This is a genomic window from Kordia sp. SMS9 (genome assembly GCF_003352465.1).
GTDB lineage: Bacteria > Bacteroidota > Bacteroidia > Flavobacteriales > Flavobacteriaceae > Kordia.
The window spans coordinates 2,960,558-3,015,924 of the sequence record NZ_CP031153.1; the positions used below are offsets into that span (position 1 = coordinate 2,960,558).

At 35.0% G+C, this 55,367-nt stretch carries 67 protein-coding genes (1 of these 67 cut by a window edge); 17 read left to right on the top strand and 50 right to left on the bottom strand.

Going from position 1 to position 55,367, the window contains the following annotated elements:
• Window positions 1-105: 105 nt before the first annotated feature.
• The 6 genes from KORDIASMS9_RS12805 to KORDIASMS9_RS12830 form a co-directional block, all read right to left on the bottom strand.
• Window positions 106-1,167 (bottom strand): iron-containing alcohol dehydrogenase family protein, encoded by a 1,062-nt coding sequence (locus KORDIASMS9_RS12805; RefSeq protein ID WP_114905244.1) that lies wholly within the window; start codon window positions 1,165-1,167, stop codon window positions 106-108.
• 58 nt (window positions 1,168-1,225) lie between these two features.
• A complete protein-coding gene (locus tag KORDIASMS9_RS12810) occupies window positions 1,226-1,858 on the bottom strand; it encodes a CatA-like O-acetyltransferase (RefSeq protein ID WP_114903209.1) in 633 nt (210 codons plus the stop codon).
• Window positions 1,859-2,551: an HAD family hydrolase gene (locus tag KORDIASMS9_RS12815; RefSeq protein WP_371412772.1), complete on the bottom strand. Its 693-nt coding sequence runs from the start codon at window positions 2,549-2,551 to the stop codon at window positions 1,859-1,861.
• The gene (gene kdsB / locus KORDIASMS9_RS12820) at window positions 2,548-3,264 is read right to left on the bottom strand and encodes a 3-deoxy-manno-octulosonate cytidylyltransferase (RefSeq protein WP_205318074.1); all 717 of its coding nucleotides are present in this window, start codon (window positions 3,262-3,264) and stop codon (window positions 2,548-2,550) included. Before kdsB ends, KORDIASMS9_RS12815 begins: the two co-directional genes overlap by 4 nt.
• 189 nt (window positions 3,265-3,453) lie before the next feature.
• Entirely contained in the window at window positions 3,454-4,782 is a 1,329-nt protein-coding gene (locus KORDIASMS9_RS12825; RefSeq protein WP_114903212.1) for a PAS domain-containing sensor histidine kinase, read from the bottom strand.
• Window positions 4,782-6,152 carry a sigma-54 dependent transcriptional regulator gene (locus tag KORDIASMS9_RS12830; protein ID WP_114903213.1) on the bottom strand — a complete coding sequence of 457 codons (1,371 nt, stop codon included), beginning with the start codon at window positions 6,150-6,152 and terminating at the stop codon, window positions 4,782-4,784. The genes KORDIASMS9_RS12825 and KORDIASMS9_RS12830 overlap by 1 nt, the downstream gene beginning before the upstream one ends.
• A 163-nt stretch (window positions 6,153-6,315) precedes the next feature.
• Here KORDIASMS9_RS12830 and KORDIASMS9_RS12835 point away from each other — a divergent pair, with 163 nt between their 5' ends.
• From KORDIASMS9_RS12835 to trxB, 9 genes are all read left to right on the top strand, one after another.
• On the top strand, window positions 6,316-7,560 hold the full coding sequence (locus tag KORDIASMS9_RS12835; RefSeq protein ID WP_162819930.1) for an efflux RND transporter periplasmic adaptor subunit: 1,245 nt from the start codon (window positions 6,316-6,318) through the stop codon (window positions 7,558-7,560).
• A 236-nt stretch (window positions 7,561-7,796) separates the two neighbouring features.
• Complete coding sequence (locus KORDIASMS9_RS12840; protein ID WP_114903215.1) at window positions 7,797-8,498, top strand: ABC transporter ATP-binding protein; 702 nt, start codon at window positions 7,797-7,799, stop codon at window positions 8,496-8,498.
• A gap of 37 nt (window positions 8,499-8,535) precedes the next feature.
• Entirely contained in the window at window positions 8,536-10,950 is a 2,415-nt protein-coding gene (locus KORDIASMS9_RS12845; RefSeq protein ID WP_114903216.1) for an ABC transporter permease, read from the top strand.
• A gap of 1 nt (window position 10,951) precedes the next feature.
• Window positions 10,952-13,348, top strand: a complete 2,397-nt coding sequence (locus tag KORDIASMS9_RS12850; protein ID WP_114903217.1) for an ABC transporter permease — start codon at window positions 10,952-10,954, stop codon at window positions 13,346-13,348.
• A 218-nt stretch (window positions 13,349-13,566) separates the two neighbouring features.
• Window positions 13,567-14,400 carry a hypothetical protein gene (locus KORDIASMS9_RS12855; RefSeq protein ID WP_240321051.1) on the top strand — a complete coding sequence of 278 codons (834 nt, stop codon included), beginning with the start codon at window positions 13,567-13,569 and terminating at the stop codon, window positions 14,398-14,400.
• Window positions 14,401-14,419: 19 nt separating this feature from the next.
• Entirely contained in the window at window positions 14,420-15,022 is a 603-nt protein-coding gene (locus KORDIASMS9_RS12860) for a hypothetical protein (protein ID WP_162819931.1), read from the top strand.
• An 11-nt stretch (window positions 15,023-15,033) separates the two neighbouring features.
• A complete protein-coding gene (locus tag KORDIASMS9_RS12865; protein ID WP_114903219.1) occupies window positions 15,034-15,303 on the top strand; it encodes a hypothetical protein in 270 nt (89 codons plus the stop codon).
• Between the two features lie 172 nt (window positions 15,304-15,475).
• Window positions 15,476-15,703 (top strand): hypothetical protein, encoded by a 228-nt coding sequence (locus KORDIASMS9_RS23295; RefSeq protein ID WP_162819932.1) that lies wholly within the window; start codon window positions 15,476-15,478, stop codon window positions 15,701-15,703.
• A 204-nt stretch (window positions 15,704-15,907) separates the two neighbouring features.
• Window positions 15,908-16,879, top strand: coding sequence for a thioredoxin-disulfide reductase (trxB, locus tag KORDIASMS9_RS12870; RefSeq protein WP_114903220.1), 972 nt, complete (start codon window positions 15,908-15,910; stop codon window positions 16,877-16,879).
• Window positions 16,880-17,053: 174 nt separating this feature from the next.
• Here trxB and KORDIASMS9_RS12875 read toward each other — a convergent pair whose 3' ends face one another.
• The 27 genes from KORDIASMS9_RS12875 to KORDIASMS9_RS13005 all read right to left on the bottom strand — a co-directional run bounded on the left by KORDIASMS9_RS12875 (window position 17,054) and on the right by KORDIASMS9_RS13005 (window position 37,374).
• Complete coding sequence (locus KORDIASMS9_RS12875) at window positions 17,054-18,325, bottom strand: WG repeat-containing protein (RefSeq protein WP_114903221.1); 1,272 nt, start codon at window positions 18,323-18,325, stop codon at window positions 17,054-17,056.
• Window positions 18,312-19,586: a hypothetical protein gene (locus tag KORDIASMS9_RS12880; RefSeq protein WP_162819933.1), complete on the bottom strand. Its 1,275-nt coding sequence runs from the start codon at window positions 19,584-19,586 to the stop codon at window positions 18,312-18,314. Before KORDIASMS9_RS12880 ends, KORDIASMS9_RS12875 begins: the two co-directional genes overlap by 14 nt.
• A gap of 211 nt (window positions 19,587-19,797) precedes the next feature.
• Window positions 19,798-20,520, bottom strand: coding sequence for a head GIN domain-containing protein (locus tag KORDIASMS9_RS12885; protein ID WP_114903223.1), 723 nt, complete (start codon window positions 20,518-20,520; stop codon window positions 19,798-19,800).
• 306 nt (window positions 20,521-20,826) lie between these two features.
• Window positions 20,827-22,551 carry a PspC domain-containing protein gene (locus tag KORDIASMS9_RS12890; RefSeq protein ID WP_114903224.1) on the bottom strand — a complete coding sequence of 575 codons (1,725 nt, stop codon included), beginning with the start codon at window positions 22,549-22,551 and terminating at the stop codon, window positions 20,827-20,829.
• Complete coding sequence (locus KORDIASMS9_RS12895) at window positions 22,544-22,888, bottom strand: PadR family transcriptional regulator (protein WP_114903225.1); 345 nt, start codon at window positions 22,886-22,888, stop codon at window positions 22,544-22,546. Before KORDIASMS9_RS12895 ends, KORDIASMS9_RS12890 begins: the two co-directional genes overlap by 8 nt.
• A 135-nt stretch (window positions 22,889-23,023) precedes the next feature.
• Window positions 23,024-23,488 (bottom strand): DUF4870 domain-containing protein, encoded by a 465-nt coding sequence (locus KORDIASMS9_RS12900; RefSeq protein ID WP_114903226.1) that lies wholly within the window; start codon window positions 23,486-23,488, stop codon window positions 23,024-23,026.
• 445 nt (window positions 23,489-23,933) lie between these two features.
• Window positions 23,934-24,752, bottom strand: coding sequence for a DNA adenine methylase (locus KORDIASMS9_RS12905; protein ID WP_114903227.1), 819 nt, complete (start codon window positions 24,750-24,752; stop codon window positions 23,934-23,936).
• A 58-nt stretch (window positions 24,753-24,810) separates the two neighbouring features.
• Window positions 24,811-25,839, bottom strand: a complete 1,029-nt coding sequence (locus tag KORDIASMS9_RS12910; protein ID WP_114903228.1) for a hypothetical protein — start codon at window positions 25,837-25,839, stop codon at window positions 24,811-24,813.
• 2 nt (window positions 25,840-25,841) lie between these two features.
• On the bottom strand, window positions 25,842-26,192 hold the full coding sequence (locus tag KORDIASMS9_RS12915; RefSeq protein ID WP_162819934.1) for a hypothetical protein: 351 nt from the start codon (window positions 26,190-26,192) through the stop codon (window positions 25,842-25,844).
• 121 nt (window positions 26,193-26,313) lie between these two features.
• Window positions 26,314-27,141: a hypothetical protein gene (locus KORDIASMS9_RS12920; RefSeq protein ID WP_114903230.1), complete on the bottom strand. Its 828-nt coding sequence runs from the start codon at window positions 27,139-27,141 to the stop codon at window positions 26,314-26,316.
• 1 nt (window position 27,142) lies between these two features.
• On the bottom strand, window positions 27,143-28,126 hold the full coding sequence (locus tag KORDIASMS9_RS12925; protein WP_114903231.1) for a hypothetical protein: 984 nt from the start codon (window positions 28,124-28,126) through the stop codon (window positions 27,143-27,145).
• Between the two features lie 11 nt (window positions 28,127-28,137).
• Window positions 28,138-28,476: a hypothetical protein gene (locus tag KORDIASMS9_RS12930; protein WP_114903232.1), complete on the bottom strand. Its 339-nt coding sequence runs from the start codon at window positions 28,474-28,476 to the stop codon at window positions 28,138-28,140.
• Between the two features lie 2 nt (window positions 28,477-28,478).
• Window positions 28,479-28,754: a hypothetical protein gene (locus tag KORDIASMS9_RS12935; protein ID WP_114903233.1), complete on the bottom strand. Its 276-nt coding sequence runs from the start codon at window positions 28,752-28,754 to the stop codon at window positions 28,479-28,481.
• 3 nt (window positions 28,755-28,757) lie between these two features.
• Complete coding sequence (locus tag KORDIASMS9_RS12940) at window positions 28,758-29,060, bottom strand: hypothetical protein (RefSeq protein ID WP_114903234.1); 303 nt, start codon at window positions 29,058-29,060, stop codon at window positions 28,758-28,760.
• A 2-nt stretch (window positions 29,061-29,062) separates the two neighbouring features.
• Window positions 29,063-29,359, bottom strand: coding sequence for an oxidase (locus KORDIASMS9_RS12945; RefSeq protein ID WP_114903235.1), 297 nt, complete (start codon window positions 29,357-29,359; stop codon window positions 29,063-29,065).
• A complete protein-coding gene (locus KORDIASMS9_RS12950) occupies window positions 29,356-29,553 on the bottom strand; it encodes a hypothetical protein (RefSeq protein ID WP_114903236.1) in 198 nt (65 codons plus the stop codon). Before KORDIASMS9_RS12950 ends, KORDIASMS9_RS12945 begins: the two co-directional genes overlap by 4 nt.
• A complete protein-coding gene (locus KORDIASMS9_RS12955; protein ID WP_114903237.1) occupies window positions 29,554-30,045 on the bottom strand; it encodes a hypothetical protein in 492 nt (163 codons plus the stop codon).
• Window positions 30,029-30,487: a hypothetical protein gene (locus tag KORDIASMS9_RS12960; protein WP_114903238.1), complete on the bottom strand. Its 459-nt coding sequence runs from the start codon at window positions 30,485-30,487 to the stop codon at window positions 30,029-30,031. The genes KORDIASMS9_RS12955 and KORDIASMS9_RS12960 overlap by 17 nt, the downstream gene beginning before the upstream one ends.
• On the bottom strand, window positions 30,477-31,025 hold the full coding sequence (locus KORDIASMS9_RS12965) for an N-acetylmuramoyl-L-alanine amidase (RefSeq protein WP_114903239.1): 549 nt from the start codon (window positions 31,023-31,025) through the stop codon (window positions 30,477-30,479). Before KORDIASMS9_RS12965 ends, KORDIASMS9_RS12960 begins: the two co-directional genes overlap by 11 nt.
• Window positions 31,022-32,011 carry a hypothetical protein gene (locus tag KORDIASMS9_RS12970; protein WP_114903240.1) on the bottom strand — a complete coding sequence of 330 codons (990 nt, stop codon included), beginning with the start codon at window positions 32,009-32,011 and terminating at the stop codon, window positions 31,022-31,024. The genes KORDIASMS9_RS12965 and KORDIASMS9_RS12970 overlap by 4 nt, the downstream gene beginning before the upstream one ends.
• 3 nt (window positions 32,012-32,014) lie before the next feature.
• Window positions 32,015-32,614 (bottom strand): DUF6046 domain-containing protein, encoded by a 600-nt coding sequence (locus KORDIASMS9_RS12975; protein ID WP_114903241.1) that lies wholly within the window; start codon window positions 32,612-32,614, stop codon window positions 32,015-32,017.
• 190 nt (window positions 32,615-32,804) lie between these two features.
• Window positions 32,805-33,158: a hypothetical protein gene (locus KORDIASMS9_RS12980; protein ID WP_114903242.1), complete on the bottom strand. Its 354-nt coding sequence runs from the start codon at window positions 33,156-33,158 to the stop codon at window positions 32,805-32,807.
• 1 nt (window position 33,159) lies between these two features.
• Window positions 33,160-33,585: a hypothetical protein gene (locus KORDIASMS9_RS12985; protein WP_114903243.1), complete on the bottom strand. Its 426-nt coding sequence runs from the start codon at window positions 33,583-33,585 to the stop codon at window positions 33,160-33,162.
• Window positions 33,585-34,832, bottom strand: a complete 1,248-nt coding sequence (locus KORDIASMS9_RS12990) for a DUF2586 family protein (protein WP_114903244.1) — start codon at window positions 34,830-34,832, stop codon at window positions 33,585-33,587. The genes KORDIASMS9_RS12985 and KORDIASMS9_RS12990 overlap by 1 nt, the downstream gene beginning before the upstream one ends.
• 1 nt (window position 34,833) lies before the next feature.
• A complete protein-coding gene (locus KORDIASMS9_RS12995; RefSeq protein ID WP_114903245.1) occupies window positions 34,834-35,214 on the bottom strand; it encodes a hypothetical protein in 381 nt (126 codons plus the stop codon).
• A gap of 32 nt (window positions 35,215-35,246) precedes the next feature.
• A complete protein-coding gene (locus KORDIASMS9_RS13000) occupies window positions 35,247-36,113 on the bottom strand; it encodes a hypothetical protein (RefSeq protein WP_205317988.1) in 867 nt (288 codons plus the stop codon).
• Between the two features lie 88 nt (window positions 36,114-36,201).
• Window positions 36,202-37,374 (bottom strand): ATP-dependent Clp protease proteolytic subunit, encoded by a 1,173-nt coding sequence (locus tag KORDIASMS9_RS13005; protein WP_114903247.1) that lies wholly within the window; start codon window positions 37,372-37,374, stop codon window positions 36,202-36,204.
• A gap of 147 nt (window positions 37,375-37,521) precedes the next feature.
• Here KORDIASMS9_RS13005 and KORDIASMS9_RS13010 point away from each other — a divergent pair, with 147 nt between their 5' ends.
• From KORDIASMS9_RS13010 to KORDIASMS9_RS13040, 7 genes are all read left to right on the top strand, one after another.
• Entirely contained in the window at window positions 37,522-37,947 is a 426-nt protein-coding gene (locus KORDIASMS9_RS13010) for a hypothetical protein (RefSeq protein ID WP_114903248.1), read from the top strand.
• A complete protein-coding gene (locus tag KORDIASMS9_RS13015; RefSeq protein ID WP_114903249.1) occupies window positions 37,944-39,515 on the top strand; it encodes a hypothetical protein in 1,572 nt (523 codons plus the stop codon). The genes KORDIASMS9_RS13010 and KORDIASMS9_RS13015 overlap by 4 nt, the downstream gene beginning before the upstream one ends.
• Window positions 39,516-39,517: 2 nt before the next feature.
• On the top strand, window positions 39,518-39,958 hold the full coding sequence (locus KORDIASMS9_RS13020) for a phage protein Gp36 family protein (protein WP_114903250.1): 441 nt from the start codon (window positions 39,518-39,520) through the stop codon (window positions 39,956-39,958).
• A gap of 69 nt (window positions 39,959-40,027) precedes the next feature.
• On the top strand, window positions 40,028-42,568 hold the full coding sequence (locus tag KORDIASMS9_RS13025; RefSeq protein ID WP_114903251.1) for a DUF935 family protein: 2,541 nt from the start codon (window positions 40,028-40,030) through the stop codon (window positions 42,566-42,568).
• A gap of 117 nt (window positions 42,569-42,685) precedes the next feature.
• Window positions 42,686-44,725: a phage tail tape measure protein gene (locus KORDIASMS9_RS13030; protein WP_162819935.1), complete on the top strand. Its 2,040-nt coding sequence runs from the start codon at window positions 42,686-42,688 to the stop codon at window positions 44,723-44,725.
• Window positions 44,718-45,203 carry a phage virion morphogenesis protein gene (locus KORDIASMS9_RS13035; protein WP_114903253.1) on the top strand — a complete coding sequence of 162 codons (486 nt, stop codon included), beginning with the start codon at window positions 44,718-44,720 and terminating at the stop codon, window positions 45,201-45,203. Before KORDIASMS9_RS13030 ends, KORDIASMS9_RS13035 begins: the two co-directional genes overlap by 8 nt.
• Window positions 45,200-45,706, top strand: coding sequence for a hypothetical protein (locus KORDIASMS9_RS13040; RefSeq protein ID WP_114903254.1), 507 nt, complete (start codon window positions 45,200-45,202; stop codon window positions 45,704-45,706). Before KORDIASMS9_RS13035 ends, KORDIASMS9_RS13040 begins: the two co-directional genes overlap by 4 nt.
• A gap of 55 nt (window positions 45,707-45,761) precedes the next feature.
• On the opposite strand, the gene KORDIASMS9_RS13045 is transcribed toward KORDIASMS9_RS13040, so the two are convergent.
• The 17 genes from KORDIASMS9_RS13045 to KORDIASMS9_RS13095 form a co-directional block, all read right to left on the bottom strand.
• Window positions 45,762-46,043, bottom strand: a complete 282-nt coding sequence (locus KORDIASMS9_RS13045) for a hypothetical protein (protein WP_114903255.1) — start codon at window positions 46,041-46,043, stop codon at window positions 45,762-45,764.
• Between the two features lie 2 nt (window positions 46,044-46,045).
• Window positions 46,046-46,651: a hypothetical protein gene (locus tag KORDIASMS9_RS13050; RefSeq protein WP_114903256.1), complete on the bottom strand. Its 606-nt coding sequence runs from the start codon at window positions 46,649-46,651 to the stop codon at window positions 46,046-46,048.
• Window positions 46,651-47,091, bottom strand: a complete 441-nt coding sequence (locus tag KORDIASMS9_RS13055; RefSeq protein ID WP_114903257.1) for a hypothetical protein — start codon at window positions 47,089-47,091, stop codon at window positions 46,651-46,653. Before KORDIASMS9_RS13055 ends, KORDIASMS9_RS13050 begins: the two co-directional genes overlap by 1 nt.
• Before the next feature lies 1 nt (window position 47,092).
• Complete coding sequence (locus KORDIASMS9_RS23300) at window positions 47,093-47,251, bottom strand: hypothetical protein (protein ID WP_162819936.1); 159 nt, start codon at window positions 47,249-47,251, stop codon at window positions 47,093-47,095.
• 168 nt (window positions 47,252-47,419) lie between these two features.
• A complete protein-coding gene (locus KORDIASMS9_RS23305) occupies window positions 47,420-47,575 on the bottom strand; it encodes a hypothetical protein (RefSeq protein WP_162819937.1) in 156 nt (51 codons plus the stop codon).
• Between the two features lie 169 nt (window positions 47,576-47,744).
• On the bottom strand, window positions 47,745-47,954 hold the full coding sequence (locus KORDIASMS9_RS13060) for a hypothetical protein (RefSeq protein WP_114903258.1): 210 nt from the start codon (window positions 47,952-47,954) through the stop codon (window positions 47,745-47,747).
• Window positions 47,955-47,962: 8 nt separating this feature from the next.
• A complete protein-coding gene (locus tag KORDIASMS9_RS13065) occupies window positions 47,963-48,385 on the bottom strand; it encodes a hypothetical protein (protein WP_114903259.1) in 423 nt (140 codons plus the stop codon).
• Window positions 48,386-48,397: 12 nt separating this feature from the next.
• The gene (locus KORDIASMS9_RS23310; RefSeq protein WP_162819938.1) at window positions 48,398-48,553 is read right to left on the bottom strand and encodes a hypothetical protein; all 156 of its coding nucleotides are present in this window, start codon (window positions 48,551-48,553) and stop codon (window positions 48,398-48,400) included.
• A gap of 375 nt (window positions 48,554-48,928) precedes the next feature.
• Window positions 48,929-49,264: a hypothetical protein gene (locus KORDIASMS9_RS13070; RefSeq protein WP_114903260.1), complete on the bottom strand. Its 336-nt coding sequence runs from the start codon at window positions 49,262-49,264 to the stop codon at window positions 48,929-48,931.
• Window positions 49,265-49,382: 118 nt separating this feature from the next.
• Window positions 49,383-49,619, bottom strand: a complete 237-nt coding sequence (locus tag KORDIASMS9_RS13075) for a hypothetical protein (protein WP_114903261.1) — start codon at window positions 49,617-49,619, stop codon at window positions 49,383-49,385.
• 2 nt (window positions 49,620-49,621) lie between these two features.
• On the bottom strand, window positions 49,622-50,086 hold the full coding sequence (locus KORDIASMS9_RS13080; RefSeq protein WP_162819939.1) for a hypothetical protein: 465 nt from the start codon (window positions 50,084-50,086) through the stop codon (window positions 49,622-49,624).
• A gap of 412 nt (window positions 50,087-50,498) precedes the next feature.
• Window positions 50,499-50,660, bottom strand: a complete 162-nt coding sequence (locus KORDIASMS9_RS23315; protein WP_162819940.1) for a hypothetical protein — start codon at window positions 50,658-50,660, stop codon at window positions 50,499-50,501.
• Between the two features lie 2 nt (window positions 50,661-50,662).
• The gene (locus tag KORDIASMS9_RS23320) at window positions 50,663-50,833 is read right to left on the bottom strand and encodes a hypothetical protein (protein WP_162819941.1); all 171 of its coding nucleotides are present in this window, start codon (window positions 50,831-50,833) and stop codon (window positions 50,663-50,665) included.
• Window positions 50,830-51,510 carry a DUF3164 family protein gene (locus tag KORDIASMS9_RS13085; RefSeq protein ID WP_114903263.1) on the bottom strand — a complete coding sequence of 227 codons (681 nt, stop codon included), beginning with the start codon at window positions 51,508-51,510 and terminating at the stop codon, window positions 50,830-50,832. Before KORDIASMS9_RS13085 ends, KORDIASMS9_RS23320 begins: the two co-directional genes overlap by 4 nt.
• Window positions 51,511-51,514: 4 nt before the next feature.
• Window positions 51,515-51,691 (bottom strand): hypothetical protein, encoded by a 177-nt coding sequence (locus tag KORDIASMS9_RS23325; RefSeq protein ID WP_162819942.1) that lies wholly within the window; start codon window positions 51,689-51,691, stop codon window positions 51,515-51,517.
• Entirely contained in the window at window positions 51,688-52,632 is a 945-nt protein-coding gene (locus KORDIASMS9_RS13090; protein ID WP_114903264.1) for an AAA family ATPase, read from the bottom strand. The genes KORDIASMS9_RS23325 and KORDIASMS9_RS13090 overlap by 4 nt, the downstream gene beginning before the upstream one ends.
• The gene (locus KORDIASMS9_RS13095; RefSeq protein WP_114903265.1) at window positions 52,625-54,679 is read right to left on the bottom strand and encodes a hypothetical protein; all 2,055 of its coding nucleotides are present in this window, start codon (window positions 54,677-54,679) and stop codon (window positions 52,625-52,627) included. The genes KORDIASMS9_RS13090 and KORDIASMS9_RS13095 overlap by 8 nt, the downstream gene beginning before the upstream one ends.
• A gap of 281 nt (window positions 54,680-54,960) precedes the next feature.
• Between KORDIASMS9_RS13095 and KORDIASMS9_RS13105 the strand changes: the two genes are divergently transcribed.
• A protein-coding gene (locus tag KORDIASMS9_RS13105; protein WP_114903267.1) for a hypothetical protein crosses the window boundary here: on the top strand, window positions 54,961-55,367 show its 5' portion. It continues 91 nt past the right edge of the window; only the first 407 of its 498 coding nucleotides appear in the window; the start codon lies at window positions 54,961-54,963; its stop codon lies off the right edge, out of view.

Sequence of the window (55,367 nt, forward strand, 5' to 3'; positions counted from 1 at the left end):
TCGAAAAGACGTTTCAAAAAAAGTCTACTAATCTAGCAACAAAGTCATCTAAAAGTTCTGCGTACGCAAGAACGCATCTAAAAAGGTAGCTGAGCAAAGTCGAAGCTACATTTTCTTATACATATGCTTCAACTTCTCACGGGTAATGATTTCCTGCCAGTTTTTACCCAAAGCATTTTCCCAAAGTGGCACCAACATCAAAGCAATGTCAATCATTTTGTCGAAATCTTTGTCAGTCAAATCTTTGCAAACATCTTTTGGAATGTCAATATCATGCTTCACAACCATTTTTTTGAATTCTGAAACACCTTGCGGATAAAATTCCTCCAAGTGATTGAATACAATACAGTTTCCAATTCCATGTTTGGTTCCTAGCAAATAGGAAAGTCCGTAACTCATGGCGTGTGCGACACCAACTTGCGAATAGGCAATACTCATACCGCCGTGCCAAGAAGCCATCATGAGTTTGTCTTCAGAATCTTCATCACGCACGTTTTTCTCTAAGAATACATTGCGACATAATTCGAGTGCTTTTTCGCCATAACTCTGACTAAAGGCATTCAAATACGTTCCTGTGAGCGATTCTATACAGTGAATATAACAATCCATTCCCGTGTAAAACCACTGATTTTGCGGCACACCACGCGTCAATTCCGGATCTAACACTACTTGATCAAATGGCGTATAATCCGAGTTGATTCCTAGTTTCTTTTCAGGTCCAGTTAAAACGGTAGTACGTGAAACTTCCGCGCCAGTTCCAGAGATTGTTGGAATTCCCACATGATATACAGCTTCACTACTCACCAAATCCCAACCTTGATAATCGGCGGCACTTCCTTCATTTGCCAACATAATTGCTACCGCTTTTGCCATATCAAGCAAGGTTCCACCACCAATTCCAATAATTCCTGATGGATTTTCGGTAAAACGCGATTTCAGTTCGCTGACCAACGCATCCACTTGTGAGGTTTTCGGTTCTTCATTCGCAGAAACAAAAATAATCTGATCTAAAAAACGAAGCGGAATGCGATCAATCAACCACGGATTGTGCTCGAAAACATCATCTACCAAAAAGATAAACGGCGCCTTCGTATTGATTCGTTTTGGCGTTAGAATTTCCTGTATCTGGTTAAAACTTCCTCTTCCGAAGATTACTCTGGGAACCATTGGAAAGTTTTTGTACTGCATAATTAGTTAGTTTAATGTTGTAAATATAAATAGTCTGTTAACTTATTTCGTGATTTAATAAATTTTCTTGAAATTTTTCGGTAAACTGCCCCACATGATAGCCATCCATCAAGGCGTGATTTACAGAAACTGAAACCGTCATCATTTTTTTAGCACCAACTGTTTCCATCTTACCAAAAGCAATTCTTGGAACAGATTCTTTTTTTCCATGAAAAGGCTCTTTATGACCTGAAAAGTTTACCCAAGGCAAAGCCGATACAAAAACACAATCTTCCGTATTTTTAGGCGGAAAAAGTGCCTCTGAATTGTAAATTCGGTTTTTTTCTTGTGCTACATTGTGTTTGAACGTTTCAAAATTCGCATCATAATTAATAAAAGAAAAACCGAACACGTTATTTTCTCTTAAAATCGTTGCTGATGCGTGAATAGCCTCGTGTACCACAATTTCATCTTCGTTTTCTATGCGATAGCGAAACGCTTCTATTGCATTCACAGCTTTCATGCAATCGTGCAAATACACAGTAAAAAAACTATTTCCAGATGTTTTGGCAAATGCATACGCTTTCGTTACATCCACCGGTGTTGCTACGGCAAAAAACGGATCTTGAAAAGTGTTGAAAAACGCAAAATGTTCCTTGCGATTCCATGTGTGTACATCGAGCTTTCTCATTTACAAATGGTTTAACACTTCTCTGATGTTTTTGACGACATCATATTGTTCCGATTCTTCATGTGGCGCTACTTGTTCATGTTGCCATGTCGTGTGAAATGGCACATGAATCGCCTTTGCTCCAATATTGATAATTGGCAAAACGTCTGATCGTAACGAGTTTCCAATCATTAAAAATTCGTTCACATCAATTTCGAGATGCTCTAATAAATCGCTGTAATTTTTCTCTTTTTTATCACTCATCACTTCCACATGATGAAAATATTTGGTCAAGCCCGATTTTTCTAATTTGCGTTCTTGATCGAGTAAATCGCCTTTTGTTAAGACTAATAATCGGTATTTTTTGTGTAAATGTTCAAGAGTTTCTAGAATGCCATCGAGCAATTCTACAGGCATGTCGATCATTTGCTTACCGATTTCTAAAATTTCAGTAATGACTTTGTTGGAGATTTTTCCATTGGAAAGTTCCATTGCACTTTCCACCATTGATAACACAAAACCTTTAATTCCGTAGCCGTAAATTGGAAGGTTTTTCATTTCCATCTTAAACAATTCTTGATCAATTTTATTCTCTGTTTCGTATGCAGACAGCAATTTGGCAAACTTATGTTCTGCATCTCTGAAATAGGTTTCGTTCACCCAAAGCGTATCATCGGCGTCAAACGCGATGACTTTTATAGCATCATACTTCATGAGTTCCATACTTTTTTGGCGCGTTCTAAATCTTCTGGCGTATCAATTTCAACACCTTCTACAGTGGTCGTCACCATTTTTATTTTCTTCCCAAATTCTAAATAGCGAATACACTCAATTTTTTCAGTGGCTTCAAGCATTTGCATAGGTAATTTGGCAAAATCTAACAAGGCTTGCTTGCGAAATGCATAAATTCCTTTGTGTTTGTAATATTTGGCACCTGCATTTTTATCTCTTGGAAATGGAATTGGCGATCGTGAAAAATAGAGTGCAAAACTGCGCTGATCTACAATGACTTTTACCGTGTTAGGATTGCTAATTTCGTCCCAATCCGTAATTTCTACCATCAATGAAGCGAGATCAATTTCTTTTTGCGGATCTTCATAAAAAACGTTGATTACCTTTTCTAAACTGGCTTTTTCCGTGAACGGTTCGTCACCTTGCACATTGATTACAATATCGGCTTCCACGTCTTCTACGGCTTCTGCAATGCGATCGCTTCCAGATTCGTGTTCCTTTTGACTCATGATGACATTTCCGCCATTTTTGCTAATTTCTTCGCGAATCACATCGCTGTCCGTCACTACATAGACTTCTTCAAAAAGACCTGTAGCAACCGTAGCTTCGTACGTTCGGGTAATTACCGTTTTACCGTGTAAATCTTGCATGAGCTTCCCTGGAAATCGAGAAGCTGCATATCGTGCGGGAATCATTGCTATTATTTTCAAAAGGAAGAATTTTAAGTATTCAAAAATACAATTATTTTGTGTGATGAAGAATTGATAGCCTTATTTATTTGGTTTTGGCTTTTAGTCGCCATTGCAATAGTTTATAAGTGTAGCAGTTCAAATTACAAAAAACAGAAAAAACAAATTGACAAATCCACAAACAACCACGAAAGATTATGCAGTTTGAAAACTCAAGGTAAACGTTGTTAATCCGTTTTCAGATTTAAAGAAAATCGTGCCGTCATGCGCTTCTACAATACTTTTGGTTAAGGTCAATCCAATTCCCGAACCGTCTTTTCTTGTGGTAAAATAGGGAACAAAAATATTGTTTTTAATTTTTTGCGAAATGCCAATGCCGTTGTCAGAAACCGTCAAATGTACGCGATTGTTTTCTTGGCTTATGTTGACTGTAATTGTAGGTGTTGAAGCTTCTTTGAGTGCGTATAAACAGTTTGAAATCAAATTGATAACAACTTGTTCCAATTGTTGTTTGTCTGCCAAAAGTTGAATGTTTTCTTCACGTTGAAAATGCAGTTGAATGTTTTTTTCTTTAAATTCTTGCGAGAACAAATCCAGCGTTTGTTGTACCGTTTCGGTAAAATTAATTTCCTTTTTGTCAGGCAATGGCAATTCGGATAATTGACGATACGTATTTACAAAATTATTCAAGTGTAACGAACGCTTTTTGATGATTTTCAATCCTTGCGATAATTCTGACAATGTATCTTCATCAGGTTCATCTTGCAAAAGCGAATCTAAGTTTTCTGCCAAACTGCTAATTGGCGTAATCGTATTGATGATTTCATGCGACATGACGGTCATCAATTTGTACCAAGATTCCTTTTCTTTCTTATCAATTAACTGTTGAATGGTTTCCATCGTTACCATCAAATAATCGTAATCGCTCGTATGTGTCACGGAAGTTTTCAGGAAAAAAGATTCCAATTGCTCGTTTACGGTGAGCGAAATGGTATGTTTCACGCGTTTCCAAGGTTTTGCGTCAATAATGTTGACCAACGGTGTAATTTTTTCTTGTAATAATTTCCAATTGTAAAACTTCGGAATCTGAAAGAAATCGACAAATGCTTTGTTCAATTGAAAAACTTCAATTTCATCATTTTTATCCTTTCGGAGAATGAGAACGCCAATCGTTAAACTCTCAATAATATTGGTAAAAATTACCTGTTCAGAAGTGAATAATTGGCTTTGTGTTCGGTATTTTTCTTGAAGTTTGGCTGTTTTTGCATGTAAAATATTTTGTTGCTTTTCAACAGATATTTTATTGGAGAAGTCGTCGTTTAGCAAACAATCTACTGTTTTTTCGATGTCTAAAAAGAGCTTTTTTAAATAATCAAAACACAAGAAGGTTTGAAAAATTAATAACAATGTAAACCCAAATCCGTTGATTACATATCCTTTTTGGAAAAAATAAAAAATCAACATGGCATTGACTGCAATGAGCAAAATACGAATGGAGAGTTGTATGTAAATTTTTTTGCTCATTAGAGTTGGTGTTTTTCAAGTCGTCTGTACAAAGCAGCACGCGTTAATCCTAAATCTTTCGCAGCTTTAGAAATATTTCCATGATGTTTGTCCAACGCTTGCTGAATCAGGATTTTTTCGGTTTCTTCTAAGTTTAACGTCGCTGGCATTGCAGTATTCACTTTGCGTGAAGAAAAGTGCAAATCTTCCGCTTCAATACTTGTATTTTCGGTAATAATAACGGCGCGTTCTATAATATGTTCTAGTTCCCGAATGTTTCCAGGCCAACTGTAATTTTTTAATGCCGTAATAGCATTGTTTGAAATTGAAGTCAATTGTTTTCGGTATCGTTGATTCAACTTTTTCAGGAAATGATTCGCTAAGACTTCAATGTCTTCCGAGCGTTCGCGCAATGGTGGCAATTGCAATTCGATCGTGTTGATTCGGAATAGTAAATCTTGTCGGAAAGTTTGTTCGTTTACCATTTCATGAATAAGTGCGTTGGTGGCACAAATGATTCTCACGTCAATTGGGCGTTCATTTCCTTCTCCCAAACGTGTCACTTTTCTATTTTGAATTACCGTTAAAAGTTTCGATTGAAGGTGTAATGGCAGATTGCCAATTTCATCCAAAAAAATCGTTCCGCCAGCCGCCAATTCAAATCGTCCTAAGGTATCTTTTTGCGCATCGGTAAACGCACCTTTCGCATAGCCAAACAATTCACTTTCAAATAAATTTTCGTTCAATGCACCTAAATCGACATGAATAAACGGATGATTTTTACGATTGGATTGCAGATGAATTTCTTTGGCAAATACATATTTTCCTGTTCCGTTTTCACCTAAAATCAACACGTTTGCATCTGTTGGCGCCACTTTTTGCACCAAATTGATGGCTTTTTTCATCGCCACCGATTTCCCAATAATGTGTTCTGTTTGTTGGTGAAAATCTTTATCGAGTTGTTTCTGTACCGTTTCAAGCTGTGTTGTTTTTCGCTTGGAACGCGCCAATTCCACACCTGCATTTACAATACTATATAGCTTTTCGGTGTTCCAAGGTTTCAGAATAAAATCGGTGGCACCTTGCTTGATGGCTTCTACCGCTAAATTTACACTTCCAAAAGCGGTCATGAGAATTACAGTCGTTTCTGGACTGATTTCCTTGATTTGTTGCAACCAATACAAACCTTCTTTCCCGTCTTCAAAGCCAATGCGGTAATTCATATCTAACAATACCACATCAAAAGTTTGTGAAATGATGTAATTGCGAATCTTTTTAGGATTGTTCGTCGTAATGATTTCCGTAAAATACTTCTTCAAGCTAATGCGCGCCGAAAATAAAATATCGTCGTCATCGTCGACAATTAATATGGAAGCTTCTTTCTTTCTCATACTACATAGTTAGTGAGATGTTTGATAATGAACAAAAAAATGTTCGAAAATGAACACTTCTAAAATCGACTTATTTTTTAAGTAATTGATATTTAGTCATTTGTGTGTTTATTTTTTCATGGCACAACAATGGCACTCTACTTATCAAACAAAATTAAAAGCGATGGACAAGCAACTTCAACCAAAAAATAAAAAAACGAAACGCATGCTGTTTTGGGGAATTCCAACAATCGTAGTGTTCGCCATTATTTTTATGAGCGCTACACGCAAAAAGCAAGTCAATTTACAAAAAGACTCCATTTCAATCAAAACGGTATTGAAAGGTGATTTTGAAGATGTATTATTATTTAATAGTACCGTAGAACCAAAAACGTCGGTATTGATCAACGTCATTCAAGGTGGATCGGTTTCAGAGGTGTTTGTAGAAAGCGGACAACTAGTCAAAAAAGGCACACCATTATTACGTGTGTACAATCCGAATGCAGAATTGAATTATTTGACGCAAGAAACTGCCATTGTAGAGCAAATTAATAATTTGAGAAATATTCGCGTCACGATAAAGAATCAACAGTTGAATTTAGACGAACAACTGTTGAGTATTGACAATTCGTTTAAAAATGCGGAACGTCAATACACGACTGATCAGCGTTTGTATAAAAAAGATGTCATTGCACGCAACAAGTTTCAAACTTCTGAGCAAGAATATAAATTTCAAAAAGAGCGCAACGAAGTGATTAAAGCGAAAGTTTCCAACGAAAAAAATGATCGAAATGTGCAATTGGCTCGTATCAATGCATCTGTTCAGAAAATGGAAGAAAGTTTAGAATTGTTACGCAAAAACAAAGAGAATTTTATTGTAAAAGCGCCTCAAGATGGATTGTTGTCATCGTTCAATCCGACCTTGGGACAAAATTACAATCAAGGTGATAATGTCGGTAAAATTGACGTCTTAGATGGTTACAAATTGGTTGCAAAAGTAGATGAATACTACATTTCTAAACTTGAAGAAAACATTCGTGGAACGGTAACAGTTGAAGAAACAAAACTCCCAATCCGCATTTCAAAGATTTATCCTGAGATTGTGAGTGGTAATTTTCAAGTGGAATTACAGTTTGAAAACGATTCTATTTCCAAAGGAATTCGTCGCGGAATGTCGTTAAAAAGTAAAATGTTTTTATCGAACAACAGTGAAGCGGTATTATTGCCAAAAGGATTATTTTTCCAAAGCACGAATGGAAAATGGGTTTTTGTGTTAAATTCAGACAATAAAGCGGTGAAACGAAATGTACGTATCGGACGTGAGAATCCTTTTTATTACGAAGTATTGGAAGGTTTGCAAGCGGGCGATCGCGTGATTACGTCAAGCTATGACGATTATAAAGATATGGAAGCACTAAACTTGAACTAATTATGCTAGTATTTGTATATATTTTAGTGGAAACGCTTGTCGGATTATTATAAATTATGAATGTTGAATTTTAAATTGAAAAAGTATTTTTAAGAGCCAAGAGCCAAGAGCCAACACCAAATAAACAATCATCAATCAAAAAACGAACGCTTCGACAGGCTCAGCGTGGGCAGAACATCAATCAAATAAAAACACGTCATATTGAGCGTAGTCGAAATAAAAAAAACAACAAAACAATGATTACATTAACAGATTTAACGAAAGTATACAGAACAGAAGAAGTAGAAACGACTGCACTTCACAAATTGAATTTAACCGTAAAAGAAGGCGAATTTGTGTCCATTATGGGAACTTCAGGATGCGGAAAATCGACTTTATTAAATATCATCGGATTGCTAGATGCGCCAACTTCTGGAAGCTATCAATTTGCAAAAGAGGAAGTTTCGAAATATTCGGAAAAGCAACGTGCCTTAGTGCGTAAAGCCAATATTGGATTCGTATTTCAAAATTTCAATTTGATCGACGAACTTTCTGTGTATGAGAATATTGAGTTGCCATTAATTTACAACAAAGTACCATCTAGCGAACGCAAAAAACGGGTGAATGAAATTTTAGAACGCGTCGGAATTGCACACAGAGCAAAACATTTTCCATTGCAATTGTCTGGCGGACAACAACAACGTGTTGCGGTAGCTAGAGCTTTGGTGACGAATCCGAAGTTGATTTTGGCGGATGAACCAACCGGAAATTTGGACAGTAAAAACGGGAATGAAGTCATGGAATTATTGGCAGAATTGCACGCTTCTGGAGCCACAATTATCATGGTGACGCATTCTTCGTATGATGCGCAATTTTCAAGTAGAATTGTCATGATGAAAGATGGCGAAATCATTTCAGAGAAAACGAACACACGCGATATCGACGTCTTAGTTCAGTAACAAAAACAATCATTCATCAATCAAAAAAACGAACGTTATGTTACAAACTTGGATTAAAATATTTTTTAGAAATAGTAAAAAAAACTGGCTTAATTTAGTCGTGAATATTTCCGGCTTAACACTGGGTTTTGCAGGTTTACTCATCGTATTATTATACTTTAATGATGAACTCAGTTATAATGACTGGAATCCTAATAAAGACGAAATATACAGAGTGGCCAACACATCCAGAAATAATGGAATTTGGTTCTCTAGTACCTCTGCAGAAGCGATCCTTTTTAAAAGCGACATTCCAGAAGTAGAAGAAACAGTATTGGTTTCTCCATTTTACAGAAGTCGTGTGTTACTCAATGGAGAAACGAAAGTGTACACGGAGAAAATGACGCAAACGGAACCAAATTTTTTCGACTTTTTCCCATTTACAATTTTAGAAGGAACTACTGCAAAATTTGCTGAAAACCGAACTCATATTGCGCTGTCAAAAGAATTTGCGAAAAAACTTTACGGAAACAAAAGTCCTATTGGCGAACTAGTTAAAATTGATGGCAATGATCATATCATTACTTGTGTGTATGAAGTTCCAGGAAACAGTCATTACGAGTCTGAATTGTTGATGCAGTTTAGCAAACCATTCGAATTGCACTGGGGAAACTTTCAAAATGAACTCTTTTGTAAAATTACCAAAGATGCCAATATAGATGAGGTTCGACAAAAAATGAACAATGTCATCATTGAGCGAAATGTAAAGCCACAGTTGGCAAAAAATAACATGACTTTGGAAGAAGTTAAAGAAAAGTATGGCATCATAGAAGTATTGTTAGAACAGTTGAGCACCATTCGGTTACACCATAAAGCCAATCATGCAGGTCCGGGCGGCAAAGGAAACTATCAGTTATTATTGGTATTACTAGGCTTATCTATCTTATTAATCATTATTTCTTGTGTGAATTTTATCAACTTATCAACGGCTTCTGCAAGTCAGCGCGCCAAAGAAGTTGGTGTAAAGAAAACGCTTGGATTGTCCAAAAAACAACTCATTTTTCAATATGTTTTTGAAATTGTACTACAAGGATTTATAGCACTTTTATTTGCGTTGATTTTAGTGGAATTTGTTTTACCATATTTTAATCAATTTATGGACAAGAATATACGCTTGACCAACGGAGGAGTTTTATTAAAATTGATTGGTATTGCCATCGCTACTTCAATTACTGTTGGAAGTATTCCTGCATTGTACTTAGCTAATTTTAAAACTGTTGAAGTCTTAAAAGGAAACTTTTCACGCAGTAAAAAAGGAATTATTGCTAGAAACGTTATGCTAGGATTGCAATTTTTAATTTCTGGATTCTTTTTAATTGGCGTGTTGGTTATTTACAATCAAATGGCGTTTATGATTCATAAAGATTTAGGTTTTGAAAAAGCGCAAACGCTGGTGGTAGATGTCTACAATATTGAAGACGAATATAAAAAGTATGAGCTGTTAAAAAGCAGTATGATTCATCATGAAAATATTATGGAAATATCTTCAAGTATGTTTGTGCCTGGCGATGGAAATTTAAACGGAACGAGTCTTCGTTATGGAGACGAATCGTTCAATACGGCATCAAATACGATTGACCATAATTATATAGATTTTGCACAGCTCAATTTACTAAAAGGACGAACGTTTTCGGAAAAATTTGCGTCTGATACAATTTCAACAATCATGCTGAATGAAACAGCGGCGAAACGCTTAGGTATTTACAACGATCCAATAGGAAAAGAAGTGAATCTTGGTTGGCAACCCGATGAAGATAAACGTAAATTTGAAGTCATCGGAATGATTCAAGATTATCACTTTGACGGTTTTGATGTAAAAATAGATCCTATGTTTTTAATTCATTGGAAAACATTTCCGATGACAAAAAAATGGCTGAGTGCTATACAGTTTAAGATCAAACCTGAAAATATTTCACAAACCATTGCTGACATAGAAGAATTTTGGATAGAAAATGTGGACGATAAGTATCCATTCAATTATCAGTTTTTAGACGCGCATTTTGCCGAAACATATGAAAAATATGAAAAGCAACAAACCATGTTTTTGATTCTTTCTACCATTGTCATCATCATTTCGTTACTAGGATTATTTGCGCTGGCAACCTTAACTATTCAGCAGCGTTTAAAAGAAGTTGCCATTCGCAAAACGCTTGGCGCTTCTGTCAAAGAAATTATGTTTCAGCTTGTAAAAAGCTTCTTAAAAATTACCATCATTGCTGTAGTTGTATTGCTACCAATATCCTATTACTTTATGCAAGGCTGGCTCGATAATTTTGTATATCGAATTGATATGCCACTTTGGCCATACATTGTAACACCTGTCATACTGCTCATTCTCGTTTTTGTTGTAGTAGGCGTAAAGGCATTCAATGCCACAAAAATTGATTTAATCAAATACTTAAAATTCGAATAATATGTTAAAAACTTGGCTAAAATTATTCTTTAGAAATAGCAAAAAGAATTGGTTAAATACCACAATCAATATTAGTGGTTTAACACTCGGATTGGTAGGTTTGATTATTGTGTTATTGTATTACAAGGACGAAAAAAGTTACGATCAGTGGAATACACAAAAAGACATGGTTTATAAAGTAGCTCACAAATGGGGCGATGGACAAGTATATGATGACGCCACAAAACCAGAAGGGAAGACTGTAAAAGAAGTTGTTCCGGGAGTTATAGATTATTGCTCTGTTAATTCAGGCTATTACAGTCAAATATTGCGCTACAAAGAACGTTCAATTTACGAAACGAAGATTGGACGTGCCAATGCTAACTTTTTTGAGTTTTTTCCGCATACGATCGTAAAAGGTAACCCCAAAGAAATCTTGACAACAAAGAAATCAATGGCGATTTCAACAGACTTGGAAAAACAATTGTTTGGAGAGAAAGAATCCATTGGAAAAACTATTAAATATGGAAAAGAGGAGCGTATTGTAACTGGTGTATATGAGTTAAAAAAACCTTCGGTATTTATGCCAAATGCCATGATACATATGCCTGTGACCAAAAGTGATAACTGGGGAGGATACAGCGTATATACATTTTATAAAATTCCAGTTGGGACAGATTTGGCTTCTGTTGAAAAGAAAATTTACGACCTTTACGTAGCTAAATATTATCAAAAAGAAGCAGAAGAACAAGGAATTACCGTAGATGAATATGTGTCTATGCAAGGTTCAATTCCGATATTAGAACGTTTGGTAGATTTACGTTTACACGGACAAGGCGATGATGGCATGGTAGAAGGCAAAGGAAACTATTTGTTACTCCTAATTATGCTGAGTTTATCTATTTTGATTATTGTGATTTCCAGTATCAACTTTATCAATCTGTCTGTAGCTTCTGCAAGTCAACGTGCCAAAGAAGTAGGCGTAAAGAAAACCTTGGGCGTTTCTAAACTCGGATTGCAATTGCAGTTTGTATTGGAAATTGTAGTGCAAGGAATTATTGCTGTTTTTCTAGCGTTAATTATTGTAGAATTGTTATTGCCTGTCTTTAATGCATTTATCAATAAAAATCTCGTGTTAAGCAATACAACGATCATTCTGCAAGTGATCGGTTTGGCAATTGCAATTTCAGCAATTATTGGTTTTATCACGGCTTTATATGTGTCAAATTTTAAGACGATTCATGTGTTAAAAGGAAACTTTTCCAGAAGCGGCAATATGATTTTGGTGCGAAATGTGATGCTTGGCTTGCAATTTGTTATTTCAGGATTTTTCTTTATTGGCGGATTAGTGGTATATGCACAAGTGGAGTATATGAGTTCGAAAGATTTAGGATTTTCGGGAGAAGAAATCTTGGTGGTAGAATTCAATGACACGCAAACAAGCAGAAGCAAACAATACAACTTGATCAAAAATGTATTTAAGAACAACCCGAATATTGAAGACATTACTTCTACGTTTTTAGTGCCTGGTGACGATAATGATATTTCGTTAGATGTGATGCACAAAGACATTGCGGTAGATTCGAAATTCATTCCGCTCGATTTTGGGCATTTAGAAATGATCAACACCAAACTAGCCAAAGGACGTTACTTTTCTAAGGATTTTGCTTCCGACACCATCAACAGTGTTATATTTAATGAAACGGGAGTAAAACGCTTAGGAATTGCCAATGATCCAATCCATAAAGAAGTCAACATCGACGGCAAAAAGTTTACCATTGTCGGAGTTGTAAAAGATTATCATATTGAAGGCTTAGACAAAGAAATTCGTCCAGCATTTTTTATGTATTATACAGGTTTTAAATGGGTTCGTGGCGCGATGAGTACAGTACAATTCAAAATAAAAGAAGGAAAAAAAGAAGAAGCTTTGGCAGAAATTGAACGTTTCTGGACGACCGAATTAGAACCTGGCTATCCGTTTTCATTCTACTATTTAGACAAATATTACAGCAAAACACACGACATTTACAAAAAGCAACAAACGCTCTTTTTCATTCTTACCTTAGTGGTTATTTTCATTGCTTTATTAGGATTGTTCGCGTTGGCAACGTTGACCATTCAGCAGCGATTAAAAGAAGTTGCTATTCGTAAAACTTTGGGCGCATCTGTCAAAGAAATCATGGTGCAACTCGTGAAAAGTTTTATCAAAATTACAGGTATTGCGGTAATCGTTCTTTTGCCCATTGCGTACTATTTGATGCAAAACTGGCTAGACAACTTCGCGTACCGAATTGACATGCCTTGGTGGCCGTATATCATTGCACCAATTACATTGTTAGTGTTGGTTTTCGTAGTTGTAGGTATCAAAGCCTTCAACGCAACCAAAGTAGATTTGATAAAGTATTTAAAGTTTGAGTGATTTTTGAAATTGGGTTTTGGGTGGTAAGTCTTGGTAAGTTTCTTAGGAACTAACGAAAAACAAATTAACGAAAAACAAATACCAAAAGCGAAGCGTCTCAAAACTCAACACCTAAAAAAGCTACGTACAAACCCTTGATTTGAAAACGAGTATTTGTTATGCTTTTAAATACGCATTTAATATTGTAAGTTTGGGAAAACTGACTAAAACCATATACGATGTCAACCTCAGACCCTACACCTAAAACGCCTCAACAGAACGAGGAAAAATCAAAAGCAACAACTCTAGAAACCTCGAAGTCTGGAGAAGCCACTACTCAAAAGCTTGAAAAAGAAGCACCAAAAGGTGTTCATAAAGGAGTTTCGGACAAACTCATGAATGAAATCAAAGAAGAGTTGGAAAACATGCTATCATTTGCGATGCGAAATGGAAAAGTTATTAATACTGAATTAAATCCTTTGATAGAAAGTAATAATTTGGACGATTTGATTAATGCGCACAACATTCTTGCTAAAAATGTTGCTCCCGCCACACCAAAATCAATCAAGTATTTAAAAACATTAAATGCTAGAGATAACAGCAGAACCATATTTAGCAAATTGCCAATCATTCGAAACTTAATCATACTTGCATTGGTGTTTTTGGCACTTTTTATAGGAACTTCTCTCTCAGATCAAGTTGATAATGCATCACTCGCAAAAGGAGTTTTAGACAATGATGGTACGCCTTTGTTTCTTAATTTAATGTTTTTGTGTGCAACTTCTGGTTTGGGTGTTGTTTTTTATTTACTAAAAAGCGTGAGTGAAGGTATTCAAAAAGGCACGTTAATGCCCGAACAATCCATTTATTATGTAGGCTTGATTGTACTTGGAATCATGTCTGGATTAATTCTTTCAGAAATTGTAGCAACCTACAATGGAGGAAAAAGTCTCACCGTTTTTAATAGTTGTGTTTTGGCACTTGTAGGTGGATTTTCTTCGGATGCGATCTTTACAGTATTACAAGGAATAATCAATAAAATAAAAGCCGTCTTTACATCAGATGACAACTAATTTAAAAATACAATCACACATGAAACTACTCATAAAAAGTATACTAACTGTCTTAATTACCATAAGTTTGATAGCTTGTGCGTCCATTCCGGCATCTACAGCAACGTTGTCGCAGGAGGTTATTTCGGAGGCAAATTCTATGCATCAGCTAAATATTGCATTGGTCAATAGATTATTTGACGAACGAAAGGACAAAGTGAACGATTTTATCAACAATCAATACATTCCTAGGTATGTGAAAAATTTTGAATCGAAAATCCCTGCTGGTGTTGACGTAAGTTCAGAATTGGCAAATATTCTAAAAAGCGTCATGCCAGTGATCAACAGAAAACGGGATTCGCTACAAGGTTTGCTAGATACGCAACGCAACGAAATGATTACGTCGTTAAATAACAGTTATGCAAATTATCAACAGGCAAGTTCAACGTTGCAAAACTTGATTACATCAGCAGTAAAGCTGAAACAATCTGAAGCAAATACCTTACAGGAAATTCAAAATTTGACAGGAACCAACATCAACGTAGGCAAAATACAGGGTCACTTAGACAGTTTATTAGTCAAAACAGGAAATGGTTTTAACAAACTGTTGAATATAGAATCAGCAATTAAAGCAAAAAATTAAAATAGAAAGACATGAGCGAAATAGATTGGGATAACTTAGCGGAACAAGCTGGAAAACAAACGGATACAGAATTTCAAACGACTATTGCGAGTCTAACACGCATCAGTATCAAAGAAATTGACCAATTCATCAAAGAGAGTGAAATTAGTAATGAAAATGCTGTGAAAGTATTGAAAGAAATCAATGCAGCAGCAGCTTCTAATACGGCTAAGGCAGATGCAATTGCCAATATTGACAACGGTGTTAATTTTTTGGTAAGCATGGCAAGCAGAATTGTGTAAAAACACAATATATACATAGTACAGAAAGCAATAGCGTATTTTATATGGTATTGCTTTTTTTTGTATCAAAGTGATGGAAATCTGATGAGTAGCTTCATAATTTTCTTATATTTTTCTTAATTAGGAACATGGTCTTCTGCATTTTTAATATCTTAAATATAAAATAGAAACCATGAAAAAAAGAAATCTAAAAGCGTTATCGCTTCGCAAAAATGCAATCTCTAATTTTAGCAATTCCGTTACGGGAAAAGGAACACTTAATTCAGACATTTCCTGTCCGATAGGAACCTGTATAGAATCTATAACCTATTGTACGTATGATACCTGCGGCACCTGTATTGTAACTCATTGTGAAGGCGGCGTCGTATGTAATTTGACCGTTCCGCCAGGGAAGTATTAATTTTTGAATAATGCGTGTATCTTCAATTTAACAAAGAGTACAATGTATTAAGATATTGAAAGCAATAACACATTTGGGTATGTTATTGCTTTTTCTATAAAGATATCAAACACTTGTATAGTTTTTGTTGATAAATTTTATGTAAGGAATTCAGATAAAAAACTACTTTTGTTATAAATCTGTTTAATAATTAGATAAAAGAATATGTCAGATACAAACACAGCATTAGATTGCTTAATTATAGGAAGTGGACCTGCAGGATATACAGCTGCTATTTATGCTGCTAGAGCAGACATGAATCCAGTGATGTATACCGGAATGGAGCCAGGAGGACAATTGACAACCACAACAGAAGTAGATAACTTTCCAGGATATCCAAATGGTACGGACGGAACGGCGATGATGGAAGATTTAAAAAATCAAGCAACTCGTTTTGGAACTGATGTACGTTTTGGAATTGCAACGAAAGTAGATTTGGCTACAGAAGTAGGAGGAATTCACAAAGTATATATCAGTGATGGTGCCGAAGAAAAAGAATTTCTAGCAAAAACCTTGATCATTTCTACAGGAGCTTCTGCCAAATATTTAGGGTTGGAAAGCGAACAACGTTTAATTGGTGGTGGCGTTTCTGCCTGTGCTACTTGTGACGGATTCTTCTACAAAGGACAAGATGTAATTGTTGTGGGTGGAGGTGATACTGCCGCAGAAGAAGCAACGTATTTAGCAAAATTATGTAGAAAAGTAACCATGTTGGTGCGTAGAGACGAAATGCGCGCGAGCAAAGCCATGCAACATCGTGTGAATGCAACTGAAAACTTGGAAGTATTGTACAATACAGAATTAGACGAAGTATTAGGTAAAATGGTGGTTGATGGAGTTCGCATTGTAAACAACAAAACGCAAGAAAAGCGCGAATTGGAAGTGATGGGAGTTTTCATCGCAATTGGTCACAAACCGAATACAGATATGTTTAAAGGCATTTTAAATATGGACGAAACTGGCTATTTGATTACGGAAGCAAAGTCTACCAAAACAAATATTCCAGGTGTATTTGCTGCTGGAGATGTTCAAGACAAAGAATACCGTCAAGCGATTACCGCTGCTGGAACCGGCTGTATGGCAGCTTTGGATGCAGAACGTTACTTGGCTTCTGTTGAAGATATGATTGAAGCGTAACCTTTGATTTGATAATGATTCGATTTGAAAATTTGAAAATTTTTTAATCATTGTTTTTCAACTTGCGATTTCAAATATTATAAAAAAACAAAACCGCGTAAAATTCATGTTTATGCGGTTTTTTTGTTACATACAAGAAGCTGCTGGCTTCGAATTTATCTTCTAATTAAAACATCACTTCTCATAATACGCTTTCATGTTTTCATCCACAAAAAAGACAATACCATTTTGCTTGACTTTCATCAGCGTGACTTCATTTATGGAATATTTATTGTATACGATTCTTTTCAAAACTTCATAGGTTTCCGTTGATTTTTTCCCGGTTTTTAAAGAAAATAATCGTACGTTTTTTTTATCGCCAAACATAAATACACCTTCATAACTTTCGTAACGATCAAAAGTTGCAGGAAAAACTTCAGTTCCTTTTGCATCGAAAAAACCATATTTTCGATTTGCTTTTACTAAGAAATATTGTTTCGATTTATATGATGGAAACCGAATATCAGCATAGAGTGGCGGAATAATTTCACGATTCTCCTTCAAATCATACACGCCAATTTTAGACCAATCTTCTTTTGAAAACGTATAAAACCGATCATAGGAATTGTATTTTTCTCGAAAATTATAACCATTGTCAACCAACGATTGGTAGCGTTTTCTTTCTATTGCTTCGTTCGGATTATCGGGCATAGCATGCACAGTTTCTTCAAAGTCTTCATCATCGTCATTTCTAGCAAGTTTACCAGCTAAAAGTCCGTAAAATCGCTCTGTTACAAGGTATTTGGTTTCTTTGGCATTACTCACGCTCCAAACCACAAAAGATTGGTTTGGTTGTACTGTTTTAGGAAGTTTGATACGAACATTTGCTTTGGCGTGAATCAACTCGTTGCCGTTAAACTCCCAATCTTCTCGCAAATTAGAAATAGATTGAAATTCATTAATATACCTGATTTGATCGTATTCAACAGGAATTTTCACCTTGCCAGAAAGTTCCAAAATTCCAATCTTGTTTGCCTTTTGCGCCACAATATAATCGTAATGTGCGCTTAAAGTATCGTATTCAATTGCTGTCAGCTTTGTATTCCTGTGTAGAATCCCAAATTTTCCTTTATTGTTTTTGGCGATGTAATATGCACGAACATCTGAAATTTTAGCTTCATTCAGTTGTTCGTATACTATAGGAACGACGGCTTTTCCTTTCATATCAATCAATCCCCAAAAATCTCCTTGTTTCACCAAGGCTTGTTTGGAGTTTTCTGTGTCGTCTAAATAGTGTGAAAAATGGGATACACTATCGTATACGGCTTTGATTTCAGCATTTCCATTCATGGCTTTAAATCCCCACTTATCACCAACTCTGTTTGGAATCAAAATTTCATTCTGACCTATTAAGAACGTATAACTAAAGATGAAAAGAAAGCTTATTATTTGTTTAATTTTTGACATCAATCTTGATTTTTTTTGATTCTTTTACTGTTTTTATTTCACTTGTATATCTGTAAGATCGTGTAAAAATATCTAACTTAATCACTTCACCTTTGGGCAAATTATACGAATCGAACAAGTACGAAGTATCTATATCTGATTTTTCATCGATCACCAACGTACAAATATTTCCTGCTCGTGCATCTGAAGTCATATACATGCTCAATTCACGTCCATTTTCTTGGTGTTTTTTGATAAAAACAGGCGTTCCGTATACCGAACAATTGTCTTTCGTTTGCTTTGTGGCGATTTCTACTTGAAACGTATCATTCTCAATCCTGCCTTTAAGTGCTGTTTTTTCATTCTGAAGAAAAATAAACTTTTCACCTTCAGTATCAGTCACATCATACAATTGTAAATACATGGCACTTTTATCGTCCCAATAGGCTGTGTATGCATCTATTTTAGCGTCGCTCTTTCCATAAAAGGTCTTAAAAGAAGTTTTGTATTCACTCTTATATTTTAGTTTTGTTGTTTTGGGTATATTTTTCAATGTGGATACAGGAATCGTGTCCATTCTTGAAGCTTCATAACATGTGTCTCTTTCTTGTTCTACAGCTTCTGAAACGCTGAGAAGTCTGTCAAACTTAGATTTTAGCCAACCTTTTCTTTCTTCTCGATACCGAATAAACTCTGTGCCATATTCTATTGTGTTATTAACAACGGCGATTACTTTTTTCTCTTTAGGAATGCCGTCTAAAAGGTTCAATTCGTGTAGAAAATCGGTAATTCGATTGCTTTTCTCTTGAGTGCCAACCCAAATTTCCATGTCTAAAAAAGAAGGTGACAAGCGGTATTTTTCAACAGCAACTCCATGGATCGTCTTTTTTTTGCCTGTTTTTGTGAATCCGCCATTTTTAAAAAAGTTTGTATACGGAGTAAAGACCAACACGCCTTTTGCTTTGCTCACCACTACTTTGTATTCAGGCATTAAAATAATATCTTTTGAAGCGTTCCGATCGGCAAGTTTTGGCGTTTCACGCAAGTGAAAAAAGTAATATTGGTCGTAAAAAACTTCATGAAAAAATAGTTCGTTATAATATTTTCGAGGAGACTCAAAAGTGGAATAAGTTACTTTCACATTTCTTTCAGGATAGTTTGCGAAATGTAAATTGCGAATTCGAAAATCACTATGTCCAACATCTACCCGCAACCCTTGCGCTGATAGTGAAAAACATGAAAAGAACAGGAATAATAAAAAATGATGAAGTTTACAAGGCATTCGTACGGTTTTATACCGCAAAATAAGATTTCTAATACGATACTAAAAATAAAAAGCCCCGAAATTACTTCAAGGGCTTTGTCGTTGGTTGAGGTTTGGTTGTGATGTTGTGTATTTGATGATGACTAATTATTTCATTGTGAAATTGAGTTTGTCTTCAAATCTTCCAATTGATACATTACTACATCAAAAAAATGGTACATTGAATAACTTACTTCTTATGAACACCGCCAGAAACAGACTTGTTTTTTGAAACAGACTCTGGGTTTCCGTAATAATTTACATCGCCGCCACTAGAACTGCTTGCCACTAGTTTTTGAGTAACGTGAACAGTTACATCGGCGCCACTACTTGCAGAAGCATTGCAATCTTTCACCACTAAATCTTGTGCGTGAATATCGCTTCCGCTGCTGGCAGTTGCTTCTAGTGAATCTGCGATTCCAGAGATTTTAATATCTGCGCCACTTGATGTTGAACACGATACACTTTCCGCTTCTACGTCTACTTTTACATCGGCGCCACTGTTGCTTTTAATCTCAATGGTTTCTGAAAAAATTGTGGAAGTAGTATAAACATCTGCGCCACTCGTGCTGATAATTTTATCAATAGTTGGCAAGCTTACATGTATTTTTTTAGACTTACAACGCCCAATATTTTTTTCGGCGTGAATTTTTAAAACGCCATTATTGATATCTGTGGCAATCAATCCGATGACATTTTCGTCGGCTTCTACTTCAATAGAAGCGGTTTCAGCTTGTGTGATGTATACGTCTAATCCTTCCGACGCTTTTATAATGGTGAAATATTCTTCCGCGTCACGATCTTCGGTGACTACGTTTCGGTTTCCTTTAATGCCAGATCCAAAATTAAAATTACAAGAAGTCATTAAAATACTTAGGATGGCAATGGCGATAATTCGTGCTATTGTGATCATAATAGTTAGTGTTTTTGTTTGTTGATTGATGATTTTTTGATGTTGATGATAAAGTACTCACAAACAATCCAACTACCAAAACTTTTCGTTCAGTTTTAGTAGTTTCAGTCGGATTGTGAATTGCTCATTTTTTGATTGATTGATTGATTTCACACTGAGTTAAGTCGAAATGTGATGATGGTTTTTTGGTTGATTTCACTTCGACTCCACAGATATATACTGAACGAAGCCGAAGTGTTGGTTGATTGTTTTAGTTGATTGATTGATTGATTTTTGATTATCTATATTTATTATTTTACCTAATACCTAGTTCCCCGAAATACTATCATTTTTTACAGCGGTACTATCTTTTGCATTCCTTGTATTGGTAGTTGTTTTTTCAGCATCACGTTGTTTTCTAGTACTGTTTTTACGATTACTTTTTTTCGTTGATGGGCAATCCAAACATTCCAATTCGTCGTCTACCACTTGATAATAATGTTCTTCTGAACCTCTTGCTAAAATATGTCCTGAGCCTCTAGAGTTTCTATGAAATGATTTGGTGTTTTTATCTGCATAAATAATAGCACCTTCTGGTAAATACAGTACAACTTCGACTTTTTGATTGTTGTACTTATCTTCTTCATCGAATAAAAAGAAACCATCGAGTCTGAGCGTTTTACCGTCAAAATTATAATTGTACTCAATACCTTGTGCACGTTGTCTTGCATTTTGGTAGGAAACGCCACTAGCATTTTTGCTCACACGAAGACGCGCATTATCGTTTTCTGTTGGTTTTACAGTCAGTCGCACAGAGCGAGAATACAAAACGATGTTTCCATTTTCGTCATATTCTACATTGTAATCATGATCATATCTTTGGAAGCGTCCGTCAAAATCTTCATTTTTTACCATTTTCACGTTAATCGTATCATTTTTAACGATGGATAATTGTTCTTTGGTGGATACGGTTGCTTCAATATTTTGGTGCAATGCTGCACTGGAAGCGATATACGCAACACCCAAACAGGCACCAATCCATAAAACGACAAGTCCAATTTTAGCAGACGTTCCAATAGATTTCGAATTCTTCACTAAAATTTTTATTCCAAAAATGAATAATACCAATGCTGGAATTCCAACAACTAGCAATGCTAACAAACCAAGTACCCAAGGCGGTGTTTGATTCAAGATGCCTAAATCTTCATAATAAATAGATTCTTCTCCTTGAAAAATATCAAAGTCAAACATGCTAATACCAAGGGCAGACAAAATCAAGCTAATTAAAATAGAAGCTGCAGCGATGATAAAAATGACTCCGAAAAACTTACCAAATACTTTGATAAATGTTGTAATAATATGTCCTATAGAATCAAAGAAGGAAGACGCGCCACTTTTTGCTTTTTGACCAACTTGCTCAAAATTGATGTCGTTGATAGTTTCTTGAACATCATCAAGCCCTTCTTTGATTTTTTTCTCAATATTGCTGATGTTCGCGGGCTTTCCCGCCATGGCAAGTTTTTCACTTGTAGTAGTCGCTTTTGGAATAATGATCCATAAAATGAAATACACAAAAATAGGTGATCCTACTCCAGCAAATACAATAAGAACGGCTATCAGTCGTACCCATAACGCATCTACCCCGAAATACTGTGCAATACCTGCACAAACTCCTGCAATGTATTTATTGTCATAATCTCTATATAACTTGCGAGTGGTTCCTGTTCCTGTTTCAGTTCTTGTTTGATTTGTATAGTTTCCTTTAGGACCATCTTCAAAGATTTCGTCATCTACGAGATAATCTTCTGGTTGTCCCATAATGTCAATAACTTCCTCAACTTCTTTAATACCAACAACTTGTCGTTCCGATTTCATACGTTCCGAAAAAAGTTCGGCAACTCTGGCTTCAATATCCGCCAAAATTTCATCTCTTCCTTGCGAGTCTGTAAAGGAGCGTTTTATGGCGTTTAAGTAACGCTGCAAGGTCTTATATGCATCTTCATCAATATGAAAAAACATATTTGCTAAATTTATATTAATGGTCTTATTCATTAGTAGTCGTTTTTTGTTGTGTTACAAGTGATACAGCATTTTGTAAATTGTCCCAAGTAGTATTCAGTTCTTTTAAAAATAATCTTCCAGTTTCTGTGAGTCCATAGTATTTTCTAGGTGGACCAGAAGTTGATTCTTCCCAGCGGTAACTCAATAAACCTGCATTTTTCAGTCTTGTCAATAATGGATAAATAGTTCCTTCTACGACAAGCATTTTTGCGTCTTTGAGCGTTCCTAGTATTTCGGCAACATACGCATCTTGATCTCGTAAGATGGATAGGATGCAATACTCTAGCACGCCTTTACGCATTTGTGCTTTTGTGTTCTCTATCTTCATGTTTTCATGTGTCTTTTAATGATTCTGTTCGTTTTTTGATTGATGATTGATGATTGATGATTGATGATTGATGTTACACTGAGCTAAGTCGAAGTGTGATTGATGATGTTACACTGAGCTTGCCAAAGTGTGATGTTATTTGATGAAACGATATGTTAACGGATACCGATAGCGTTCACCTTCATTCGCTTTCATTGCTGCCACAATGGTATACGTAATGTTAAATGCAAAAAATAATAAAGCACCGAGTCCAGAAATAATTCCAACGAGTGATATTCCAAAAATGCGAATACCTTCTTCCACATTTATTGAAATGTCGTGAAACCAAAAAATATCCCACGTACTTACATTGTGAATGCCAACCGCAATAAAAAACGGAATACACAACATTGTTGCGGCAATCTTATAACAAAGCAGACTCAATTGAAAGTTAATTACTTCTTTTCCATGATGATCTATATAACTCGAATCTTTTTTATACATCGTCCAAAAAATGATGGGAAGTATAAAATTTCCAAACGGAAAAAAGTATTTACTAAACGACGCTACATGTAAAACTGTCGCCACATTTTTATCGTGATTTGTCAAAGTTGATTCCATTACCTATTATTTTCTTATACAAATATATGGTTAAAAAAAGGTATTATGCAAAACATAGTACTAAAAATTAACAAAATATTAACATTTAAAAGTGTGTTTAAACTATGAGTTTTTTGATTTAATTAATTGAAAATTATAATCGGCAAAACGAAACGGATAAATTTTCAAAGCCAAACGTATAAATATTTTGGTTGGCATATTGACATGAAGTTCTACATCAAAAAATACACTATTCACTCACTCAATGAGCTTCTATAAAAATCCAATTTTAAACAGTGTTTAAACAGCTTTTAAATACCATTTAAACACTGTAGATTACAAAATATGTGTATCTTTACAGCGTCACACATTCATTAAGAACACCACATCATAAGAGTATATCCAAGCGGGTACACTATTGTGGTGTTTTTTTGTGATGTGTGACAACTAACAAAGCCCGCTTGGTTTATATAGGATAATTAGCTGTTAAAACTTCGATTTTCCTTCTTCGCTTCCCAAGCTTTGCTGCATTTCCAGCATTTAATATCTTACTCACTGACTTGGTGTGCCAGTTGTATTTTTTGATGTATTTATCAAGCACTTCTGAAGGATATGAACTCAATAAGAACTTTCCTTTAACTTTTGACAAAGCATCCAAGTCTCTCTCAAAATGCTCTTTCGTGTAGCCACCATAATGACCTTGGTCAGTGTCGATATACGGAGGATCTACATAGTGAAACGTGTCTTCCGTGTCCCTACTTTGAATTACTTTGTGGGCTTTGTTATGCTCTATCTGAGTGTAACGCATTCTGTCTGATAACTCTTCTTGAAAACGATCTATCTTATTTTGTATGGTATGAGCCCTTTTTTTACGATCATAGCCCCAAGTACCTATTTTACAGCTAAAACCTTGATTGGTCACTACATAAAACGCCCATGCTCTTACAACCTTGTCCTCATCAAACAACCAAGGACATTCGTAGATAATTAATGCCTTTTTATAGGTTTCTCGGCTGTGAAGAGTTGCTTCTACCTTTTTTCTGAGGTCAAAATAGTTGTGCTTTAATACTTCGTAAAAGTTAACGATATTCATATTGTAATCGTTAATTACTTCACATTTGACTGGCTCTTTAGCCCAGTACACTGCACCACCTCCAAAAAATGGCTCTGTGTAAATCTCATGCTTTGGAATTAGAGGCAAGATATGATTTAACATACTTTGTTTACCTCCATAATAACTAATTGGCGTTTTAAGACCGCCTTTGGTCTGCTTGTCAACATTCATAATTTTTGAAATTTAAGGGGGATTAATATTAATTATTCTACTATGCTTTTGCTAGGATTTAGAATCGAACTAGCATATATTCAAATCGTATATTTTGTACAACAGATTCTATCTCTCTAATTGCTAATTGAAAGGAAGAGCTCGTTTTATTACGTACTACGTAGAAAACATCATTATCTGTATTCCAATCAGCACCTACTGAAACTATTGATCCAGCAATCATGTAATTGGATGTTTGTACATTTGGGAAATTCACCGTATACAACTGATCTAGTCCAGGGTTCCCAATTGTATAAGTTCCAGTATGCAATATTGGTGATTGTGGTATTAAAGACGCTAAGGCGTCTGCAAGTGCTTTAGGAGTAATAGCTCGTTGTGTATCTACTCCAGCAATTGCTTCATTGGTTGTAGCTAATTCTACAACTCCAGTTCTTGTTGTTGTAGCACTTCTACCATTCAATTTTTTAGGTGTGATAAACTTATCATCAACAGTAGATCCATTTGATTCATTTTGTGTCGCTATTCTCGCGATTCCTGATACTGATTCTGTTGCTTGTGGTGGAGGTGGAGATAGTACAGGTAAAGATTCTGCTAACTTTTTAGGAGTTATGATTTTTAAATCATTTACTCCCTGATCTGCTTCAGCTTGTGTCGCTATTTCAGCAATTCCTGATACTGATTCTGTAGCTGAAGGAACTGAGGTTAAAAATTCCATAGCATTAGGAATTGTAATAAAATCATTTAGCTCTACTCCTAAATCGTCAATAATAGCTGTTTGAATAGTATAAATCTGATGAGTAACACCATCTTGAAACACTTGATCAAACAATTCTGAATTTGGAGCAATTTTACTACTTAGATCTCCTTCTGTTTGCTCAAAGAACAGAAGCTCCTTATTTATGACCATCCATCCTGAAGATATCTGACCATTTTCCACAGCACATCCTGAAATGATATAATTTTGATTATCACTGGTTAAGTGTGATATAAAAGAATTGATTATTTCGAGGTATGCGAATTGCATAAAAGCAAGTGTATTTTGCTCAAATGGAAGCCCTCCTGGTTTTGTGAAATTTGCTAATAACATAATTAATATCGCTCAATTTTGTACTGTTTACCAGCTAGTTTGTAATAGTTTATTTTTGCTTTTAAAATTGTTTCATTGAAAACGTATTCAATCGGAATCCACACAATGAAATTGAAAAACTGCTCAATGAATTCAGCAGCTACATAGATAAATACAGGAGTGTTTTCAGACCTTAAAAAAACATACACTGGTTTTTGCTCATAGTCTTGGAATAAGTACGTTTTTTTCGGCTTGAATCCATCACCTATGTAAACTTTTCTTGTCTCTTGATGATTCATGGGATCATACGTTTGAACGCCAAACCATTCATTAAGCATTTTTTCCATGTAAATGACACGGCAGTCGTGTTGCATTCGATATAGTATATCTTCCTGTAACTTTATTAAAGGCGATAGCTTGGCATATAACCAAGATAGATGGATATTGGTGCGCCACTCGTGCGGTGTGTATCGTTTTGCGAGTTTCTTGTAATTATTATGCCTCCAAATCATACGGTATATAGTTTATCATTAGATCTTCTACTTTAAAATATCCAGCATCAGGGATTTGCCACAAAGCCACAGATACAAATGGAAGTCCTGCATACTTCCATTGAATATTTTCAATACTAGGCAATTTTACACCTTCAGCTTTTTGAATAGCATCACGGAAGTACTCAACAACAAAAGCACCATTGAACTCTAAATTTGCTAAGTAAGTATCAACAGCATTTTCTACTGGCTTTACTACTTCAGAACCGTTAACGCTCAATAGTTGTCCCGTTGTTAGATCTATCACTTGCGGATCTACATAAACAGTCATTTGAATTTTGAGCAAATCAGCAGGTCTATTGATTACAATTAGACTATTACCTCCATCTTTAATCAGGTTAATGTATACTTCAAATCGACTTAGCACATCATCAGCTAGTGGCTGAAGTTCATCATTATTAGTAGTTGCGATTTTGAAGATCAAGTCGCCATCAACACTTTCGAGTACAGCACACCTGTGTATTACTCTTCTAGCTTCAACATCTTCAACATCAGATGTATCATATTGAAACTGGCCGTCTAACCAAACAAGTTGTAAACCATCCAAAAAGGAAAGTGCTTGTTCACGATACCAACGTAGTGTATGCGGTCGTGAATTTTCAGCATTCTCTTCAACAATTTGCTCGTGTAACCAAATAGAATACGATACTATATAAATCCAATTACTATACATCCCTGTATTAGAGTCATTGGAAAGCAGTGGAGCTAAAACAGGAATTTCTCCTATTTTAGCTCTCATCTGCACTTGTATTTCTTCTAATGATCTTGACATACTATATTGGTCTAGTTATCCATTTAGGTGTTCCAAGAATGGTTGCAGTATTCCCTTCATCAGCATTAATTTTATCTCCTGAACTTTCTTCAATTGGATAAGTGTGTATAATCCCTCCAATCTCATAACTCATATAAAATAAATCGAATGAACCTCCATAATCCGTGATACCATTAGAGCTTATGTTTCCATAAAGAGCATCAACATTTCTTGCAGTAAAATCATTTGTCTCATAATCAATTGTGTAATTGACGTCAAATATTGTAGAACCAAATCCTGGATTTGCAAAAATTGAAACTCCATTTAGCTCCATCGGACCGAAGCGTCCAGCTGATCCATAGTAAATTATGGATAATGTATAAATTTGATTAGGATCTAGATCTCCAATCTCTCTAACAATAATGTTAGTTCCATCTCCTAGTTGAAAAATTATTTTATTTGGTTCGTTTGGAACTGGTTCTCCTTCAGGAGCACTGATACCATAGACTAATTTTAAATTTACTCCTTTTGACCCTCCCATTCTACTAATAAAATTAGCACTTTCTCCATCTGTGAGTTCTGGATCAGGACGAAAAACAATCGTTGCTTTAAAATCTTGATTTGGTTGAGGCTTAATATCTCCAAAGTTCAAATAATCAGACTCAGCTTTTCTTAGCTGAATTCCGTGATCAACATCAACGCTTACTGCTTCGCAAGTCATTTCAAAAGCACACCACTTTTCGCCGTCATAAAGTTTCAATTTGTTTTCATCTTCACTGTCTCTGATCATTAGTCCAGGAGTCGGTATTTCGATGGTAGATTTAGCTACAAGAGGAATAATTACTTCAGTAGGCTTGTCCGTTAAATCTTCATAACTACCTGTAAAGGCTACAGGAGCAAGCTCGTCCTTGTGAGCTAAACTATCAATAAGATTTCCAAACTCTTCTTGAGATGGTGTATCTCCTGTTTCAAAATATGCTTTTAATTCTTCTATTGATTTCTTCATGGTACTTTATTTTACGTTAAATGATTTTCTCCAACTTGTGTTTCTCCTATTGTAAATGCAGACAATGTAGCCTTACACCACTTATCTGTCTGATAGATGTAAATGCCGTAATTATCTTCACTATTAAAGATTATTTGACCATCGATTGGAACAGTAATAGTTGACTTAGCTACGATAGGAATTTCCAATGTCATAGGTGCATTTGGAATATCATCATAACTTCCTGTTTTACTTAAATTTGCAATATCATCCCAATGACCAAATGAATCGATTAAGTTTCCAAAGCTTGTTTGTGTAGGAACATTTCCTGCTTGAAAATATCCTTTAAGATGTTCGATAGATTGTTTCATGCTTATTGTATTATGTATTGTTCTGTTGACCAGTAACCAACACCTATTTGGATATGTGTGTCAGTTACTGGAATTACTGTTTTTAAATTGTAAAATTGTAATACATCCGTATTTGTATATTGACTTTCAGGCAAGCTTATTTTTTGTCCAGGCGTTAAATCATCGGTTTCATTTATTTGATTGGCTTTTGCGATGTCTCTAGCAGCTCTTGCATCACCATACACTTGCAAGGCGATATCAAATACGTTTTGACGATCTATGACTGTTACTGTTTTCATAGCTTATGATTCGTGTTGAGTCTTATAATCATCAAACTCTTGTTTCAACTTTCTGTATTTACCTTTCCACAACTCTATGTTCTTTCGCAAGAGGTTGATTTCGACCTCTAAAGCAATGAATTTTTCATCATATCTTTTTTTAAGATCATCTAGAGCTTCTTGATATAGGTCAATAACTGATTTTTGGTTTTGAGTTTCAGCTGCTGCTAAATCTGCTTTTCTTTTTTTTCGCTCGTAACCCCAAGCAAATAGCCCGCCCAAAGCAGTCATTAACTCAATGCCATAACTTTTTATAAATTCAATCATGGTTAAACTTTTATGGTTAATTTTTCAATTCCCTCTTCTAGATTTATTTCAGCATTCTGATATCCATCATATCCGAGCTGTACTTTTAAATCTCTCAAAAACTCAGGTTTAAAAGCATTTGTCTTTTTTAGATATCTTGAGATTCCAAAACCCGTAAGTGGATGCTCTTTAAATTCACCTTGATGCGCCTTTACAATCATCGATACATGTTGTTGATCACTTGGGCCGATGACAAAATCACCATTTACAATGGCTAGATCTCCAGTTTCATCTAATAAAAAATCAACTCTATCACTCATACGATTTGACCATTTACAATTGCTGCTCCATCTGATGTAGCTCCAACGACTTGTCCACCTCTTACGTAATTGTCTAAAAGCGTGGACATCTCTTCGGCAAATAACTGTATTGCGTGATCTTGATCTTCTTGTGCTAACATCAAATAAGACAACCCAATGATTCCTTGCTTTAATACCTCTTTATTTAGTGCCATCTAAGTAAATATTTGATTAATTTTATTAATGTTTTGTTCAATTAAAGTCTTATCACTAGGACTTACAGTTCCAATTCCTGAAGGCGTTAAAATCTTTACATTTTTAAAGACATTATGTGATGTCTCTAGAATTGATTTTAAATCTGCATTTTCATTTTTTATCTTAAACTTTCCTTGAAACATTTCAAATTCTGCTCCATCAGTACTTATATGAATTTTTTCAATTTCACTATATGAGATTATCACTGCTTCAGAAATATCATTTTCGATGATTGCGCATAACACAACACTTTCCACTTTAGGTGTAATTTTTACAAAGTTTTCTAGATCATCTTTGATTGAATGAAAACGAACACCAAGGAGTTCAGGTTTAAATTCTCTATCTACATCACAATCATTCTCACGAACCACTTTGACAGTACCAGTAGTAATGACTACTTTTTCATTTTCTTGAATTTCTTTCCCTATAAGTTGTCTAAGAAGTTCGTGCATTTATATAGCGTTTAAGTACAAAAACAATTACTAAACCAACAATAATGAGTATGAATCCAATGCCTAAAAAACCATATAAGATGAAGCTACTATCAAACTCTTCAGTTTTCTCTTTATCTTTAGCCTTAATGGTTTCAATGAGCTCTCTGTTTTGACGTGTAATTTCTTCGACAGATCCCGAAATGCATTGTGCTAGATCTACGTTACCTTGCTTGTCAAATCGCAGCACTTGTGCTGTTCCAGTGACATAGTTTTTTTTGTATATGGTTGTGTCGCGATAAGTAACTTTTGGAATCGAATAAGTGACTGTATCACCTTTTCGTTTTTTGATCGTTTCGATTTGCTCTGTGAGCTTGGTATCTGTTTTGTTTTTGATTGCCTTCTTCTTTACGTCACAAGAAGTAAATAGTAATAAAAGCAATATGATTATTCTAAACTTCATAGCTGAATTTTTTAATAGTTTCTTTAATTACAGACACATAACTTTCGATTGATTTATAATCGCGAAATGCATTAGCATCAGATCGGTTTGTCCCGAAAAACGGTTCAAGAATTAAAGTCGTTGGATTTGGATAAAATACAGCCGCAAATCCACGTTGGTGTTTTCCAAACAGCGCCTTAGCACCTCTATTTTTTCGACCCATTTTTTTCTCAATTAGATTGCAAAAAAAATCAGCAAGGCGTTTACCTTTTTGATTTTTAAAATAATACAGAGCTTCGCATCCGTTGGCTTGTTTTGATTCGGCCGCATTGAAATGCAACTCTAATACTAAGTCAAAGTTTCCGGTGTTTATCTTCTTGGCGTTTCGTTTTACCATTGAGGTATAGCCAAGATTGTAACTGTCATAATAAAATATGGTTGCTATATCTTTTAAATGAGCAGCCACCATTTTATTGAATTTCCATTCAGTAGTGTCCAAATCTCTGGAATAAGCTCCTTGTTTGAATTTTGTATGTCCTATTACAATTGCAACTTTCATAATTTTAATCCTAATTTGTTTTCTCTTAAAAATCCGTTACTTCTATCTGCTTTGATAGTCACTCCTTCGATAAGATATTTGCCATTATGTTCACTATATCTCGGATCATTAATTTCAATAGTATCTCCTGCCTTAGTTCTAGGAACTCCCCAAGTTGGTAGCGTACCTTGATAACCATCAAAACTGAGTGACTTATAATCTTTCTCTGCAAGACGCTCTAATTCTGCCTTAGTGGTTCTTGGCACAGTGATCACCTTTTCACTACCTCCAGTATCTCCATACTGACCATGTATTTTGCGTCCGCTTTCAAGGACAGACACATACTTTACTAAAAGCTTTATGTCATCCTTTTTTACAAATTTTAAGTTATTGGAAAGTGCTCTCACATTTCTGTTGATCACAACAGGATGTGGATCTGTTGGAGGTATTGAAATTGGAAAACCAACGTGTAAAACTTCTCTATTTTTAAAGAAGCTATGTAAGCCATAATTTTTACGAAGACTCTCAAGAACTTTAAATGCTGACTTGTTATCTATAGTCATTTTTCCCAAAACAACATTGTCAATAAGTTCGTAAGTATAACCAGGTGCGATCACTTTGAGTAATTGCTTTAAAGTTGCGTTTTCAAATGCTTTAGAGAAATGATTTTTTTTTAGTTTGTACATTTCATCTTCACATTTGATCTCAAGAGGTGCATCAGCTCCAATGCGTGTCACATAACCTTTAAATTCAGACACAAGCGCATCATCGTATCCAAGAAATATCTCAACTGGATCATCAACCTTAATGAAATCGGTGATGTTTTTCTTGTCAAGTGATGTAACCTTACCTTTTATGTTTGCCTTAGTGTAGGCTCTTGGTAAAATAATGGTTGCCGTATCTGAAAGTTTTTTAATTGACTGACTAATAGTTATACTATTTGCTTGATCAAATATTACATTTCCAATTACTACCTTCAGTACAATATTGTGATATAAATACCTCAAAGCTTATGGATTTCTAAGAGTGAAACTTACTGGAGTAATACTTTTAGCTACCAAAGTATATTGTACAGTATCTTGATATCCTTGTACGCCACTTATTTCAATACTCTTAAAATAAATGCTGGCAATATTTTTGTCAAAGAACTGAGTTCCCGAAGCATCGACTACACCATTGTAATCAAATAGTCTTTCGAGTTTTGTAACACTTACTTCAGGATAGTGTCTGTTTTCTACATCAATTAGCAATCCCCTCATTCGGATATTCCAAGGATTTGTTCCCCAACGTTCTATTACAACATTGTCACTATCATTAACTGGTGTTTCGATGAGTTGTTTGTCTCTTGAAAAACTGATCAGTGGAGGAGGAGCTAATATGTTACCTTCAGGAGCTTCATTCTGTTTTAAAAACGGAAGTGAAGCAAAATTGAATTCATTATTTTCAAACGTTAACTTGATACTTTCAAATTCAGGATCAATATCAGAATAGGTTTCTAAATTGTAATTTTTTCCTGATTTAGACACCTTCGGCTTGGCTTGATTTTTATTAGCAATCAAACCAAATGCCGAAGCGTATCTACTAGCTAAATCAATTGAAATTAATGTCATTGTATTAAGTCTTTTGGTTTTATACCTAAAATCCCTTTTTCTGCTAAAAATTTGACTTGAGCCCATTTTTGAGACCACTCAAGATCGGTTAACCTCTCTGGAAAAGGCACATGTAAAAAATGGCTTATAAGCGCATCTATTTTTAATATTGCATCTTTTGTGTCATTGAAGTGTAATCCTGAACAGTCTTCTAGAACTTTTTTATGCGCCCCTCCCTAATCGGCAATAACTCTGCAATAAGAGAGACAGCCGTATTAGCCAGTGCATCATCAGACATAATAACTTCCTTGTTATTAAGTAAAGAGCCTTTTAGAAGTATATCTTGTGCCCTTTTGGGGTTTTGATCAATATATTTCATATACTGCCCCATTACAGTACGAGAAGGAACTAATACAACAGCTTCCATAAATTCACTGTCATAATCGTCTAACGGAAGCTCAATAATTCTAAGCTTTTTCCTGTCATATTTTTCAAGGAAAGCTTTTCTTTCTGCATCAGTTAAGCTTTTACTACTTGACTCTTTTAGATCTTTATCCTTTGCCATATTAATTTTCGTTTTCTGAGTTATTAAATTCTATTCCTAAAACAAACATTGTATGTTGTTTGTTGAGTCCCATATCTCCTGTTACATCGCGACCTTGATCTTGAAACTTACAAGTAATCGTATCATTTATGAGCACATTGTATTCATTTAAAAATGTTACATTCACATCGAATGGACGTATGGATAATAAATCACCTCCAGCTGCTAATTCAATAGCTGCTATATCGTGCAGCATGAATGTCATAGTGCATGATGGTGTTTTAAAGCCTTGACTCCATGAAGTTGCTTCATTTTTAAGTGTTTTATTGAGCTGATGTTCTTGCTCAGTTCCATAACTAATCTCTACAACATCAACATCAACTCCATTGATGTATACTGTAACATCTCCACTATCGTATGCCTTACTATTTCTAATAACATTTGCCATTATACTTGTGTTTTGAGATTAATAGTTCCTTTGATATCATCTACAGATCCAAACGGTACAACTCTAAACTTTACATTAAGTGTTTTAGCAACTATCAAATCACTATCACGACTAACAATTGTTGTACCTGAAGATATTTGTCCAGCTTTTTCCATTTTTTCAAAAACTTCGTTTCCAATTTTCTCAAAATTTTTTACAACACCGATTGGCAACTTCCCTGTTTTTGAATCTACAGGATGCTTAGTTTTGAGCTTTTTGAGCAAAACTCTTCTAAGCTCCCTTGTAGCATGATCAAGTAATTTTCCATACGACATTGTATGTTCATTCACATTTCCTTGTTGATCACGAATAATTGGAGCGCATACATGATCATTATTCCATCTTACACCTTCCATACCTACGTATGCAAAACCAAAAACATAGCCCTTATCCTCTAAGGTTTGTAAACCAGAAAAAGCGTCTATATTTTTTTGATGAGAGGAGAGACCAGGGATAAGCCATTTCCCAAGAGCTCCATCAGTAAGATCAAAAACTTCATTATCACCAATGTTTTGACCTACTTTAGCAACAGCAAGTGTTCCTAATGCCGTTCCAACATCAGCATATAGTTGTCCATTATTCTCCAAAGTATCAGCATGATTCCAATCTTGTCCAATTACCACGCTAACTTTGGTTGCTTGAAGATTAGGAAGATCTCGCAAGCTAATACAAGATGCAGCATTTCCACTAAACCCATAACCTTCCAATAATATTTGACAAGGAAAGTGCATTTCAAAAGCCCACTTAGCTAAAGCTTGTGCTTTAGCAATAGAGTTATAGACATCATCAGGCATACCATTTAAGTAAATGATATCCTCTTCAGAGTTTACTGAAATCGCTAATTGTCTGATTTCTCCCTTGGCATGAATTAATAACTTCTTCGCCATAGCTTCTGTAGGATCTTCTAAAATATCAACCATACGTGTAACTCGATCTACGAGCATGATATACAACTTTTGTCCTTCAGACGCCATTCGATAGAATTCATTGATTTGACGATAAACCGTTACTCCATTGGTAGCATCATATTCTTCAGTAATTCCCAATGCCTCGACATCTGTCAAGTTGTAGACTTCCTCAACAGTTTTATATGGCAATTCAGTTGTGCTGACGCTTGCAAACACCATACCTGAGATTCCTGAATCTTTTGATATAGTGTTTGCACCTATTTTACCTTTTCTTAAATCTACACCATCTAAGTCAGCCATGTTACTTTGCTTTTGTAATTGTCGTCAAAACTGACTTATCAAAAGTATAGCTTAACTCTTCAGAGATTTTGAATTCTCCTTGAGCATTCTTATTACCTACTTTTGCTTTATCTCCTTCTTTTGGAGTATCTCCTTGTTTGAGATCGGCAAAGGTTAATTTTGCTCCATCGACAGTAACAATTACAAGCTTCTTAGCGACACTCTTTGCAGCCGCTTTTGTAGCTTCAGCTCTTGTGATTGGCATCACTTTTTTAGGGTCTTTTTCACTATTAACAGCTAAACTTCTATTTGTGAAAAATTCTCCGTGTTGATTCACCCATATAGTGTCAACATCTACATTGTCGAAAACCTTTGCAGCTTTCTCTAAGTTGTTTGAACTCATAATTTCTTTTTTTAAGTCTTATTTTAAGTCTATTAGATTGTTGCAGAGACCACTCCTGCCAAGCCTCTCAATTTCTTTGGAGAGACAATAGAATTGTGTCTAACATTGTATTTTGTTGAATGTGTCTGCGTATCGATTGGATCTGTAATATTCCAAGTTCTTCCATTTGCTTTGAATGCATCTTTAGGATTAAATGCAAATGAAGCAGGAAGATCTCCAGCTTGTGCTTGTGCTCCGTAACTACGTCTTGTCAGTGTACTTACGTTGATAAGAGGTACATCAATAAAAATGAATATTTTAAAGCTTTCTAAACGTTGTTTTAGCATACCAGCTTCATCCATAGCCAAATGATTTGTTGACTTATCTTTATTTACACACCAAAACAATAAGTCATTATAGTGCTGAGAAGACAACACTAAAGTTCTGTTTGACAATGGAACTTTTTTATCATCGTAGATTGTTTTAAGATCAAGTAAGTCTTTAGGTGTAAATCGTTTACGATCTGTACCATCATTATCACCACTAGTAGTGATGATTCTAGTTTGAGCAGAGTCTGATGCTGGTGTTAAGACGTGTGCAGCCTTGGTTTGCTTTCTTTCTGCAATTGCAACTTTATGATCATCTTGCACATCTTTCACCTTATCGTAGGCAATATGTTCAGTTTCTTCAACTGTTATCTGAGTCGCTACCGTTACGTGGGTATCCAATTGAATCGGAATATCTCCATCATTTCTTTGTGCATATCCGATAGGATTCGGAATGAAATTGGTATGCACTTCAGGTTTTGCTCCAACATCCACCAAATGAATAACATCATTTGTATTTCTTTTGGCTGATGTTACAAATCTTGATTGATCTGGTATGTCTGCCAAAAATGCGCCTTGTTCTAAAGCGGTCAACTCTTTAACTAATATGTCTGTCCATATTTCTTGATTAATTCCTGCCATTGTATCGTATTTTAATTTGAATTATTGGTTAATAGCTGCACTAATCTTCGAAGTCAACATTATACTTAGCCTTGAAAAGAGCTTTAAACTCATCAAGATTAGTAGCCTTCATAGCTTCTAGTGCTCTAGGATCTTCCTCTTGGTACTTGTCCCAGTTCCATCCTTGTCTTGAAGCTGTCACTGGAGCATTTCCACCTGAAGGAATTTGACTTGTAATTGTTTGACGCACTCCGATTTTCGAGAGTACAGTATTTAAAGCCTTAATTCCAGCATCCTTTCCAACTTGCTCATACGTTGATCTCTCTTCCGCAGTGAATTTCTTATCTATATTTTGAGCCTGGTCAAGAATGGATTTCAAAGCATTTTCTTCGTCTGCTTTGACTTTGGCTTTTAAAGCATCATGATCTGTTTTCTCATCATCATACTTTTTTTGCAAATCTTGTTGCTTTGCCTGATAGTGTTCTTTGATTGCTGTGATTACAGCTGTGTCAGAAGATTGAGCCGTGACTCCACTGAGTCCTAACGCATCAATTACATCTTTTTTCATAGTATCATCATTGTTTAATGGTTCAATAATTACGGGTTTGTTAATAGGTACACTTGCCTCAGGTCTGATATCTTTTATATCTAAACTGGCCGCAAAACGATTGTATATTTCTTCAGATCCTATTTCTTGAGGATCATCTATATCAACATCAAGTATCGCCTCAGGATCAATAATTTCATCAACAAGTCCTGAAGCTTTTGCTTGTTCAGCAGAAAACCAATTATCTCCTACAAGCCACTTCTTAACATCCTTAGCAGTTTTCTTTGTTTTTGCAACAAGAAGCTTCACAAATTGTTTTTCTAATTCTGTTAGAAGATTACCAGCTTTTAAATGATCAGAAGCGGTTCCATAAGTACCTCCAGTTGGCGCATGAATCATTAAAAAACCATTCGACACAATTCTTCGTGTTTTTCCAGCTGAAGCGATAATACCTCCCATACTAGCTGCCACACCAATTGTGTTTGTGTTTACTGTAGATTTTGCTCCTATTAGAGTATTGTAAATCATATTACCATCAAAAACCCAACCTCCATAGCAATGTATCCAAACTTCAATCTCAGGATACGTACCATCGACTTTTGAAAATTCACTAAGAAACCGAACACCATCGCCACCATATATATATCCGTATATGTGAATGTTATTCTGATCTACCTTTAAAATCATGTTATACCTATTTGATAGACCAAAAATCTATACTAAAAATCTGTCAGACAAGTTTGTTTGCAACCCTTGCACAGTTCTTTGCAAGAGTTGCAAACGCTTAGTTATTAGGAGATACTATTTTCGAACTTTGTTCGAAAACAAAGACGCATGGGAAGATTGACCAATGAAAAGAAAGTTGCTCTAGCAGAACGAATGTTCATCCACGATGGCATGACAGCTAAAGCTATTGCAATTGATTTGGATACAACTGAGCAAACCATTGGGAGATGGAAAAAGAAATACGATTGGGAGTCAAGAAGAGCTGAAGCTTTGGCCGCCCCTCACAAAGTCAAGGAAATATTATTCAAAGAGCTTGAGAATATAGCCAATGGAGAAAAAAAGAAAATCGAAGCAGATGGATTGTACAAAATCTACAAAGTCATTGAAGGATTGAGTGCTCGAACATCAGTTCAAGTTGTATTGTCTGTCTTTAAAGAGTTTGATGACTGGATGATCGATCAAGATCCTGATTTGGCAATTAAATTTCTCGAATACCATAAAAAATTCCTACTCTTTAAAGCTGAACAAGTATGATACAAAGGAAAGATGAAAAGCTTATCGAAGAATACAATTTGCATTGCCGTAGAGTTGAGAGGGCGACACAATTAAAATATGGAGAATCTCCAGCGGAAAAAGCAAAACGTATCAAAAAACTTGAATCAAAATACACAGATTGGTTCGAGTATTATTTTCCGCATTATGCCACGGCAAAGTGCGCATGGTATCATGCTTTGTTTGCTAAACTACTATTGTCATTCCCAATTTGCTTTATTCTTTTTCAGGTTTTTAGATCAGGAGCAAAATCAGTTCATGCTTGTATGGGTGTTCCAATGTTTCTAATGATCAAAAAACAGCTCTTCTTTATGCTCCTGGTTGGACAAACTGAAAAGAAAGCAAAAAAGCTATTATCAGACATACAAGCTAACCTTCAATACAATCAACTGTTTATCAATGATTATGGTAAGAAAATGAGAAAAGGGAGTTGGTCGGACGGAGACTTTACAACATCAGATGGAGTTAAATTTGTGGCTCTTGGTTTTGGACAATCTCCACGTGGAATCAGAGAGCTATATAACAGGCCAGATTATATTGTAGTTAGTGATGTTGACACTAAAGAACGATGTAATAATGACAAAAGATCAGATGATGCTTATGCCTATGTTTGGGAAGATTTAAAAGGATGTTTTGATGAAGGCGGAAAATACCAAAGAATGATTGTGGAAAACAACAACTTTCACAAAAACACCATTATCAACAAGTTGGGAGTAGAATTCAAAAGACTTAGAAAGCTTGCAAGAAAAAGAAAAGAGAAACCAAGACATCATATTATTGATGTTCCAGCAGTAAAGGATCTTAAAACCTTTGAGCCAAACTGGAAGGAAAAAACAGATGCTAATTACTGGCGACGAAAGTTTGAAGAAACTCCATACAGATCATTCATGCGTGAATACATGCACAAACATATTCAGGATGGTAAGGTGTTTTCAAATGATAAAGTACTCTATAAGAAAAGAGCACAATACCGACAATATGATGGTTTAGTTGTTTACGGCGATTTATCATACAAAGATACAGGTGACTATAAAGGCATCATGTTCTTGGGGAAAATTAGAAGAGAGTATCATGTTTTATCTGTTTATAACAGACAGGAATCTAGAGCACTTGCAGCTGAATGGTTATACAATTTGTATGAAGATAAAAATCTTTCAAAATACAACATCAGATATTACATAGAAGGGCTTTTTGCGATGGATGAATTCGTTACTGATTTTGATGCTGAAGGTGATCAAAGAGGCTATCATATACCTGTTGAATCTGACGAAGATCCGAAAGGAAACAAATACGATCGAATTGAAGCAATGACAGGAATCTATCAACGTAAATGGATTTTTATTGATGAAAATATCAAAGATGATCCTGATGTAATGCTTTATGTTGAACATTTACTTGCTTTTGAAAAAGGTTCGAAGACTCCTGTGGATATACTTGACGCACAACAGGGAGGTATAAGCAAATTAAACAAAGAAACCTTTGTGAGCAAATTTGAAATTAAAACAACTTCAATTCAAGATACAATTAGAAGTAATCCTAATAGATTTTAGATATGGCAAGATTTATAACAGATACAGATTATACTGTAATCATAAGAGATGAGATTAAAGACATCCTTTTAGATCAATATTCAGAGTTCAAGCTTTTTCGAGCTGAAGAAATGGCAATAAGTCAAATTAAAAATTATCTATTTGGGAGATATGATACTGACTTAATATTTACTCCAGTAATAGGTGAGGGCATCGATACTAGAAACGCACACATTGTAATGATTACCATCGACTGCACTTTGTATCACCTTTACACATCAACCGCACCAAATAAAATACCACAACATAGATCTGATAGATATCAAGATGTCCTGAATTGGCTTAAGGATGTTTCAAAGGGATCTGCAACAGCTGATTTACCTGGCCGAACTGATGCAAATGGAAATGCAGAGATCGGTATAAAAATAACTTCTGAATATGAAAATGAGGATAACAGATGGTAACATCAAGTGTTTAATTGGTGTTTAAACCCGTTTAATTTCGTCTGTAAGCGATTATAATAAAAAATTAGCATGACTATACCACATAAAGAAAGATACGCCCGAATAGGCAGGAAATTACCAAAAGCTATTCAATCTAGCAGATCAACAGGAAAAGGCAGAGAGATTGAAAATATGAAAAACATTGTCGATCAAATTGTCAATCAATTCAAAGATCGTAGCAGGAAGAACATAAAAAAATGGAGAAACTCTCTGCTTCTTGCTGATCTTCCTGAAAAACCAAGATTAACAGCTTATCATGATTTATTAGATGATTTAATGACTGATGGGCATTTAATATCCCAAATGGAACTCAGAGAAAATTCAACTTTAAATGCAGAATTTGAAATAAGAAACCAACAAGGAAAAATTAATGAGGAAGGTACAAAGCTATTTCGGCAATCTTGGTTTTATAAATTCATGAAAGAAGCTCTTTTAAGAATTCTTAGAGGAACTAAAATTATTGAATTTGAAAGTTTCAATGGCAATAAAATAAAAATTAATACAATTCCCCAGCGAAACGCAGTTCCAACTTTGAAAACTATATTTCCAGACTTAAGCAAAGAGGATGGGATTCGATATGATGATCCATATTATGAAAATTGGGTGATTCAGATCGGGGAAGACAAAGAGCTTGGCATTCTAAATAATATTGTTCCAAATCTTATATGGAAACGCAATGTTGCGCAAAGTTGGGCTGAATTCTGTGAACGTTTCGGATTGCCAATGATAACTGCTACAACAAATAGCACAGATCCTAAAATAATTGACAATATTGACTATATGCTTAGCAAGATTGCTCAAGCCTCACGTGGAGTATTTCCTAAAGGAACAGAAATTGAGTTCAAAGAGGCGAATAGAACCGATGCTTATCAAGTATATGACAAGTTTATTGAGAGAAATAATAATGAAATTAGTGAAGCGATTGTTGGGGGTACAATGCTTACTAATAATGGAAGCAGTAGAAGCCAATCCGAAGTGCATGAACGCAATTTAGACAAAAGGTTAGCTGTGGCCGACAAGCGGTTTATTATGTTCTTGGTTAATGATGAATTAATCCCACTACTTATTAATCAAGGCTATAAGGAATTAAAAGAGGGAGATGTCTTTGTTTTTCCGAAAGGACTTGATTTGGATTTAGATAAGTTTTGGAAAATAGTCCAAGGTATATCCAAAGAGTATGAAGTAGAACAAGAGTGGATAACTAAAACTTTTGGAGTTCCAATTTTGGGTAAAAAAAAAAGTCAATCCCAACAGCCCAATAAAGTAGTAAGCTCCTATCTTAATATGTATCCTATCTCTAAGTGTTGCCCTTCAGGAATCACAGCCGCCAGTAAAAGTTTTACAAGACTTATAAATCAATACTATAACGAGCTTTTAGATCTACTATGGAACAAAAAAAACACACTATCAGCTACAGCAAAAATACATGCGCTGGAAGCCAAGGAGTTAATAAGTGGATTGCACAAAGGATGGACAGGCAGAACTTCTGTCGCATACAATACTCCTGATCACCTAGCAATGCGAATGATGGAATTCAATCTCATTGAATTTGCAGCTAGTAAAACCGAAGCTCGATTGGCTTCACTATCTGAACTTTTAGTTGACAAGGAAAAGTTTAACATTCGTTCATTTTCAGATTTTAAAGCTGAAGCAGAAAAAGTTACAGAAGACTTTAACAAAACCTATCTAGAGACTGAATACAATTTATCAGTGGCTACAGCACAAGGAGCTGCACAACAAATTCGATTCCTGGAGGAGAAAGACACCGTTACCAATTTGGTAATGTATCAGACTGCTGGAGATAGCAAAGTGCGTTCGGAACACCAAGCACTGGATGGACTTGTATTTGATTTGAACGACGATGAAACTCTTGACATTTGGACACCTAATGGATACGGGTGTCGATGTGAATTTCTGCAACATTTCCAAGACAATAACACCGTTGTCTCTAAAGCCAGTACAGCTAAAAATTTACTTGGAGATAAATTCAAAAAATCTCCATTTAACAGCAATAGACTTAAATCACAAAAAGTCTTTACAGAAGATCAGTATTATACAGACACCAATAAGATTGCTGCTAAGCTTAATAAAATGTCGTTTGATAAGGTATATAATCTTGATAGTTATTCGGTGTTTAAACAGCGTTTAAACAGCTTGAAATTAGATGCAAGCATAACTAAAGACAACATCAAAGAACTGTTTAATGGTGATGGCAAATCAAATGGATCTGACTTTATGGGGTTCTCTGATTATTTGAAGCGCAAAGTAATTTTGAAGAAGAGTGTTTTTGACGGTAATACAAAGAGCAACTACACGAAAAAGAATGAATTAAGACATCAACTATTTCCTCATTTGAAATCGGTATTAACATCTCCTGATGAAGTTTGGATCTACGGGTACGATAAAAAAGCAGCTACTTTTTTAACTAGATACATCTCATTCTATAACAACCATGCAATTGTCGTTCAACTTGGACTTGGAGATATACACATCGAGATCAAGGGCTGGCAATTGTTAAAGGATGAGAAATCTAAAAGAAAAGGGCTGTTACTCTATAACAGCAATAAATAAAAATAACCGTTTATGGGAGTAAAAGCAAAAATGGAGCTTCTGATGGAGCTAAAAAACAAGCTTTTTAACAAGAAGCTAATGGACACCAAACGGAAGCTAAAAAAAGCTTCTACTAAAATGCGTGGGAACATTGACAAATTAAAAGCGAGTCATGTTAAGGCATTCAGAACCATGCGAGATGAGATACCTCTATTTGGAAAAGCTATGGATCTTATTGGAAATCCGTATGCCCTGATTGCCGCTGGATTAATTTCACTTACACTGCTATTTGGAAAAGGATATGCCGAAGCGAAACGATTCAATCATGAGTTCCTTCAGATAAAACAGCTCAATCTCGATAAGAATTCCAAACAACTAGCCTCGTACAAGGAAAACATAAGAGATGCTGCTTTTGAGGTTGGAACTAATTTGCGGGATTCCACCAAAGCGTTTTACGATTTGCAGTCAGCTACTGGAGTATATGGAGACGATGCGGTTGCTATTTTCAAAAAAGTTGGACGATACAGTATTGCTACAGGCGCAGAGCTTGGTGACAGTATGAACGCAACAACAAAAGCCATGAAAGCCTTTGGACTTGGAGTTAAAGACATAGATTCCTTTTTGGTGAGTAATGCTAAAACCGTTCAAGTGGGGATTACCACATTTGATGAACTTGCAAGAGTGCAAACAGAATACGCAGGAGCTGCTGCTGGTGCAGGACAAACTGTGGACACAGCTAACAAAATATTTGCTGCTTTTACATCCATAGCAAAGGATAGTAATACAGCAGCTACAATGACCAAATCGGCATTTGAAGGTTTGACGCAAAAAAACACTGTTAAAGGACTTCGAAAAATTGGTATTAGTTTATACGACACCAAAGGAAACATGAGAGATTTGGGCGATGTTTTACAAGAGGTTTCTGCAAAGTTTAAAAAGATGACACCTAAACAGATCGATACTTTGATTGCTAAAATTGGCGGTCCTGAAGGACTTCGAAATTTATTCATAAAATTAAAGACAGGAGCAGACGATTTTCACAATACACTGAATGCTTTTGATTCTTCACAATATGACTTGGATGCAGCACTTAAAAATGCGCAAGGAGATGTAACTGTATTGGGAGATATTGTGCGTAATAGATTCAATACGGCCATGTCTAAGTTAGGTGAATTAATTCTGCCATTGGTGGCTCGTGGGCTACACTTTTTAAACAGCATAATTGTATCTGCCTATAACGCTTACAACACATTTACAAAGTGGCTCGATAGTGGTTCATTAGGTGCATTAATATTCAAAGGCGCTATGATAGGATTGGCAACAGCCATTACGCTTAATCTCTTACCACTTGCTCTGATGGGAGCAAAGATATTATTGGTAACAACAGCAACAACTTTATGGACTGGAGCGCAGTGGTTATTGAACACAGCAATTAAGAAAAATCCAATTGTTTTCATTTTATCTCTAATAGGAGCACTTATTGGGGCTATTGTGAAAGTGGTAAGAATGACTGAAGGTTGGGGCAAGTCATGGGTGGCTCTTAAAAAGATTGCTGGAGTCGTATGGTCACAAATGAAATTAGACTTTTTCTACTTAGTAGATTCCATCAAATACGGAATTGAAGTAGCCTGGTTAAAGTTTAAAAATATCGGTCAGCATATTGTTGGATTTGCCAAAAAAGTAAAAGAAGCCGTAGCACTTGCCTGGAGCGGTAAATTTAGTGCAGCAGCAAGTAAAATGAAAGAAAAAATAGTTACTGAGGCTGATAGACAACTTGAGGAACTTGACAAGAAGCGACAGCGACAGAATGCTGCATACAAAAAATCTACTCAAGAAAACAGAAATACTGTAAAAGAGCTAAAAAAGGATATTGGCATTAGCTGGAAAAAGGAAAAGCAGGAAGACAAGAAATCTGAAGGTTTGCTAACAGATGGTGGAGGTGATACAGGTTCAAAAGACAAGAAATCTCTAGGAAGTGTTGCAGGTGGGCAAATTGGAGATGTCACTGATAGTGCTTCAGGAGCTAAAAATATCAGTATTACTATTGATGCATTTAACAAGGGTGGTATCAATACAACCAACACAACACTCAACAAAATGAACAAGCAAGAGATTGAGCAGTGGATGGAAGAGACATTTTTACGAATGGTTAGAGCAACAGAATTAAGTTATGATTGATTTTTTTAAAACACTTGACAAGCTCAGCAGGGTTAATCAACGCTTTCCATCAAAAGCGGCCGTAATAGCGGTTAATTTTTCTAAGGAGCGATTTGTTAAGAAAGATTGGGTGGATCGCTCACGTGTGAGTTGGAAAAAAAGAAAGCGAAAAGGACGTGGAAGTACTTTAGTACGATCGGGACGGTTAAAGCGTTCCATTCGTAAATTGAGAGTGACAAGTAGTTACATCGTCATAGGAACAGATGTGCCTTATGCGCAAATACACAATGAAGGTGGAGATATAAAAAAATCTGTCAGAGTTCGGGCGCATGGCAGGCGAATCAGTAGAGGAACCAGGGGAGGACAATCCAAAGTAAAATCACATACCCGAAAAATGAATTTAAAAATTCCTAAGCGTCAGTTTATTGGTGAATCAGCTGTACTAGCCAGACGTATAGAAAGAATGCTAGAAAGAGATATTAAAAATGCATTACGATGAAAGAATTATATAAAAAAATTACAGAAAAATTGACTTCAACTGAAGCAGTAGAAGCCTATCAAGAGAGGAAACTGCCAAGGGTTAAAATGGTTGATCTGTATCGAGGTCAGTATTTTGCTTTCGAAGAGCAAGAGATCATACCGACTCCAGCTGTGCTTTATGAGTTTATTATTTCGCATGTTGATAGTATCATTACTGTGAATTTACATTTATGCTATGAGCAATTACTGGATACTAGCAATATTAGTAGATCATTAGATAATGCTTTGAAATTTTTTGATTTTGCAGATGTTACAATTGATTTGCTTTATGATTTGGAAACGGAAAAAACTGGAAAATTAGAACTTGTGTCTGAAGAGACGTTAAAAGATGATGCGATCGTAAATGTGTATTTGGTTTCATTTGTAGCGAAGATAGAGAAAAGGACACCTGAAAAGTTTAATTACGTTGAGGGAGAGCATCTTAATACAGCACGTGAAATTAAGGAGTTTGACTTTGATTAAACACTGTTTAAATACCGTTTAAAAAACAAAACCTCGCAACTTAGCGAGGTTTTGTTTATTCAATTCTTAACTGATTTTCATTCTCTAGCATGTCTATTTCTGCGGACACTCTTGGAGCTTCTATTTTAGGAAACTGGATGCCGTTGTTACTGTAAAAACCAGTAGTTGGAAATTTCCTCACGTTGAATAGCACGGGGAAATTTTTTAAAGTGCCTTTAATACAGAAGCCGCAGTGCCAAGCGTTTCTTCTTAAAAGTGGATAGTTTACTTCATACATTGAAGTTTCATTTTGCTTAGCACCACAGCACGTGCAGTAATGTCTTTTTTTCTTCTCCATAATTACTCAAGATAAAGACCTGTTGTTACTTGTGTATTATAAGCACCTCCTTCAATTGCTTCAAGATTTAACCGATCCTTAAGCTCTTTTTTACTTACCTTGGATAAGTCTATTTGTTCAATTTGATGCTCTTTGTACAGATTGCTGGCATAAATGTATTTAGAGAAAAATATCTCTTGTAATTCAGCTCTCCTTTTGTTTTTGGTTTTACGTGTTCTACATCTTTTGATTTCAAGCAAGCATGCTTTTTCAAACTGTTTTCGCATGTGTCTTCTGAAATATTCGTATGCAGATAAAACAGTAACGTAATCCAAATATTCCAAGGGTATCATAATTTCTTTCACGCCATTGGTATCTCTATACATTTGTACCCCATTAAGATCTTCTATAAAATAATCAACCAAGGCAGTAATTAACCACATTTCCATTTTAGAAGTGTATTTGAAGCGGTACTCTTGTTTTTTGATATTTTCGATATCTTGTTGATTAAGATTATATTTTTCGATGAACTTATTCAACATTTTCTTAGCAACTTCTTTTTCACCATATTCACCACGTTTTGCTAGTTCATAAACCTTAGCTATTTTTGCTCTAACCTTATCGTTCATTATGAATTGATTTTTTCAAGTTTTCTTTTTCTTATATCATTCCAGAATTCAGAACCTTCAGGATGAATTTTATTTATCATAGGCAGTATTTGTAACATGGCTATGCTATTGGCAGGTACTGAATCAAAAAAGCTCTCAATCAAATTGATCATTTCTTTTAAGTCTTTAGAGCTTGGATTAAAATGTTGATTAGGAATATCTTCCTTGTTAATTTGAGATGTACTCATATTAAGGTCGTCAGCTATTTTAAATAATATCTCATTACTCGCTGATTGAAGTATTTTTTTAAGATCTCCATCCGTTGGTGAATTAGAGAGATTATTTTTAATTCCATATTCGTTAAATATAAATTTGTAATCTTCTCGTTTTGTTCCTGAGATGCTAAATAGAATGTCAGTAATTAGGTTTAATTTATCTATCGGTTTTACAATTCTAATCATATTATTCTTGGTTCAAAATATTATAAATCGTTTTCTCTGAGATGAAAAGCTTATCAACTAATTCACTAATGATGACTTTCATTTGTTTATGATTATTATCTTCAACATATTGGTTGATAAACTTCTTACGCTTGTCTTGTAATTCTTTGTGTCGCTTCATTTGTATTCTAATGTTTAAGTCCGCAGTTACTGCAATATGGTTCTCCTTTTTTATTGTATTTCACAGGCATGTCGATTTCGCAAGAAAAACAGTGGGCTCTGACTTGCTCAACATGAGTATCTTTGCCTTTTCCAAAATCAAGGCATAATTTGACTTTTATCATACGTTTTACTTTTTACACACAAAAATGAATTGTACATCTTGCGCATTGAGCTCATTCATCTGAACAAACTGCCAGTTCTTTTTAGCCATTGAATTCAAATAGCTTTCTAAAGCTCCTTTTTGAGAGCTTTTTTTTGGTCTGATTTCTACTTTATATTTCATTACTTTTTTGGTAATAGTTGTAAAAAATTATAAACAGATATGCTTTCAATTGGAGTATAGCCATTTATTGAAATCGCTATACGGTGCGCTACACCTCTGTAATATTCATAATCTGAATCTTTCATTAAAGGAAAGTGTAGCTTCACAATATCTCTGTCTGACACTATCTCTACAATTTTTTAGATTTCACATATTCTTCAGTTAAACCATAAAACTCTAGGTTTCCACACTCAGGGCAAACATGATCTGTAAAACCATTACCTCTTGGTTTATATGCTTTTTGATCGTACGTTCCCATCCATTTGCATTTTTGTTTAGCACATTCAAAGTGTGTTGGCTGTCCTTTGTCACTAGTTCTTCTATATTTTCTTGTCGGCATAATTATTACTAGTTTGAAGGTCTTCCGAATACTTTTATTTTACTAAGAGAATCTTTAATCACATGAAGTGGAAAATATTCTTGTTCTTCATAGATTTTTGCTTCCTGAATTTCAAATCTCAAGATGCATTTAGGATCTTGATCAAATTGGCTTCTAATTTTATTAGCTACATCAGTCATTGACAGTTGACCAGAAGGATTTGTTTTTTTGCTGTCTTTTATTAATAGGTTTCCGTAGCCATCATTATCAAAATGGATATACCATACATTTTTATTTTCACTGTCTTGAAAAATTTGAAGCTTTGCACTTTCTTTGATTCCCATAAGCTCTAAAGCTTTATGATTAAAAAAGAAACTTCCTTTGTCGTTAATACTAACTTTTGGAATTACATTTGATCTTTGTGAACTTCTTTCAATTAATACTGATTTCATTGTGTTTTTATTTTAATTTGATTTACATTCTGTTTCTTGATCATTAATCCAGTAATACTGCATTAATTCAACATCGTAAATAGTGGCTATATGCCATTGGCCGCCTCTCTCTTTTTTATAATATTTACCTCTTGGTAAATAAACTCTAATACCTTGTCCTGTTTCCATAGCTATATGAATATTAGCACAAGTAATGTCGTTCCTACGCCTACGAGAAAACCAACAAGAAAACCTTGTTTCCATCCACGTTTTAAGCCTTTTGTGTATAGTTTTGCGAGTTCTTCTTTCATTTACTTAGTATTTTGATTTGTAATTTTTTCTTAATTTGAATTTTATTGAAGTAGAGTAATTTCAAAATTTTTGATAGCACTCCAACCCTTGATGGCATTTTCAGTATGTGGAAATCTTTCATAGTTAAATAACCACTCTCGCTGCTTTTCATTAAAGTCACCAGTCAATACTTCAAAACTTACAAAGACACCGTTTAAATCCTATTTAAACAGCCATAAAACACCTGTTTTACGTCCTTTCACTGTGTACCATCTATACATTTGTTGTCAATTTTTGTTGTAAATCGTCATTTTGTGATCTTAATACTGAAGCTTCAAAAGGGTGATTGATAAAATTCCACAGATTTTTTGAAATCGTTTGTTGAACTATATAAGCTTCATGATATTTAAAGCTGATTTTAAACTCCTTATCTTTCGGTTTATCAATACGCTCTAGTATCTTTTTTCCTAGCTTTTTATAAACTGACTTTGCAAGACTTAAATCGGCTTTATCTCGTGGTAATTCCAAGTTTTTATTACTTTCAAATTCAAGATTAAAGACTTTGGAAATCAGCAGAAGCTTCTCTATATTTAATTTCATTTCAATCATACATCAAACTTCAGTTCGTTTGTTAAATTCTGCGCCACATTCCGTGCAATAGTCAACAACTATTTCTACCGTGCAAGAGCAATCAATTACACGAGTTTCGATTTTATCATGTTTGCAATCATTCTTCATCGTCAAAGAGTTTAAATTGTAGATTTTCTTGTTCAATGATCTTTTTTAGTTCCCTTTGTGCTGGAACTCCGAGGTACTCATCAAAAGTGCGCTTGGAAATACGATATATAGGCTCTATATGAAGCTCAAAAATCTTAGTATTGCTAAGTCCTTCATTTTGATATTGTTTTACAATTTCTTGTATATCAATGATGCGTTTATATTTGTTTTTTTTACTATATGCCATTGCTAATTGCTTGATATTTGGGGTAATCCTAAGCTGTGACTCCAGGCTTTTGTACCTGATTTTTTTGCCGATTTTTTATAATTATTTTCTATTGCTTTGAATTGTCTTATTAGATCATCCAATTGCTCCAAATCATACTTTGAAAGTGCCTTTTTATGAACACTGCTTTTTTTCATGAAGCTGTTAAAACTACTCCAGCTATTAGGCTCTTTAATCCCAACTTCTGATGCTATTGCGAGTACAACACTGCGCTTCTTTTTTTTGAAAGCTTCTAAGTAAGGATCTATGTAGGTGTAGAACTGGAACTCATTTTCTAGTTTCCAGCATAAATCATTGATTTCTTTTTGAATTAGATCCTTTGTTGATTTGGTACGACCATTAGTAAAAGCATATACAAGTTCATGACGTTTTTTCTCATCAATATTTCTTTTACTTAATAATGTCATTAACTTCTTATGAGTTGCCATATCTTTTGATTTAAGCACGGTATATTGCTATACCGTGCATAGATGAGAATGAGTACACATGTAACGACTAAACTGCTCATGTTACGTACAGTACAAAGGATAAAACCTGCATCTAACAGTAATGTATTTAACGAGGGTATACTTCTCTCAAACCCCGAACCTTTCTGCTAAGGAACTTCAGTCCCAACTCATTCAAAATGTCTTTTATTTTACTTAGATCCTGCCAAGGACTCGAACCTTGGTGTGTGCCACTCAGGAATTGGCTATTACTATTGTAATACTTCGATATTAAGTTGCATTAACTTGATTCCTGTGTGTTTTGGAACTTTCTTTTCCACCTCTCTTGAAGTATTCGCAGCTATAAAGCGACTAGCCTTTTGTGTCCCGTTGAAATAGCTTACTTTGTATAAATTCATATTGTTATAAGTTGATTTGTTATTAAAAAATTTGCCACAGCTAGGCGTTCGTTTTCTGTCAATTCTGTGACTTCCTGCCAATCTCCTGAACCATCTTTTTTTATTATTTTGTTTCCGACTCTTATGCTGTGTGGTGAGACTTGTTTTACTTCAATCATAACTAATCATTTATAAATTTATCAGTATTATGTACCGTAACACCTTCTAACAATTCTGCTTTGTCTGTTCCCACAATTACTGTTACATGCGGATGGCAATTGTTATTAATAAATTCCATTAAAGGTTCTGCTGCCTTTTTAAATTCTTCTAATTGTTTTTGATTTAATTTCATGCTTTTATATTTGAATATTGAACATTTATGTTTTGGTATTTACCGTGTTCATCTTTTAGCCAAACACGGTAGTAAACAGATTTGTTTGGGTATCTTACCGCTGTAGACAGCAGTTCACAAGCTTCTCGGAATACAATTTTTTTACTTCTGTTTTTGTAGCTTATTAGCTTACTGATTCGGTTCTTGTCAAACTGACCGTTTCTACTTTCAAAAGCGTCAACAATCATGTCTTTGATGAAGTCTTCAGATCCTGACACATTTTCATTCATGTATGTGTCAAACTTGATTTTAGCAGCTTGCATTGTCGCATCGTCATAGGTTGGATTCCCTTTTACACTTCTTTCTACTTTTACCATTCTATTGAAGCAGTAGAAAGTGTATCCTACTTGTAAACTTTCAGGTTCAACACCTTTCTCTTTCATGTCAGCTTCGTATGTTTCTTGACATAGTTTGATGGCTTGCTCCATCACTTCAAGTCCGTGTTTTCTGTAATTTTGGAAAGACTTTAAAAGCTTTGCAACATTGCGCTCTTTTAATCTTTCTGCTTTCGTTATTCTATTCAAAGGAATCGCAATCCCTGCTTCGTCTGTCCACGTTTTATCCTTTGTAGTATGAATTACTTTTGAAGCAACTACTTGTGGATCTTGTACTGTCATTTGTTTTATTGTATCTGCCATAATGTTACTTTTTAGAAATTCCTATCCATTTGTTTTTTCCAAGCTCTTGTTCTAGTTTGAGTTTATCTCTAAATACTGTAAGCCTGTCGGGGTGATCAGGGTTCTCTAACAGCCAAACACTTAACTTCTTTAGTCTTTGCTCTTGGCTTTCTTTTTGGCTATTCATCAATTGTTGTATCATGCCTTTCTACGTTTTAAATCATGTACTGTTAAAAATAAATCAAGGGTTAAGGCTGAACCAATTCGCTCAGCTTCTTTCTTTGCGTATACTATGGCATTATTGAGTAGTCCATAGTTATTGTAATTGTTCTCTATTAGGTAGTTTACTAGTGCTTGATCTGTTACACCTTGTGCCTCAAGCATTTCTGTAATGTCTTTGTTTTTTACTGTAGGTAAATGGCGTACACCGACTCTAAATCGACGCCAAAATTGTGGAATACCTTGTTTGTTTCGTACATTCCAACGCTCTATATTGTCAATAAGTTGATCCGTACCAATGAGTACTACTGGACAAACTGTATCTAAGTAATCATAGAGTGCTTTGATATATCCTACTACCTGAAGTTTTAAATTCTCGGTTTCATCTATTATGATTAATGGAGCGTTCCCAGAGAGGTATAAGTTTTGGATTTTATTTACAATACTTAACAAGGTTCTGTGATTAGAACCAGGCGTAAATTTTGCGTTCATAGCATAAGCCAGTTGCATTAAGAAATCCTTTGGTGATAAGTGCATACCTACGGTGATCATATAGGTGTTATCAGGATACTTATTTTTGTATCTTTTTGCAATTTCAGTTTTACCAATTCCAGTATCACCAATTACGGTTCTGTTAACACCTTTTTGACGTGACTCTTCAAAAGAATTTAGAAGTTCTGCGGATTGAGAAGTATTAATAATATCCCAATATGATTTGGATGTATAATCGATAGCTTGTGCAATTTTATTGTACCATTTGTCTGCAATAATGGACTTACCTATGGTGTTAGTTCCATTACGAATTGCAGAAACAATGGAGACATTGATGTCGTTTCTTTTACTAAACTTATTTTGAGATTCTGAAGAGGTTTCAAAATAAGTATTTAGCGCATTAGTAATCTTGTTTTTTGTCAATTCATTCATTATTAAAAATATTTGGGAGTTGTTTACCTTTTAAGTATTCTGCACGTGATTGTTCGGCTTCTAAAAGTTCTCTATTAGCTAGTTTTTTAGCAATTTTCACACTCTCTTTTTGAATTTTTGCTTGTGATAATGCTGGAGCTTGGTGTTTTTTATGCGATCCATTAACAGTGAAAGACTGTTTAATGATGGTATGAGCTGTAGTAACATCGTCAGATTCATCAAATACTTCAGAAACTACTCTTTCATGCGCTTCATTTCTACGCTTTATGAGATCATTTACATAATCATTATAGTTATATACATCTTGAAGTCTTAAACCATCATCGTTTTGCCTGTCTTTGAGCGCCATTGGCTGTATATGTTTGCGTTCTAAGATGAACTTGTAGCGGCCATCGTCCGCTGTTACCAAAATGCTGCTTAGATCGGCAGGATCGTAATAGGTAATCCAATCTTTGATGTACTTTTCTTTGAAACGCTCATCAAACGTATCATATTCGATCGTTTGTCCATTGATTGTTGGAGAAAATACAGCTTCATGAATTCTATTGGTATCAGGCTTTTTAACACCAAAAACTTCCAAGTATTCGATTCTGTCAAACTCATTTCCATCATTGAACGTCTCAAGCCACTCTTGTTGCTTTATTTCACGTTCTGTATACATCATTTTGATGATAAAATCACGTACTTCAGATTCCGTTGGATATTTCTTTTTAAACTTGTTTTGTGCTTTGCTGTTTGGCTGGTTTTTATTGGTAGAATTGAGGTTAAAACCACTCCAGTTTGCTTGATACTGACAGTAGTTTTTATTCAGATATTTAAAGTATCTCTCTACAATTTTCGATTTTGCATTCCCAACAGCAGCTGGTGTGTAATAATTGCAAATACTTTTAAAGAATCCCGCTAAACTTTTGCTTAAAAAGTTATCAATTTGAATTTGCCAAGGCTTGTAACATTGTCCTGTAATTTTATGCACATGATCAATAGCGTTTTTGAACGCATCAATAGTCATGGCTTCGGTTTCAGACTTTCCAATAGAGAAACCTACAGGATAATTGTTAAACGGATCTAGTACGACATATAGATACAAGCGTTTGTGATACGTAGTCTCAACACGTCCTTTCTTTTTTCCGCTTTTTACAACTTTAGTTTCCTGATACGGAAGTTCTACAACCCAAGCATCTGCTGTCACGTAATAAAATGGAGTAGATGGTTTACTTCTCCTGGTCTGCATCGAAATGATGTCTTTATCTTTTCGATCTTTCATTATTTTAGCAATATGTTCCCTGAAAAAGTTTAGTACGGTGTTTTTGCTTTCAATGACCTTGAAACCTTTGGCAATTGCTTCTTGATTGTAGAGTTTTCGAACTTGTTCGAAGTCAAAATTATTATGCTGTCTTAATAGCGTGACTAAGAGTGAAGTTTGGTAGTCAGATAACTTTCCTTTTCCTACCTTTTTACCGTTATCGTTACCGTATTTTTTATTGATTACAGCTAAATATCCACTTTCTGCAAACTCTCGGATCTTCATACGAAGCCTGTTGTAGCTCTTTGGCAGGTCTAACTTTTCAGCATCTATGTAATTTGAAGCTGCTTTATACACTGTTTTGATGCTGTCAAATCCTAGTTTTTTGACTTTTTTGGCATCTACAGAATTAAGCCAGTGAAGTAATACGCAAGCTTCTACATATATACCTCTTTTATCATGTGATCCTTTGTAAAGTGATTCAGGAAGTCCTGTTCCATTTGGCAGTACATGATCTCGTAGTGAAGTTTTAAATTCTGTAACTTTTTTTAAGGTGTTTAAATCGGTGTTTAAACAGTGTTTAATCAGTGTATAACTGATATACTCGTATGGGTTACCGAAACGATCAACAATCTTACTTTTGTACTTTTGATTTAATAGATCATAATTAAATAATTTTGCTCTTCTATCAATAGCGTCAGAAATTTTTATTGGAGGTTTCCAAGATTTTAGAGTGCGACTGGAAAAGTTACATTCGATCATTTCAGAAAAGTCTAAATAAAGTATGTTGTTGATCAACTTCATCTTACTCGACTGGTTTTAGTATTTCTAATAGTTCATTAATATCTCTGTAAATTTTTATAGACAGTGCACTAGACACTTCTCTTTTACCATTAATTAGCATGAGCACGTACTCTTTAGAGCATTTATGCTTTGCAGCTAGTTTACTGCTTTGTCCTTTCAATAATTGCTTTTCTGTTTGGGAGAGTTGCATATTTATTTTTTTTAGCTACATTTGTTTGTGATTCGTGAACAAATGTAAATAATTATTTTCAATGTAAAAAATTATTGTCACAAAAATATATATGGGAGCTAAACAAAGATTAAAACAGTTTTTGGAGTCTAAGGGAATAGGGCAGAGGGAGTTTGCAAGACAAACAGGGTTGTCTCATTCTATTTTGACTAAGGGAGATAATATTGGTTCTGATAAATTGGAGATAATAATTGACACTTACGAGGAGTTAGATTTGTTTTGGTTAGTAACTGGAAAAATTGCCCCTAATATTGCCCCTAACATTGCCCCTAATTTTGATAAAACAGTCACAAAGGGTTACAATATTGCTTCTGAGTCACGATCAGATTATACTACTAAAATTAGCAATATTGATGATGTAGATCTAGAAACTAAAATGAAGTTTATAAATTTGCTTGCAAATGATAAAGATATTGCAGAAATATTAGATTTGAAGGTTAAGACAATGGTAAACCTACA

Coding starts and splice junctions, on each gene's coding strand:
- KORDIASMS9_RS12805 (WP_114905244.1), bottom strand. CDS start 1,167: ATGGTTCCCAGAGTAATCTTCGGAAGAGGAAGTTTTAACCAGATACAG.
- KORDIASMS9_RS12810 (WP_114903209.1), bottom strand. CDS start 1,858: ATGAGAAAGCTCGATGTACACACATGGAATCGCAAGGAACATTTTGCG.
- KORDIASMS9_RS12815 (WP_371412772.1), bottom strand. CDS start 2,551: ATGAAGTATGATGCTATAAAAGTCATCGCGTTTGACGCCGATGATACG.
- kdsB (WP_205318074.1), bottom strand. CDS start 3,264: ATGATTCCCGCACGATATGCAGCTTCTCGATTTCCAGGGAAGCTCATG.
- KORDIASMS9_RS12825 (WP_114903212.1), bottom strand. CDS start 4,782: ATGAGCAAAAAAATTTACATACAACTCTCCATTCGTATTTTGCTCATT.
- KORDIASMS9_RS12830 (WP_114903213.1), bottom strand. CDS start 6,152: ATGAGAAAGAAAGAAGCTTCCATATTAATTGTCGACGATGACGACGAT.
- KORDIASMS9_RS12835 (WP_162819930.1), top strand. CDS start 6,316: ATGGACAAGCAACTTCAACCAAAAAATAAAAAAACGAAACGCATGCTG.
- KORDIASMS9_RS12840 (WP_114903215.1), top strand. CDS start 7,797: ATGATTACATTAACAGATTTAACGAAAGTATACAGAACAGAAGAAGTA.
- KORDIASMS9_RS12845 (WP_114903216.1), top strand. CDS start 8,536: ATGTTACAAACTTGGATTAAAATATTTTTTAGAAATAGTAAAAAAAAC.
- KORDIASMS9_RS12850 (WP_114903217.1), top strand. CDS start 10,952: ATGTTAAAAACTTGGCTAAAATTATTCTTTAGAAATAGCAAAAAGAAT.
- KORDIASMS9_RS12855 (WP_240321051.1), top strand. CDS start 13,567: ATGTCAACCTCAGACCCTACACCTAAAACGCCTCAACAGAACGAGGAA.
- KORDIASMS9_RS12860 (WP_162819931.1), top strand. CDS start 14,420: ATGAAACTACTCATAAAAAGTATACTAACTGTCTTAATTACCATAAGT.
- KORDIASMS9_RS12865 (WP_114903219.1), top strand. CDS start 15,034: ATGAGCGAAATAGATTGGGATAACTTAGCGGAACAAGCTGGAAAACAA.
- KORDIASMS9_RS23295 (WP_162819932.1), top strand. CDS start 15,476: ATGAAAAAAAGAAATCTAAAAGCGTTATCGCTTCGCAAAAATGCAATC.
- trxB (WP_114903220.1), top strand. CDS start 15,908: ATGTCAGATACAAACACAGCATTAGATTGCTTAATTATAGGAAGTGGA.
- KORDIASMS9_RS12875 (WP_114903221.1), bottom strand. CDS start 18,325: ATGTCAAAAATTAAACAAATAATAAGCTTTCTTTTCATCTTTAGTTAT.
- KORDIASMS9_RS12880 (WP_162819933.1), bottom strand. CDS start 19,586: ATGCCTTGTAAACTTCATCATTTTTTATTATTCCTGTTCTTTTCATGT.
- KORDIASMS9_RS12885 (WP_114903223.1), bottom strand. CDS start 20,520: ATGATCACAATAGCACGAATTATCGCCATTGCCATCCTAAGTATTTTA.
- KORDIASMS9_RS12890 (WP_114903224.1), bottom strand. CDS start 22,551: ATGAATAAGACCATTAATATAAATTTAGCAAATATGTTTTTTCATATT.
- KORDIASMS9_RS12895 (WP_114903225.1), bottom strand. CDS start 22,888: ATGAAGATAGAGAACACAAAAGCACAAATGCGTAAAGGCGTGCTAGAG.
- KORDIASMS9_RS12900 (WP_114903226.1), bottom strand. CDS start 23,488: ATGGAATCAACTTTGACAAATCACGATAAAAATGTGGCGACAGTTTTA.
- KORDIASMS9_RS12905 (WP_114903227.1), bottom strand. CDS start 24,752: ATGAATGTTGACAAGCAGACCAAAGGCGGTCTTAAAACGCCAATTAGT.
- KORDIASMS9_RS12910 (WP_114903228.1), bottom strand. CDS start 25,839: ATGTTATTAGCAAATTTCACAAAACCAGGAGGGCTTCCATTTGAGCAA.
- KORDIASMS9_RS12915 (WP_162819934.1), bottom strand. CDS start 26,192: ATGCAACACGACTGCCGTGTCATTTACATGGAAAAAATGCTTAATGAA.
- KORDIASMS9_RS12920 (WP_114903230.1), bottom strand. CDS start 27,141: ATGTCAAGATCATTAGAAGAAATACAAGTGCAGATGAGAGCTAAAATA.
- KORDIASMS9_RS12925 (WP_114903231.1), bottom strand. CDS start 28,126: ATGAAGAAATCAATAGAAGAATTAAAAGCATATTTTGAAACAGGAGAT.
- KORDIASMS9_RS12930 (WP_114903232.1), bottom strand. CDS start 28,476: ATGAAACAATCTATCGAACATCTTAAAGGATATTTTCAAGCAGGAAAT.
- KORDIASMS9_RS12935 (WP_114903233.1), bottom strand. CDS start 28,754: ATGAAAACAGTAACAGTCATAGATCGTCAAAACGTATTTGATATCGCC.
- KORDIASMS9_RS12940 (WP_114903234.1), bottom strand. CDS start 29,060: ATGATTGAATTTATAAAAAGTTATGGCATTGAGTTAATGACTGCTTTG.
- KORDIASMS9_RS12945 (WP_114903235.1), bottom strand. CDS start 29,359: ATGAGTGATAGAGTTGATTTTTTATTAGATGAAACTGGAGATCTAGCC.
- KORDIASMS9_RS12950 (WP_114903236.1), bottom strand. CDS start 29,553: ATGGCACTAAATAAAGAGGTATTAAAGCAAGGAATCATTGGGTTGTCT.
- KORDIASMS9_RS12955 (WP_114903237.1), bottom strand. CDS start 30,045: ATGCACGAACTTCTTAGACAACTTATAGGGAAAGAAATTCAAGAAAAT.
- KORDIASMS9_RS12960 (WP_114903238.1), bottom strand. CDS start 30,487: ATGAAGTTTAGAATAATCATATTGCTTTTATTACTATTTACTTCTTGT.
- KORDIASMS9_RS12965 (WP_114903239.1), bottom strand. CDS start 31,025: ATGAAAGTTGCAATTGTAATAGGACATACAAAATTCAAACAAGGAGCT.
- KORDIASMS9_RS12975 (WP_114903241.1), bottom strand. CDS start 32,614: ATGACATTAATTTCAATTGATTTAGCTAGTAGATACGCTTCGGCATTT.
- KORDIASMS9_RS12980 (WP_114903242.1), bottom strand. CDS start 33,158: ATGGCAAAGGATAAAGATCTAAAAGAGTCAAGTAGTAAAAGCTTAACT.
- KORDIASMS9_RS12985 (WP_114903243.1), bottom strand. CDS start 33,585: ATGGCAAATGTTATTAGAAATAGTAAGGCATACGATAGTGGAGATGTT.
- KORDIASMS9_RS12990 (WP_114903244.1), bottom strand. CDS start 34,832: ATGGCTGACTTAGATGGTGTAGATTTAAGAAAAGGTAAAATAGGTGCA.
- KORDIASMS9_RS12995 (WP_114903245.1), bottom strand. CDS start 35,214: ATGAGTTCAAACAACTTAGAGAAAGCTGCAAAGGTTTTCGACAATGTA.
- KORDIASMS9_RS13005 (WP_114903247.1), bottom strand. CDS start 37,374: ATGATTTTAAAGGTAGATCAGAATAACATTCACATATACGGATATATA.
- KORDIASMS9_RS13010 (WP_114903248.1), top strand. CDS start 37,522: ATGGGAAGATTGACCAATGAAAAGAAAGTTGCTCTAGCAGAACGAATG.
- KORDIASMS9_RS13015 (WP_114903249.1), top strand. CDS start 37,944: ATGATACAAAGGAAAGATGAAAAGCTTATCGAAGAATACAATTTGCAT.
- KORDIASMS9_RS13020 (WP_114903250.1), top strand. CDS start 39,518: ATGGCAAGATTTATAACAGATACAGATTATACTGTAATCATAAGAGAT.
- KORDIASMS9_RS13025 (WP_114903251.1), top strand. CDS start 40,028: ATGACTATACCACATAAAGAAAGATACGCCCGAATAGGCAGGAAATTA.
- KORDIASMS9_RS13030 (WP_162819935.1), top strand. CDS start 42,686: ATGCGTGGGAACATTGACAAATTAAAAGCGAGTCATGTTAAGGCATTC.
- KORDIASMS9_RS13035 (WP_114903253.1), top strand. CDS start 44,718: ATGATTGATTTTTTTAAAACACTTGACAAGCTCAGCAGGGTTAATCAA.
- KORDIASMS9_RS13040 (WP_114903254.1), top strand. CDS start 45,200: ATGAAAGAATTATATAAAAAAATTACAGAAAAATTGACTTCAACTGAA.
- KORDIASMS9_RS13045 (WP_114903255.1), bottom strand. CDS start 46,043: ATGGAGAAGAAAAAAAGACATTACTGCACGTGCTGTGGTGCTAAGCAA.
- KORDIASMS9_RS13050 (WP_114903256.1), bottom strand. CDS start 46,651: ATGAACGATAAGGTTAGAGCAAAAATAGCTAAGGTTTATGAACTAGCA.
- KORDIASMS9_RS13055 (WP_114903257.1), bottom strand. CDS start 47,091: ATGATTAGAATTGTAAAACCGATAGATAAATTAAACCTAATTACTGAC.
- KORDIASMS9_RS23300 (WP_162819936.1), bottom strand. CDS start 47,251: ATGAAGCGACACAAAGAATTACAAGACAAGCGTAAGAAGTTTATCAAC.
- KORDIASMS9_RS23305 (WP_162819937.1), bottom strand. CDS start 47,575: ATGAAATATAAAGTAGAAATCAGACCAAAAAAAAGCTCTCAAAAAGGA.
- KORDIASMS9_RS13060 (WP_114903258.1), bottom strand. CDS start 47,954: ATGCCGACAAGAAAATATAGAAGAACTAGTGACAAAGGACAGCCAACA.
- KORDIASMS9_RS13065 (WP_114903259.1), bottom strand. CDS start 48,385: ATGAAATCAGTATTAATTGAAAGAAGTTCACAAAGATCAAATGTAATT.
- KORDIASMS9_RS23310 (WP_162819938.1), bottom strand. CDS start 48,553: ATGGAAACAGGACAAGGTATTAGAGTTTATTTACCAAGAGGTAAATAT.
- KORDIASMS9_RS13070 (WP_114903260.1), bottom strand. CDS start 49,264: ATGATTGAAATGAAATTAAATATAGAGAAGCTTCTGCTGATTTCCAAA.
- KORDIASMS9_RS13075 (WP_114903261.1), bottom strand. CDS start 49,619: ATGGCATATAGTAAAAAAAACAAATATAAACGCATCATTGATATACAA.
- KORDIASMS9_RS13080 (WP_162819939.1), bottom strand. CDS start 50,086: ATGGCAACTCATAAGAAGTTAATGACATTATTAAGTAAAAGAAATATT.
- KORDIASMS9_RS23315 (WP_162819940.1), bottom strand. CDS start 50,660: ATGATTGAAGTAAAACAAGTCTCACCACACAGCATAAGAGTCGGAAAC.
- KORDIASMS9_RS23320 (WP_162819941.1), bottom strand. CDS start 50,833: ATGAAATTAAATCAAAAACAATTAGAAGAATTTAAAAAGGCAGCAGAA.
- KORDIASMS9_RS13085 (WP_114903263.1), bottom strand. CDS start 51,510: ATGGCAGATACAATAAAACAAATGACAGTACAAGATCCACAAGTAGTT.
- KORDIASMS9_RS23325 (WP_162819942.1), bottom strand. CDS start 51,691: ATGATACAACAATTGATGAATAGCCAAAAAGAAAGCCAAGAGCAAAGA.
- KORDIASMS9_RS13090 (WP_114903264.1), bottom strand. CDS start 52,632: ATGAATGAATTGACAAAAAACAAGATTACTAATGCGCTAAATACTTAT.
- KORDIASMS9_RS13095 (WP_114903265.1), bottom strand. CDS start 54,679: ATGAAGTTGATCAACAACATACTTTATTTAGACTTTTCTGAAATGATC.